This is a genomic window from Pseudomonas sp. FW305-3-2-15-C-LB1, assembly GCF_058787615.1.
On record NZ_JBYSZX010000004.1, the window covers coordinates 218652 to 274938 of the forward strand.

The 56287-nt window shown below is 62.2% G+C and carries 55 protein-coding genes (2 of these 55 only partly in view); 31 read left to right on the forward strand and 24 right to left on the reverse strand.

The genetic code is table 11. From position 1 onward, the window contains the following. The 7 genes from AC3WP7_RS10380 to pilG form a co-directional block, all read right to left on the reverse strand. Positions 1-329, reverse strand: the 5' portion of a protein-coding gene (locus AC3WP7_RS10380) for a polymorphic toxin type 44 domain-containing protein (protein WP_081049329.1). It extends 55 nt beyond the left edge of the window; the window shows 329 of its 384 coding nt (coding positions 1-329); it begins with the start codon at positions 327-329; its stop codon lies beyond the left edge, outside the window. A 284-nt stretch (positions 330-613) separates the two neighbouring features. Continuing rightward, the gene (locus tag AC3WP7_RS10385) at positions 614-1069 is read right to left on the reverse strand and encodes a chemotaxis protein CheW (RefSeq protein ID WP_058426570.1); all 456 of its coding nucleotides are present in this window, start codon (positions 1067-1069) and stop codon (positions 614-616) included. After that, entirely contained in the window at positions 1062-6866 is a 5805-nt protein-coding gene (locus AC3WP7_RS10390; RefSeq protein ID WP_102591827.1) for an Hpt domain-containing protein, read from the reverse strand. Before AC3WP7_RS10390 ends, AC3WP7_RS10385 begins: the two co-directional genes overlap by 8 nt. A 167-nt stretch (positions 6867-7033) precedes the next feature. Continuing rightward, complete coding sequence (locus tag AC3WP7_RS10395) at positions 7034-9085, reverse strand: methyl-accepting chemotaxis protein (protein ID WP_102591826.1); 2052 nt, start codon at positions 9083-9085, stop codon at positions 7034-7036. Continuing rightward, the gene (locus AC3WP7_RS10400) at positions 9082-9606 is read right to left on the reverse strand and encodes a chemotaxis protein CheW (RefSeq protein WP_093120641.1); all 525 of its coding nucleotides are present in this window, start codon (positions 9604-9606) and stop codon (positions 9082-9084) included. The genes AC3WP7_RS10395 and AC3WP7_RS10400 overlap by 4 nt, the downstream gene beginning before the upstream one ends. Before the next feature lie 12 nt (positions 9607-9618). Then, positions 9619-9984, reverse strand: a complete 366-nt coding sequence (pilH, locus tag AC3WP7_RS10405; RefSeq protein WP_014720320.1) for a twitching motility response regulator PilH — start codon at positions 9982-9984, stop codon at positions 9619-9621. 46 nt (positions 9985-10030) lie between these two features. Further along, positions 10031-10438, reverse strand: coding sequence for a twitching motility response regulator PilG (gene pilG / locus AC3WP7_RS10410; protein ID WP_071490365.1), 408 nt, complete (start codon positions 10436-10438; stop codon positions 10031-10033). 239 nt (positions 10439-10677) lie between these two features. Here pilG and gshB point away from each other — a divergent pair, with 239 nt between their 5' ends. The 7 genes from gshB to AC3WP7_RS10445 all read left to right on the forward strand — a co-directional run bounded on the left by gshB (position 10678) and on the right by AC3WP7_RS10445 (position 16563). Further along, the gene (gshB, locus tag AC3WP7_RS10415) at positions 10678-11631 is read left to right on the forward strand and encodes a glutathione synthase (RefSeq protein WP_028618297.1); all 954 of its coding nucleotides are present in this window, start codon (positions 10678-10680) and stop codon (positions 11629-11631) included. Positions 11632-11707: 76 nt separating this feature from the next. Further along, complete coding sequence (locus AC3WP7_RS10420) at positions 11708-12613, forward strand: energy transducer TonB (protein WP_102591825.1); 906 nt, start codon at positions 11708-11710, stop codon at positions 12611-12613. Positions 12614-12680: 67 nt separating this feature from the next. Continuing rightward, a complete protein-coding gene (locus AC3WP7_RS10425; RefSeq protein WP_071490368.1) occupies positions 12681-13250 on the forward strand; it encodes a YqgE/AlgH family protein in 570 nt (189 codons plus the stop codon). Further along, entirely contained in the window at positions 13250-13687 is a 438-nt protein-coding gene (ruvX, locus tag AC3WP7_RS10430; protein WP_003195067.1) for a Holliday junction resolvase RuvX, read from the forward strand. Before AC3WP7_RS10425 ends, ruvX begins: the two co-directional genes overlap by 1 nt. 72 nt (positions 13688-13759) lie before the next feature. Next, positions 13760-14266, forward strand: a complete 507-nt coding sequence (pyrR, locus tag AC3WP7_RS10435) for a bifunctional pyr operon transcriptional regulator/uracil phosphoribosyltransferase PyrR (RefSeq protein WP_058426562.1) — start codon at positions 13760-13762, stop codon at positions 14264-14266. 24 nt (positions 14267-14290) lie between these two features. Then, positions 14291-15295, forward strand: coding sequence for an aspartate carbamoyltransferase catalytic subunit (locus AC3WP7_RS10440; RefSeq protein ID WP_058426561.1), 1005 nt, complete (start codon positions 14291-14293; stop codon positions 15293-15295). Continuing rightward, complete coding sequence (locus AC3WP7_RS10445; protein WP_102591824.1) at positions 15292-16563, forward strand: dihydroorotase; 1272 nt, start codon at positions 15292-15294, stop codon at positions 16561-16563. The genes AC3WP7_RS10440 and AC3WP7_RS10445 overlap by 4 nt, the downstream gene beginning before the upstream one ends. Positions 16564-16709: 146 nt before the next feature. Here AC3WP7_RS10445 and AC3WP7_RS10450 read toward each other — a convergent pair whose 3' ends face one another. After that, positions 16710-17120, reverse strand: a complete 411-nt coding sequence (locus AC3WP7_RS10450; protein WP_162276412.1) for an NINE protein — start codon at positions 17118-17120, stop codon at positions 16710-16712. 268 nt (positions 17121-17388) lie between these two features. Here AC3WP7_RS10450 and AC3WP7_RS10455 point away from each other — a divergent pair, with 268 nt between their 5' ends. Next, positions 17389-18024, forward strand: coding sequence for a C40 family peptidase (locus AC3WP7_RS10455; RefSeq protein ID WP_071490370.1), 636 nt, complete (start codon positions 17389-17391; stop codon positions 18022-18024). A gap of 126 nt (positions 18025-18150) precedes the next feature. On the opposite strand, the gene AC3WP7_RS10460 is transcribed toward AC3WP7_RS10455, so the two are convergent. Then, on the reverse strand, positions 18151-19185 hold the full coding sequence (locus tag AC3WP7_RS10460) for a type IV pilus twitching motility protein PilT (protein WP_102591823.1): 1035 nt from the start codon (positions 19183-19185) through the stop codon (positions 18151-18153). 57 nt (positions 19186-19242) lie between these two features. Between AC3WP7_RS10460 and AC3WP7_RS10465 the strand changes: the two genes are divergently transcribed. The 9 genes from AC3WP7_RS10465 (at position 19243) to AC3WP7_RS10505 (ending at position 25858) form a co-directional block, all read left to right on the forward strand. Continuing rightward, positions 19243-19929 (forward strand): YggS family pyridoxal phosphate-dependent enzyme, encoded by a 687-nt coding sequence (locus tag AC3WP7_RS10465; RefSeq protein WP_102591822.1) that lies wholly within the window; start codon positions 19243-19245, stop codon positions 19927-19929. A 33-nt stretch (positions 19930-19962) separates the two neighbouring features. Then, positions 19963-20781, forward strand: coding sequence for a pyrroline-5-carboxylate reductase (gene proC / locus AC3WP7_RS10470; RefSeq protein WP_093120628.1), 819 nt, complete (start codon positions 19963-19965; stop codon positions 20779-20781). Positions 20782-20790: 9 nt separating this feature from the next. After that, positions 20791-21381: a YggT family protein gene (locus AC3WP7_RS10475; RefSeq protein WP_025859579.1), complete on the forward strand. Its 591-nt coding sequence runs from the start codon at positions 20791-20793 to the stop codon at positions 21379-21381. 119 nt (positions 21382-21500) lie between these two features. Beyond that, complete coding sequence (gene metX / locus AC3WP7_RS10480) at positions 21501-22640, forward strand: homoserine O-succinyltransferase MetX (RefSeq protein WP_071490374.1); 1140 nt, start codon at positions 21501-21503, stop codon at positions 22638-22640. A 7-nt stretch (positions 22641-22647) separates the two neighbouring features. Next, positions 22648-23268, forward strand: coding sequence for a methionine biosynthesis protein MetW (gene metW, locus AC3WP7_RS10485; protein ID WP_034109956.1), 621 nt, complete (start codon positions 22648-22650; stop codon positions 23266-23268). 21 nt (positions 23269-23289) lie between these two features. Beyond that, on the forward strand, positions 23290-23724 hold the full coding sequence (locus AC3WP7_RS10490) for a DUF4426 domain-containing protein (RefSeq protein ID WP_092241971.1): 435 nt from the start codon (positions 23290-23292) through the stop codon (positions 23722-23724). Continuing rightward, complete coding sequence (gene rdgB / locus AC3WP7_RS10495) at positions 23721-24317, forward strand: RdgB/HAM1 family non-canonical purine NTP pyrophosphatase (RefSeq protein WP_025859581.1); 597 nt, start codon at positions 23721-23723, stop codon at positions 24315-24317. Before AC3WP7_RS10490 ends, rdgB begins: the two co-directional genes overlap by 4 nt. Next, entirely contained in the window at positions 24314-25516 is a 1203-nt protein-coding gene (hemW, locus tag AC3WP7_RS10500; RefSeq protein ID WP_071490377.1) for a radical SAM family heme chaperone HemW, read from the forward strand. Before rdgB ends, hemW begins: the two co-directional genes overlap by 4 nt. An 18-nt stretch (positions 25517-25534) precedes the next feature. Further along, positions 25535-25858: a DUF3392 domain-containing protein gene (locus AC3WP7_RS10505; RefSeq protein ID WP_058426549.1), complete on the forward strand. Its 324-nt coding sequence runs from the start codon at positions 25535-25537 to the stop codon at positions 25856-25858. A gap of 141 nt (positions 25859-25999) precedes the next feature. Here AC3WP7_RS10505 and trmB read toward each other — a convergent pair whose 3' ends face one another. From trmB to AC3WP7_RS10525, 4 genes are all read right to left on the reverse strand, one after another. Further along, positions 26000-26725, reverse strand: coding sequence for a tRNA (guanosine(46)-N7)-methyltransferase TrmB (trmB, locus tag AC3WP7_RS10510; RefSeq protein ID WP_058426548.1), 726 nt, complete (start codon positions 26723-26725; stop codon positions 26000-26002). A 9-nt stretch (positions 26726-26734) separates the two neighbouring features. Next, on the reverse strand, positions 26735-27529 hold the full coding sequence (locus AC3WP7_RS10515; RefSeq protein ID WP_058426547.1) for a thiazole synthase: 795 nt from the start codon (positions 27527-27529) through the stop codon (positions 26735-26737). 52 nt (positions 27530-27581) lie between these two features. Beyond that, positions 27582-27782 carry a sulfur carrier protein ThiS gene (gene thiS / locus AC3WP7_RS10520; RefSeq protein WP_058426546.1) on the reverse strand — a complete coding sequence of 67 codons (201 nt, stop codon included), beginning with the start codon at positions 27780-27782 and terminating at the stop codon, positions 27582-27584. A gap of 71 nt (positions 27783-27853) precedes the next feature. Continuing rightward, positions 27854-28231, reverse strand: a complete 378-nt coding sequence (locus AC3WP7_RS10525) for a DUF423 domain-containing protein (protein ID WP_102591821.1) — start codon at positions 28229-28231, stop codon at positions 27854-27856. Between the two features lie 74 nt (positions 28232-28305). Here AC3WP7_RS10525 and mtgA point away from each other — a divergent pair, with 74 nt between their 5' ends. After that, entirely contained in the window at positions 28306-29028 is a 723-nt protein-coding gene (gene mtgA, locus AC3WP7_RS10530; protein WP_071490379.1) for a monofunctional biosynthetic peptidoglycan transglycosylase, read from the forward strand. 123 nt (positions 29029-29151) lie between these two features. On the opposite strand, the gene rpoH is transcribed toward mtgA, so the two are convergent. From rpoH to ftsY, 4 genes are all read right to left on the reverse strand, one after another. Beyond that, on the reverse strand, positions 29152-30006 hold the full coding sequence (gene rpoH / locus AC3WP7_RS10535; RefSeq protein ID WP_003176698.1) for an RNA polymerase sigma factor RpoH: 855 nt from the start codon (positions 30004-30006) through the stop codon (positions 29152-29154). 129 nt (positions 30007-30135) lie between these two features. Next, positions 30136-31161: a permease-like cell division protein FtsX gene (gene ftsX, locus AC3WP7_RS10540; protein WP_016976026.1), complete on the reverse strand. Its 1026-nt coding sequence runs from the start codon at positions 31159-31161 to the stop codon at positions 30136-30138. Then, the gene (ftsE, locus tag AC3WP7_RS10545; protein ID WP_003234627.1) at positions 31158-31829 is read right to left on the reverse strand and encodes a cell division ATP-binding protein FtsE; all 672 of its coding nucleotides are present in this window, start codon (positions 31827-31829) and stop codon (positions 31158-31160) included. Before ftsE ends, ftsX begins: the two co-directional genes overlap by 4 nt. Further along, a complete protein-coding gene (gene ftsY, locus AC3WP7_RS10550; protein ID WP_093120617.1) occupies positions 31826-33166 on the reverse strand; it encodes a signal recognition particle-docking protein FtsY in 1341 nt (446 codons plus the stop codon). Before ftsY ends, ftsE begins: the two co-directional genes overlap by 4 nt. Before the next feature lie 231 nt (positions 33167-33397). Between ftsY and AC3WP7_RS10555 the strand changes: the two genes are divergently transcribed. The 4 genes from AC3WP7_RS10555 (at position 33398) to AC3WP7_RS10570 (ending at position 38053) form a co-directional block, all read left to right on the forward strand. Next, positions 33398-34753 carry a M16 family metallopeptidase gene (locus AC3WP7_RS10555; RefSeq protein WP_093120613.1) on the forward strand — a complete coding sequence of 452 codons (1356 nt, stop codon included), beginning with the start codon at positions 33398-33400 and terminating at the stop codon, positions 34751-34753. Continuing rightward, the gene (locus AC3WP7_RS10560; protein WP_102591820.1) at positions 34746-36236 is read left to right on the forward strand and encodes a M16 family metallopeptidase; all 1491 of its coding nucleotides are present in this window, start codon (positions 34746-34748) and stop codon (positions 36234-36236) included. Before AC3WP7_RS10555 ends, AC3WP7_RS10560 begins: the two co-directional genes overlap by 8 nt. After that, on the forward strand, positions 36236-36844 hold the full coding sequence (gene rsmD / locus AC3WP7_RS10565; RefSeq protein WP_102591819.1) for a 16S rRNA (guanine(966)-N(2))-methyltransferase RsmD: 609 nt from the start codon (positions 36236-36238) through the stop codon (positions 36842-36844). The genes AC3WP7_RS10560 and rsmD overlap by 1 nt, the downstream gene beginning before the upstream one ends. 216 nt (positions 36845-37060) lie before the next feature. Continuing rightward, positions 37061-38053: a hydrolase gene (locus tag AC3WP7_RS10570; RefSeq protein ID WP_102591818.1), complete on the forward strand. Its 993-nt coding sequence runs from the start codon at positions 37061-37063 to the stop codon at positions 38051-38053. On the opposite strand, the gene AC3WP7_RS10575 is transcribed toward AC3WP7_RS10570, so the two are convergent. Continuing rightward, positions 38040-38894 (reverse strand): sulfurtransferase, encoded by an 855-nt coding sequence (locus tag AC3WP7_RS10575; protein WP_071490385.1) that lies wholly within the window; start codon positions 38892-38894, stop codon positions 38040-38042. The genes AC3WP7_RS10570 and AC3WP7_RS10575 overlap by 14 nt on opposite strands. 33 nt (positions 38895-38927) lie before the next feature. Further along, positions 38928-39599 (reverse strand): TetR/AcrR family transcriptional regulator, encoded by a 672-nt coding sequence (locus AC3WP7_RS10580; RefSeq protein WP_016976019.1) that lies wholly within the window; start codon positions 39597-39599, stop codon positions 38928-38930. Between the two features lie 146 nt (positions 39600-39745). Here AC3WP7_RS10580 and AC3WP7_RS10585 point away from each other — a divergent pair, with 146 nt between their 5' ends. From AC3WP7_RS10585 to AC3WP7_RS10605, 5 genes are all read left to right on the forward strand, one after another. Next, positions 39746-41173 (forward strand): coniferyl aldehyde dehydrogenase, encoded by a 1428-nt coding sequence (locus AC3WP7_RS10585; RefSeq protein ID WP_071490387.1) that lies wholly within the window; start codon positions 39746-39748, stop codon positions 41171-41173. 28 nt (positions 41174-41201) lie between these two features. Continuing rightward, complete coding sequence (locus AC3WP7_RS10590) at positions 41202-41747, forward strand: twin-arginine translocation pathway signal protein (RefSeq protein WP_092241941.1); 546 nt, start codon at positions 41202-41204, stop codon at positions 41745-41747. 36 nt (positions 41748-41783) lie between these two features. Continuing rightward, positions 41784-43379 carry a GMC family oxidoreductase gene (locus AC3WP7_RS10595; protein WP_092241939.1) on the forward strand — a complete coding sequence of 532 codons (1596 nt, stop codon included), beginning with the start codon at positions 41784-41786 and terminating at the stop codon, positions 43377-43379. A 114-nt stretch (positions 43380-43493) separates the two neighbouring features. Next, a complete protein-coding gene (coaD, locus tag AC3WP7_RS10600; RefSeq protein WP_003176711.1) occupies positions 43494-43973 on the forward strand; it encodes a pantetheine-phosphate adenylyltransferase in 480 nt (159 codons plus the stop codon). 100 nt (positions 43974-44073) lie between these two features. Next, the gene (locus AC3WP7_RS10605) at positions 44074-44325 is read left to right on the forward strand and encodes a YfhL family 4Fe-4S dicluster ferredoxin (protein ID WP_003176712.1); all 252 of its coding nucleotides are present in this window, start codon (positions 44074-44076) and stop codon (positions 44323-44325) included. Between the two features lie 122 nt (positions 44326-44447). Here AC3WP7_RS10605 and mutM read toward each other — a convergent pair whose 3' ends face one another. Together mutM and AC3WP7_RS10615 are read right to left on the reverse strand one after the other, a co-directional pair. Continuing rightward, a complete protein-coding gene (gene mutM / locus AC3WP7_RS10610) occupies positions 44448-45260 on the reverse strand; it encodes a bifunctional DNA-formamidopyrimidine glycosylase/DNA-(apurinic or apyrimidinic site) lyase (protein ID WP_071490390.1) in 813 nt (270 codons plus the stop codon). A gap of 21 nt (positions 45261-45281) precedes the next feature. After that, positions 45282-46094, reverse strand: coding sequence for an HDOD domain-containing protein (locus AC3WP7_RS10615; protein WP_170856052.1), 813 nt, complete (start codon positions 46092-46094; stop codon positions 45282-45284). Positions 46095-46371: 277 nt separating this feature from the next. Between AC3WP7_RS10615 and AC3WP7_RS10620 the strand changes: the two genes are divergently transcribed. The 4 genes from AC3WP7_RS10620 (at position 46372) to AC3WP7_RS10635 (ending at position 52483) form a co-directional block, all read left to right on the forward strand. Further along, on the forward strand, positions 46372-47568 hold the full coding sequence (locus AC3WP7_RS10620; protein WP_003195152.1) for a class I SAM-dependent rRNA methyltransferase: 1197 nt from the start codon (positions 46372-46374) through the stop codon (positions 47566-47568). A 125-nt stretch (positions 47569-47693) separates the two neighbouring features. After that, positions 47694-48884: an MFS transporter gene (locus AC3WP7_RS10625; protein WP_092241930.1), complete on the forward strand. Its 1191-nt coding sequence runs from the start codon at positions 47694-47696 to the stop codon at positions 48882-48884. A 225-nt stretch (positions 48885-49109) separates the two neighbouring features. Then, on the forward strand, positions 49110-50951 hold the full coding sequence (gene ilvD, locus AC3WP7_RS10630) for a dihydroxy-acid dehydratase (RefSeq protein ID WP_092241922.1): 1842 nt from the start codon (positions 49110-49112) through the stop codon (positions 50949-50951). A gap of 122 nt (positions 50952-51073) precedes the next feature. Continuing rightward, positions 51074-52483, forward strand: coding sequence for a surface-adhesin E family protein (locus tag AC3WP7_RS10635; RefSeq protein ID WP_093120591.1), 1410 nt, complete (start codon positions 51074-51076; stop codon positions 52481-52483). Between the two features lie 74 nt (positions 52484-52557). Here AC3WP7_RS10635 and AC3WP7_RS10640 read toward each other — a convergent pair whose 3' ends face one another. From AC3WP7_RS10640 to AC3WP7_RS10650, 3 genes are all read right to left on the reverse strand, one after another. Next, entirely contained in the window at positions 52558-55005 is a 2448-nt protein-coding gene (locus AC3WP7_RS10640) for a TonB-dependent siderophore receptor (protein WP_092241915.1), read from the reverse strand. Positions 55006-55137: 132 nt separating this feature from the next. After that, entirely contained in the window at positions 55138-56085 is a 948-nt protein-coding gene (locus AC3WP7_RS10645; protein WP_092241912.1) for a FecR family protein, read from the reverse strand. After that, positions 56082-56287 carry the end of an RNA polymerase sigma factor gene (locus AC3WP7_RS10650; RefSeq protein ID WP_092241910.1) on the reverse strand. The gene runs 328 nt beyond the window's last position, so 206 of the gene's 534 nt are visible here — the last part of the coding sequence; its start codon lies off the right edge, out of view; it ends in the stop codon at positions 56082-56084. Before AC3WP7_RS10650 ends, AC3WP7_RS10645 begins: the two co-directional genes overlap by 4 nt.

Here is a 56287-nt window from a genome sequence, read left to right on the forward strand (position 1 = left end):
CGCGGGTCATCACCAAAAGGATCATCTCCCCACCATGAGCCAAAATCCGGCAGGGTGGTTTTGGCGATGGTTTGAGCAACTCCTGCAGCCCGCAGTAACACATGATCGGGAATGCCTAACACCGTGCCCGTGGCACCGTAATTGAAATTACCAAAAGCCTCGTATTGACGCCCTTGCTTCTTGTAGTTCCACGGCCCTGCAGCTCTGACCTGCGAATAAAACCAAGAATAGGCAAACGCCGAACCCGGCCTGAGATGGATGCGCTTGCACTTGGCAATCGCCATATTTTCAAACATTGAAACACCGGGAGGCATTAACGGCACAGCCATTTGCGTGTCCTTACTGGCAAAGGGAAGCGCCGAACCTGGCATCCCACTCAGGCCAGAAAACCGGCCCAATCCAGTTAAAGAAATTACTTACACAAATAACATTCAGTTCCGACATTTTTGGGCGGTTTGGGTCGCGACGGCCTGTCAAACACAGAGGATCAAATGTAAGACAGAGCTTGCCCCCGATTGCGGTGGGTCAGGTATAGAAGTATCAACTGACAGTCAGCCATCGGGGGCAAGCCCCCTCCCACATTTTGATATTCACTGGGATTGAGAATGAGGGATCAGGCCAGGCCGGACTCTACCAGCAGTGCCTCCAGGCCGAGCAAATCCGGCACCTTCGCCACATGCTCGCCCACCTGCACCGCCGCCAGCTCCAGCGGGCACAGCGGCACATCCACGTAGCTCAACTCACTGTCGAGCTTGTACGACCGTGGAATCCCCTGGATCACCAGCGCAATAAACTTCAACGTCGGCCGCCCACCCAGCGCATTCAGCACCACGATCCGCGAGCGTTCGCCGGTCACGCTTGCTTCGCCGCACACCGCTTCGAAGCTGATCAGCGGGATCTGCCGGTCGCGCCAGGTCACTTGTCGCAAGTACCACGGCGGCGCGTCGCTGGCCGGTTCGCCGCGCTGGAAGTCGATCAGCTCGGCGATGGCGACGTTGGGCAGCACCAGGTGGCGATCGGCCAGGGGCAGCAGCAGGCCGGTGAGTTGGCTGGTGCGGTGGTCAAGCATGGGACTTGCTCCAGTAGGCGATGCTTTCGAGCAGCACCGATTCCTGGTACGGCTTGCCGAGGTAGTCGTTGACGCCGATGGCCATGGCGCGGTCGCGGTGTTTCTGGCCGGTGCGCGAGGTGATCATGATGATCGGCAGGCGCATCAGCCGGGGGTCGTTGCGCACTTGGGTGGCGACTTCGAAGCCGTCCATGCGCGGCATTTCGATGTCGAGCAGCATCAGGTCCGGTGTATGTTCTTCCAGCACTGCCAGCGCATCGATGCCGTCTTTCGCGGTGAGCACGTTCATGCCGTTGCGCTCCAGCAGGCGGCTGGTAACTTTGCGCACGGTAACCGAGTCGTCCACCACCAGCACCAGCAACGGGCGCTTTTTCAGCGGGTCGTTGAGGATCAGTGGCGCGTTGACCGGCTGGGCCGGCAGCGCGGGTTGCCGCGCACGGATATGCGCCAGCAGGTCAATGATCAGCACCACGCGACCATCGCCCAGGATCGTCGCGCCAGACAAGCCCTGCACACCGGCAAACTGCGGCCCCAGGCCCTTGACCACAATCTCCCGCGTGCCGGCCATGGCGTCCACATGGATGGCCACGTGCCGTTCATTGCACTGCACCAGCAGTACCGGCACCGGTTGATACTGGCCCAGCAGTTTGGGGCGGCTGACGGTGTGCAGCAGGTCGCCCAGGTAGAACAGTTCGTAACGCTGGCCGGCGTATTCATAATACGGCGGGTCTTGCTGGTAATGCCCGGCCAGTTCATGGGGCAGCACCCGCACCAGGCCCTCGATGGTGTTGAGCGGGATCGCGTATTGATCGTCCGCGCACTGCACCATGAGTGCACGGTTGACCGACACGGTGAACGGCAAACGAATGCGGAAATGCACACCCTCGCCCGGGGTCGAGTCAATGACCATCGAGCCGCCGAGCTGGCGAACCTCTTCATGCACCACGTCCATGCCCACGCCGCGCCCGGAAATCTGCGTGATCTTTTCAGCCGTGGAGAACCCCGGCTGCAGGATGAACTGCAACACGTCGCGGTCGCTCATCTCTTGATGCGCCCCGAGCAGGCCACGCTTGATCGCCTTGCGCCGCACGGCTTCCAGCGGCACGCCGGCGCCGTCGTCGCGCATATCGAAGACGATATCGCCGCCTTCGTGGGTCAGGTCCAGGGTGATGCGGCCTTTCTCCGGCTTGCCGGCCAGCAGTCGCGCATCGCGGGACTCCAGGCCGTGGTCGACGGCATTGCGCAACATGTGTTCCAGGGGCGCCGCCATGCGTTCCAGCACATTGCGGTCCATCTCGCCTTCGGCGTTGCCGACGATGAATTCCACGTCCTTGCCCAACTCGCCCGCCACCTGCCGAACGATGCGCTTGAGGCGTGGCAGCATGCGTTCGAACGGCACCATGCGCGTGCGCATCAGGCCTTCCTGCAACTCGGTATTGATGCGTGCCTGTTGTTGCAACAGGCCATGAGCGTCCTCGTTGCGGCGTTCAAGGGTGTCCTTGAGGTCGAGCAGGTCGGAGGCCGATTCGGACAGCGCACGGGACAGTTGCTGCAACTGCGAATGGCGGTCCATCTCCAGCGGGTCGAATTCTTCGTAGCCCAGGCGCTCGGCCTCGGCCTGCTGGCGGCTGAGGATGCGGCCCTGGGTTTCGGTGTCGAGACGCCGCAGCTGGTCGCGCATGCGTGAGAGAGTGGTTTCCACTTCCGTGAGGACGATGCGTGCGTCGTTGACCTGCTGCTCGATACGGCCGCGGAAAATAGACGTTTCACCGGCCAGGTTGACCAGATCATCCAGCAGCTCGGCGGAGATCTTCACCATGTCGGCAGCCGGGTCCACCACGGCCTCCGCCTTGCCTGCGGGCAACGCCACCGGCGTCACCGGCTCCTGGTTTGGGTGCACCAGGCTTTTGATGCGCTCGATGAGCTTGTCAACCGAGCCGACCGGCAAGCCGTCCGCCACGGCATCGATCATCTGCGCCAGGCGGTCGTGGCAGCCCTGCAGCAACGCGAACAGCTCAGGCGACGGCGCGAGCAAGCCGGCAGACAGGCCTTCGTAGAGGAATTCCAGTTCGTGAGCCAGGTCGCCAATGGGGGTGATCTCGACCATGCGCGCGCCGCCCTTGAGGGTGTGCAGGTCGCGCAACAGGGTTTCCACTTCCTGGCGGTTGCCGGGCTCGGCCTGCCAGCGCGACAGCGCTGCACTGGAACTGTCGAGAATGTCGGCCGCCTCTTCGAGGAAGATATCCAGCAATTCCGGGTCGGCGCCCGACGCTGCTGGCGCAGCGGCGGATGCGGCAGGCGCGTTGCCTTGGCGCAACGCCCGCACCTTGGCGATCAACTCGGCGTTGTCACTCAAGGGTTGGTGATGCTGGAGCTCTTCAAGCTGCAAGGCCAGATGCTCATGGCTGGCCATCAGCACCTGGGAGAGCTCGGTGGAGTAACTGTAGCGACGGTCCACCAACCCTTCGTACAGGCATTCCAACTCATGGGCCAGGTCGCCAATCGGGCCGATCTCGGCCATGCGTGCACCGCCCTTGAGGGTGTGCAGGTCGCGCTGCAACGACGACAACGGCGCGGCGTTGTCAGGTTCCAGCAACCAGCGCTTGAGCGACTGGCCGGCGCTGTCGAGGATGTCCACGGCTTCTTCGAGAAAGATCTCGACGATCTCGTCGTCCATCGTGATTTCGTGATCCAACTGCTGGGTAGCGGCGCCCAGTTCGGCAATGCTCAGCACTTGACTGCCATCGCGTTTGATCAAGCCGGTGGCGGACGGGTCGAGGGCTTCATCGAGCAGCTCGCGCAAGGCCTCGACACGGGCCGGCGCCGGGCTGATTTCCTGGCCGGCGGCCAGTTGGTCGAGCATGCTGATCAGTGCTTCATGGGCCTGCTCGGCCTCGTGAAAGAACCGCTCGCTCACCGCCAGGCTGCTCTCCTCCACCGCGCCATAGAGGTCGAGAAGGGCTTCGCAGAGTTCGTCGATGGCGTGCAGATCCGCAACATGCGCTCCCTCGCCCAGGGTGGTCAGTTCATCCAGCAGCGCAGTCAGCTCCTGGCGCTCGCCGGGGTGCTGCTGCCAGCGGCGCAGCAGGCTTTCGGCGTCGAGCAGGATGTCCATGCCTTGGGCCAGAAAGTTGGCGATCAGCTGCGGATCGCGCTTGATGCGCACGTCGAGCAGCGCTTCAAGCTGCTGATCCAACAGGCTTTGGGTGCGCTTGATCAGGCCCTCTGCACCGTTGATCGGCGCCAAGGGATCACTGTCCAGGTCGCGCAGCCCACGCTGGAACAGACCTTCGGCTTCCAGCAGCAACTCCACTTCATCCAGGTCCAGCGGCAGACGGTGGGCCTTGTACTCGCGGGTCAGGTGGTCCAGCGGGCGCGCCAGTTCGGCGATCGGCAGCACGCCGGCCATGTAGGCGCTGCCCTTGAGGGTGTGCAGGGCGCGTTGCAGCTCATCGCTGACTTGCAGCGGCACATGCTCGGCGGCCTGTTGCAGGAAGTGGTTGAGGCTGTCCAGGTGGCTCTGGGCTTCGTTGCGGAAAATCTCCAGCAACATCGGGTCATGGGGTTCGGCGGCCGCTACTTGTGTACCGCTGGCCAAGGCGTGCGCGCGGGCGGCCAGGGCGTCGACTTCATCACGTTGGCGCTGGCCGTCGATGGCAAAGTCAGCAATCAATTCCGGCAACAGGGCCACCGCTTCATCCAGCACCTGTTGCACCTCGGGGCCGAGCACCACGCTGCGCTCCAGCACACGGTTGAGCAGGTTTTCCACGGCCCAGGCCAGCTCGGCCAAGACCAGGGCGCGCACCATGCGGCCGCTGCCCTTGAGGGTGTGGAAAGCGCGGCGCATTTCGCCCTGGGCGGTTTTGTCCGCGCTGTTGGGCAGATGACGGTGCAGCACCTCGAGGACTTCGTCGGTCTCTTCGAGGAAGACTTCGCGCAGTTCGTCGTCGATGGGCTCCTCGTCGGCGGGCGGCGGCAACAGGCTGCCGGGGCGTTGCAGGGCCGGCGGGTTGAGGCGCGACGTCGGACTGGCCAGGGCGTCGTACTGCGATTGGCTCGGCGCAAGCTCGGCCGGCAGTGTGGCATCGGGTGCAACCAACGCCTGGCGCCAGGGTTTCTCGACGGGCAGGTAACCCAGCGCCGCCAAGCCTTGAGTGGCCAACTCCAGCACGCGCTCACCTGCGGCATCGGGGTCCTGGAGCATGCGCTCGAGGTAATACTCCAGGCTGCTGATCACGTCGGCGAAATGCGCCAATTGCATCTCGGACGGTGGCGCATCACTGCCCATCAACTGTTCGTCGACGTAATCCGTGCATCCGCGCATCAGGCTCGCCGCACGGGGCAAAGGGATCATCGCCAGGGCGCCACGCACCTGGCTCAGCAGCTCGGGCAGGGACTCCAGGCGCTGGCGGTCCCAGTCGGCTTCAATGCAGTCGATCACCAGTTCCTTGGCTTGCTTGAGGCACTGGCAGGATTCGCGGATCACCAATTGGTGGATCTGGGTCAGATCGGTGGTGGGCAGGCGGCTTTCTTCGCGGCTTTCCGGCTCGACGGTGCCGACCATGCCGGCCAGTGTGGCTTCGACGTAGAGCAAGGCGCCGGCGACGTCCATCAGCACAGCGTCGTTAGGCTCGCGCTGGCCTTGGGCCAGGCTCAGTACTACGGCGAGTTGATCGATGATGACCTTGCGCGGCTGGCCGAAACCCAGCACCGCCAGGGTGTCGGCTATCTGCCGCAGCGGTGCGAGCAGCGCATCCAGGTCGCTGGTGTGCTGGCGGTCGCTGCGTACGAACAAGTCGAGGCGCTCCTTGACCCGCACCAGCTCTTCGCACAACGCGCCCAGCACCGAGCCCATGGCGTTGCGGTCCGGCCCGGCCAGGCGCGCGCGCTCGGCGTCGACCACCGCGCTGTCGGGCAAGGCCTCATCCAGGCCGTAGCGTTCCTTGAGGCTTTGCATGCGCGGCGTCGGCCGAGTGACCTTGGCGACGTAAAACAACAGGCTTTTGAGCAGTTCATCCGGCGCTGCCTGATTGATCCCGCCGATGCCCTGGGCCAGCAGGCGCTTGAGCTGTCTGTCGCTGGCCTTGAGCAGGCTGCGCAGCGCCGGACTGTTGGCGATCACGCCGGTGAGCATGCCTTCGACCAGCGCCGAGGTGACTTGCCACAATGGCAACAACGGCGCGCCCTGGCACAAGGCTTCGAGGCGCGCGAACACCCGCGCCATGTCTTCCAGGTTGCTGGGACCATGGTCTTCGCGCAGCAACCCGGCCAAGGCCTGTTGCAGCAGTTGGTGCCACTGGCGCAGTTGTTCTTTCAGGTCGGGCACGGCACGTTGGGCCAGGGCCTCATCAGGCAGCGGCGCGATGCTCAGCAGTTGCGGGCTGAACAGGCTGGTCTCCGACAGCAGGCTTTCACCACGCGCGCTGCGCAGGTCGTTGAGCAATGGCAACACCACCAGCGGCAAGTCGCGGCGGGCGCTGTGCACACGGTCCAGGTACAGCGGCAATTGGTTGAGGGCCTGTTGCAGCAGGCGGATGCTTTCGTCGCGCTGGCTCACGCGGTCGGCTTGCAGGGCCTGCGCCAGCTCTTCGATTTCCTCGGCCAGCAGGGCTGCGCCATAGAACTCGACCATTTGCAGCGCGCCATGCACTTGATGGACACACGCCAGGCACTCGCCGATGGCATCGCCGTCTGAGGTTTCGACGTACGCATCGAGCGCCGAACGGGCCTGTTTCAGGGTTTCGGCAATGTCGCCCTTGACCCATTCGAGGGCCACGTAGTCGTGCCGATCAACCATAACTGCTCCGCTTGGAATTCATGGGTTGCTGGTGGTGCGAGATATCAAGACAGATAGAGATCACATGTGGGAGGGGGCTTGTCTCCGATGGCGGTGCATCAGTCAAAGATTGGGTGACTGACCCACTGCTATCGGGGGCAAGCCCCCTCCCACATGTGTAGTGCATTTCAATCATCAGCCTGTTTAGCCGCTGGCAAGGTGAACCCCGACACCGACCGGCGCAGCTGGCTGGCCATTTTCGCCAGGTTGCCGATGCTTTCTGCGGTGGCCGTGGAGCCCGAAGAGGTCTGGGTGGTGATCTGCTGGATCACGTTCATGGTCAGGGAGATCTGCCCCGCCGAACTCGTCTGCTGCTGCGCCGCATTGGAGATGCTCTGGATCAACGCTGCGAGGGTTTTCGACACGCCTTCGATCTCTTCCAGCGCCACCCCGGCATCCTGGGCCAACCGTGCGCCGCGCACCACTTCGGTGGTGGTCTGCTCCATGGAAATGACCGCTTCGTTGGTGTCGGCCTGGATCGCCCGCACCAGGGTTTCAATCTGCCGCGTCGCCGCCGACGAACGCTCGGCCAGGCGTTGCACTTCATCGGCCACCACTGCAAAGCCGCGCCCGGCGTCCCCGGCCATGCTCGCCTGGATCGCTGCGTTGAGGGCGAGGATGTTGGTCTGCTCGGCAATATCGTCGATCAGGCTGACGATATCGCCAATTTCCTGGGACGACTCGCCCAGGCGCTTGATGCGCTTGGCGGTGTCCTGGATCTGTTCGCGAATGTTGTCCATGCCGTGGATGGTGTTGTGCACCACCTCGTTGCCCTTGTTGGCAATTTCCACCGAGCGCTCCGCCACCGCCGACGATTCGGCGGCGTTGGCTGACACCTGGTCGATGGACTGGGCCATCTGGTTGATCGCCATGGACGCTTCGGCGATCTGCTGGGCCTGGTGCTCCGAGGCCTGGGCCAGGTGCATGGCAGTGGCCTGGGTGTCCTGCACCGCACCGGCGACTTGCCCGGCGGTGAGGTTGATGGTAGCAACCAGATCGCGCAGCTGGTCGACGGAATAGTTGATGGAGTCGGCGATGGTGCCGGTGAAGTCTTCGGTCACCGAGGCCGTCACGGTGAGGTCGCCGTCGGCCAGGTCTTCGATTTCATCCAGCAGGCGCATGATCGCGTTCTGGTTGCGCTCGTTCTTCTCGGCGGTTTCATGCAGTTGGCGGTTGGTCTCGCGCACCATCACCAGGCCGATCAGGATGATCGAGGTCAGCGCCAGCAGGCCCAGTACATAGCCGCCGATGGTGTCGAAACTGCGGCCACTGGCCAGGTTTTCGAAACCGGTGGCCAGGTGCGAGGCTTCATCGAGCAGGGTTTGTGACAGGTTGAAGATGTTGCTCGCCGAAGCGCGCACCTGGAACAGTTGCGGCGAGGTTTCGAGAATTTCATCCACCGAGCCGGAGACAAACTCGAACAGCTCGGCGATTTCCGCCAGCCGCGCGCGGGCATCGCGGTCTTCGACCTGGGTGATGCGCAGGCCGGGGTTGCCCTGGAGCATGCCGTTGAGCACCTGGCCGAAACGGTTGGCATCGCGGCCAAAGGCGTCGGCGGCCTGCACGGCGGTTTCGTCGCCGGCCAGTACGGTGTTCACCGCCCCCAGGATACGCTCGGCCAGCAACGACTGGCGCTGGGCCAGGGCGACCTGGCTGGCCGGGGCACCGCGTTGCAGGAGGATGTCGACGACCTTTTCCGACTCCACCTGCAACTGCGGAACGGTTTCCGCCAGGGTCGCCGCGACCTGGTGCAAGGACAGCACGGTCTGCTCACTGGCGAGAATCGCGTCGGTGTTTTTCAGCAGCGCTTCCCAGTCGGTCTGCACCGCACGCATTTCGGCACGTACCGCACTGGGCGCAGCCGGCAGGCCGGTTTCCGGATCACCTTTTTTCAGGTAGCCCCAGCGCTGGGCGAAGTCGTTGCGCGCATCGCCCAGCAACTTGAACGCAGCAGCCTTGCCGGCGGCGGCTTCGGTGGCGTTCTTGGCAATGCGCTGGGACAGCACGCGCAACTCACCGGCGTGGCCGATGTACTGCTTGTCATAGGTGGACTGGGTGTTGAGGTACGCAAAGTTGGCAAACAGCAACATGATGAACACGATCAGTGCAATGAACAGCACAATGATCTGGGAACGACTGCGCGACGCGGCCTGAGGTTTTGTCGGGGTAACGGTGGTCATGCGGCAACATCCATGAAGCCTGGGGCCTGGGCCAGGGCGAAGGGGCTGAAGACCTGCCACTGCGGGCTGCCCTCGAAACGTCCCTGGATAAACGGCGCGCCGGGGGCGGCACTCGCCAGCAGTGCGTCTTGTGCGAAATGCTGCATTCCCACCACCTCGTCCACCAGCAGCCCGACAAACAAATCGTTGAATTCCACCACCAGTACGCGCCGCTGTTTGCGTGCCTTGGACAGCTCGAGGCCGAGGAACCCGCCCAGGTCCATCACCGGCAACAAGCGCCCACGCAGGTTAGCCACACCCTTGACCCAGGCCTTGACCCCGGGCATCAGCGTGCAGCGCGGTTCATGCAGGACTTCGGCAACTTCGCCCATGGGCGCCACATACCAGTGCTGCCCCAGGCGAAAGCCGATCCCGCTCCAGCGTTGCAGGCGGGTTTCCTGGGACGGCAGGTCGGCGGCCAACAGGCGACAGCGGCGGTCGATGTCCAGCAGCAGCTCAAAGGCGGTTTGCGACTCGGTCATGATGGCGAACCGTCAGCCGGCCAGCACCTTGTTCAGGGTGGCGATCAGGGTTTCTTCATCCACCGGCTTGGTCAGGTAGTCCTTGGCGCCCTGGCGTGCGCCCCAGATCTTGTCGGTTTCCTGGTCCTTGGTGGTGATGATGATGATCGGGATGCCGTTGGTTTCTGGCTCCTTGGACAGCTGGCGGGTGGCCTGGAAGCCATTGAGGCCCGGCATCACGATGTCCATCAGGACGGCGTCGGGTTTTTCCTGGCGGGCCAGGGCCACGCCATCCGCACCGTTTTCAGCCTTGAGGACCTGGTGGCCGTGCTTTTCCAGCATGCCGGTCAGTTTGTACATTTCGGTCGGCGAATCGTCGACGATCAGAACACGTGCCATGGTTTTCCCCACTACATAGGTGGACGCCGGCCCTTGTGAGGCGGCGTCAGTGTGCTTGTTCTACTACGGCGAACCCTGGCACGTAGGCCTTGATCGCGCCCAGCAGTTCTTCCTTGCTGAAAGGCTTGGTCAAAAACTGATCGACACCCACGATGCGCCCCTTGGCCTTGTCGAACAAGCCGTCCTTGGACGACAGCATGATCACCGGGATCGACTTGAACGCCGGGTTGTTCTTCACCAGCGCGCAGGTCTGATAGCCATCCAGGCGCGGCATCATGATGTCGACAAAAATAATGTGCGGGTGATGATCCACAATCCGGGCCAGGGCATCGAAACCGTCGATGGCCGTGATGACATCGCACCCCGTGTTCTTCAACAAGGTCTCGGCGGTGCGGCGGATCGTCTTCGAATCGTCGATCACCATCACTCTCAAGGCGTTGGAATGCTGTTCCATATCTGCTCTGCCATCGCCACAGCGAATCGGTTTTCGGTGTGTACTGCCTGATGTTGCACAGGATGAGCGCCGCAAGCCTTGGAATTCAAGGGCTGCTGCGCCGTGGCAGTCTTTTTAGCACAGTCTCCGGGCGCAATCTATCGAGCAACCGGCCAGGTGGTTTTTCCTTGACCCACAACAGCCGCAGCGCCACTCTGACGCCACTTTTATGCGCCCTAATTTGCTAGAGGAAATCCCCCATGAGCGTTCGCGTCGGCATTGTCATGGACCCTATCGCCAGCATTTCCTATAAAAAGGACAGCTCGCTGGCCATGCTCCTGGCCGCCCAGGCCCGCGGCTGGACCTTGTTCTATATGGAGCAGCGCGATCTTTACCAGGGTGACGGCGAGGCCCGCGCACGCATGCGCCCGCTGCAGGTGTTTGCCAACCCTGAGAAGTGGTTCGAGCTGCAAGACGAAATCGACAGCCCACTGAGCGACCTGGACGTGATCCTGATGCGCAAGGACCCGCCGTTCGACATGGAATTCGTCTACTCCACCTACCTGCTGGAGCAGGCCGAGCGCGCCGGCGTGCTGATCGTCAACAAGCCGCAGAGCCTGCGCGACTGCAACGAAAAGCTGTTCGCCACCCTGTTCCCACAGTGCACACCGCCGACCGTGGTCAGCCGCCGCGCCGATGTGCTGCGCGAGTTCGCTGCCAAGCATGGTGATGTGATCCTCAAGCCGCTGGACGGCATGGGCGGCACCTCGATCTTCCGCCACCGCGCCGGCGACCCGAACCTGTCGGTGATCCTGGAAACCCTGACCGCCCTGGGCACCCAGCAGATCATGGGCCAGGCCTATCTGCCGGCGATCAAGGACGGCGACAAGCGCATCCTGATGATTGACGGCGAGCCGGTGGACTACTGCCTGGCGCGCATCCCGGCCGCCGGCGAGACCCGTGGCAACCTGGCGGCCGGTGGTCGTGGCGAAGCCCGCCCTCTATCGGACAAGGACCGCTGGATTGCCGCCCAGGTTGGCCCGACCCTGCGCGAAAAAGGCCTGCTGTTCGTGGGACTGGACGTCATCGGCGAGAACCTCACCGAAATCAACGTCACCAGCCCCACCTGCATTCGCGAGATCGACAACGCATTTGGCACGAACATCGGCGAAATGTTGATGGCCGCCATTGAGCGCAAGCTGCAAGCCAAGTGATATAGAACAGCCGGACACGCACCAACATTGCGCTATCATGCCCCACCTGTGAAACGCGCGATGTTGGTTTTTTGTCATGACACTCCCGTCCGAGCTACCCCCCGAACTCTCCCACAGCGGCGTGCGCCCGGCTGATCGGCTCGGATTTACCCTGTTCCTGGCAGCGTTGATTCACTTGGCCCTGATCCTCGGCGTGGGTTTCACCATGGTCGAACCCAAGCAAATCACCCAGACCCTGGAAATCACCCTCGCCACGTTCAAGAGCGAAAAGAAGCCCGAGAAGGCTGACTTTCTCGCCCAGGACAACCAGCAAGGCAGCGGCACCCTCGACAAGAAAGCCGTGCCGAAGACCACCGAAGTGGCGCCGTTCCAGGACAACAAGGTCAACAAAGTCACCCCACCACCGGCGCCCAAGCCGGAGGTCAAGCAGGCAGCGCCCAAGCCCGCCGTGACCACCATCGCACCCAAACCTCAGAAAGCCCCGGCCCAGCGCGAAAAATCCAAGACCGAACCCACGCCCGAGCCTGTAAAACCGGCGCCGACTTTCGACAGTTCGACCCTGTCCGACGAAATTTCCAGCCTCGAAGCCGAACTGGCCAACGAACAGCAGCTGTACGCCAAGCGCCCGCGCATCTATCGGCTGAACGCCGCATCGACCATGCGCGACAAAGGCGCCTGGTACAAAGACGAGTGGCGCAAGAAGGTCGAGCGTATCGGTAACCTCAATTACCCTGAGGAAGCCCGACGCCAGCAGATTTACGGAAATTTGCGACTATTGGTGTCAATCAACCGCGACGGCACGCTCTATGAAGTGCAGGTGCTCGAGTCGTCCGGCCAGCCGTTGCTGGACCAGGCCGCCCAGCGCATCGTGCGCCTGGCCGCGCCCTTTGCGCCGTTCAGCGGCGATTTGAACGACGTCGACCGCCTGGAAATCATCCGCACCTGGAAGTTTGCCAAGGGTGATCGGCTGTCGAGCAATTGATGACAATTACCAGCTGTGGCACATCACCAGCTTGTCAGTTCGCCCCTCCACCGCCACACTATCGAACATGAAAAACGTCAGCCCGACCTACCTCAAGCATCAATTCCTGATCGCCATGCCCCATATGGCCGACCCGAACTTTGCGCAGACCTTGACCTACATCGTCGAGCACACGGCCAATGGTGCCATGGGGTTGGTGGTCAACCGCCCGCAAGAGCTGAACCTGGCAGATATCCTTGAGCAACTGCGCCCCGAGCTTGACCCGCCGGCCCGGTGCCAGGGCGTGCCGATTTACATCGGCGGGCCGGTGCAGACTGATCGTGGGTTTGTACTGCACCCGAGCGGGCCGAAGTTCCAGGCCACGGTCGATCTGGACGGCGTATCGCTGTCCACTTCCCAGGACGTGTTGTTCGCCATCGCCGACGGCGTGGGCCCTGAGCAAAGCGTGATCACCCTCGGTTACGCGGGGTGGGAAGCCGGCCAATTGGAAGCCGAACTGGCCAGCAATGCCTGGCTGACCTGCCCGTTCGACGCCGACATCCTGTTCAATACCGCCAGTGAACTGCGCCTGGACGCAGCTGCGGCGACGCTGGGGATCAACCTCAACCTGCTGACCAGCCAGGCGGGACACGCCTGATGGCTTTGCGTCTGATCCTCGGGTTTGACTACGGCACCAAACAGATCGGCGTAGCCGTAGGCCAGGTGATCACCGGCCAGGCCCGTGAGCTGTGCACCTTGAAAGCCCAGAACGGCGTGCCGGACTGGAACCAGGTTGAAGCCCTCATCAAAGAGTGGAAGCCCGACGCGGTCGTGGTCGGCCTGCCCCTGAACATGGACGGCACCCCCAGCGACATGTGCCTGCGTGCCGAAAAATTCGCCCGCCGCCTCAATGGCCGCTACAACCTGCCCTTCTATACCCACGACGAACGCCTCACCACCTTTGAAGCCAAAGGCGAGCGACGCGACCGTGGCGGGCAGAAAGGCAGCTACCGCGACAACCCGGTAGACGCCATCGCCGCCGCCCTGCTGTTGCAGGGTTGGCTGGATGAAAACACCGCTTTATTTGAATCCTGACAGACGCGGCTTGCCGCGTCTTTTTACGTTTGAGCCCGGACCTTGCCTGCGCCAGGTCCTGAAGGAGCCTGCATGAGCCTGCCGAACCCCGCCGAACTGATCAGCCAGATGGCCACCAGCCTCACGGCCCATCTGCAACACCGCAACATCAGCGAGCCGCGCTTCATCGGTATTCGCACCGGCGGTGTGTGGGTGGCCCAGGCGTTGTTGGAAGCACTGGGCAGCGATTCGCCCCTGGGCACCCTGGACGTCTCCTTTTACCGCGACGATTTCAGCCAGAACGGCCTGCACCCACAAGTGCGTCCGTCGGCCCTGCCTTTCGAGATCGAAGGCCAGCACCTGGTGCTGATCGACGACGTGCTGATGAGCGGTCGCACCATCCGTGCCGCCATGAACGAACTGTTCGACTATGGCCGCCCGGCCAGCGTGACCCTGGTGTGCCTGCTGGACCTGGACGCCGGCGAATTGCCGATCAGCCCGGATGTGGTCGGCGCCACCCTGTCGCTAGAAGCCCATCAACGGGTAAAATTGCTCGGTCCCACGCCGCTCGTACTCGAACTGCAAGACCTCGCCCTTTAAACCGCCTTGTAAAGAGTCCCCGCGATGACGCCTCTAGATGCCAAGCGCCCGCTGCAGCTCAATGCTCAGGGCCAGTTGCGACACTTCTTGTCGCTCGACGGTTTGCCCCGCGAACTGCTCACCGAAATCCTCGACACCGCCGACTCGTTCCTCGAAGTCGGTGGCCGGGCGGTGAAGAAGGTCCCGCTGTTGCGCGGCAAAACCATCTGCAACGTGTTCTTCGAGAACTCCACCCGCACCCGCACCACCTTTGAACTGGCCGCCCAGCGGCTGTCGGCCGATGTGATCACCCTGAACGTGTCCACCTCGTCGGCAAGCAAGGGCGAGACCCTGCTCGACACCCTGCGCAACCTGGAAGCGATGGCCGCCGACATGTTCGTGGTACGCCACGGCGACTCCGGCGCCGCGCACTTCATCGCCGAACACGTGTGCCCGCAGGTGGCGATCATCAACGGCGGTGACGGCCGCCACGCCCACCCGACCCAGGGCATGCTCGACATGCTCACCATTCGTCGGCACAAAGGCAGCTTTGAGAATCTCTCGGTGGCCATCGTCGGCGACATCCTGCATTCGCGGGTCGCGCGCTCGAACATGCTGGCCCTCAAAGCCCTGGGTTGCCCGGATATCCGCGTGATTGCGCCGAAAACCCTGTTGCCCATCGGTATCGAACAGTACGGCGTGAAGGTCTACACCGACATGGCCGCAGGCCTCAAGGACGTGGACGTGGTGATCATGCTGCGCCTGCAACGCGAGCGCATGGCCGGTGGCCTGCTACCGAGCGAAGGCGAGTTCTACCGTTTGTTCGGCCTGACCACCGCACGCCTGGCCGGCGCCAAGCCGGATGCCATCGTGATGCACCCGGGCCCGATCAACCGTGGCGTGGAGATTGAGTCGGCGGTGGCCGACGGTCCGCAGTCGGTGATCCTCAACCAGGTGACCTACGGCATCGCCGTACGCATGGCCGTGCTGTCCATGGCCATGAGCGGGCAAACCGCGCAACGTCAATTCGAGCAGGAGAACGCCCAGTGAAGCTCAGCATCCTCGGCGCCCGCGTCATCGATCCGGCCAGTGGCCTGGATCAAGTTACCGATCTGCATCTGGACGCCGGCAAGCTCATCGCCATTGGCGCCGCGCCCGCAGGCTTCAGCGCCAGCGAAACGATCGACGCCAAAGGCCTGGTGGCCGCGCCTGGCCTGGTTGACCTGAACGTCGCCCTGCGCGAGCCGGGCTACAGCCGCAAGGGCAATATCACCAGCGAAACCCGCGCTGCCGCAGCCGGTGGGGTAACCAGCCTGTGCTGCCCACCGCACACCAGGCCGGTGCTGGACACCTCGGCCGTGACCGAGCTGATCCTCGACCGCGCCCGTGAAGCCGGCAACTGCAAAGTGTTCCCTATCGGCGCCTTGAGCAAAGGCCTGGAAGGCGAACAACTCGCCGAACTGATCGCCCTGCGCGACGCCGGTTGCGTGGCCTTCGGCAACGGCCTGGATAGCTTTCGCAGTACCCGCACGCTGTTACGTGCCCTGGAATACGCGGCGACTTTCGACCTTACCGTGATCTTCCATTCCCAGGACCGTGACCTGGCCGAAGGCGGCCTGGCCCATGAAGGCGCCGTGGCCAGCTTCCTCGGCCTGCCGGGCATCCCGGAAACCGCCGAGACCGTGGCCCTGGCCCGTGACCTGCTGCTGGTGGAACAAAGCGGCGTGCGCGCGCACTTCAGCCAGCTGACCAGCGCGCGGGGCGTGGCCCTGATCGCCCAGGCCCAGGCCCGTGGCTTGCCGGTGACAGCGGATGTGGCGCTTTATCAGCTGATCCTGACGGACGAAGCGCTGATCGACTTCTCCAGCCTGTACCACGTGCAACCGCCACTGCGTACCCTGGCTGACCGCGACGGTTTGCGCGCGGCGGTGAAATCCGGTGTGGTCTCGGCGATTTCCAGCCATCACCAGCCCCATGAGAGGGATGCCAAGCTGGCACCGTTTGGCGCGACAGAGCCGGGCATCAGCAGTGTCGAACTGTTGCTGCCTCTGGCGATGACGTTGGTAGAGGATGGGTTGCTGGACTTGCCGACATTGTTGGCACGCCTGAGCCGCGGCCCGGCCGAGGCCTTGCGCCTGCCAGCGGGCAAGTTGGCGGTGGGTTCGGCGGCGGACCTGGTGCTTTTTGATCCGGCCAGTTCCACGATTGCGGGGGAGCAATGGCTATCCAAAGGTGAAAACTGCCCGTTCATCGGCCATAGCCTGCCGGCGACGGTGCGTTACACCCTGGTGGATGGCCGCATCAGCTACCCGGCCTGAAAAATCCCACCTCTAATGTGGGCATGATCAATGTGGGAGGGGGCTTGCCCCCGATTGCAGTGGGTCAGCTACAGATAAGCTGACTGATCCACCGCTATCGGGGGCAAGCCCCCTCCCACATGTTGATCTCCACCAGAAGTTAAAGATCAGCGGCCGCTGTTGCGCTCGGCATTGCGGATCGATATCTGCGTATTCAACGTCCAGAAGTCATACAGCACCCCAACCAGGAACAAACCGCCGGTCAGCAGGTAGATCAGGCCGGTGATCCATTTGCCCTGGTACATGCGGTGCACGCCAAATACCCCGAGAAACGCCAACAGGATCCAGGCCACGTTGTATTCGATGGGTCCGGCGGTAAACCTCAGGTCCGCTTCACGGTCCATGGCCGGGATCAGGAACAGGTCGATCAGCCAGCCGATACCCAGCAAGCCAAAGGTGAAAAACCAGATCGTTCCGGTCACCGGCTTGCCGTAATAGAAGCGATGCGCCCCGGTAAAACCGAAAATCCACAGCAGGTAACCGATGACCTTGCTGTGGGTGTCTTGCTGCTCGCCAATCTGCTGATAGGTGTTCATCGCGTACCTCTTTTGCCTCGATAGATAAATTTTTTCATTTTCTTTGTGACTTTTTTACGGGCGCCCGACGTACGGCAAATGGTATCTTCCCTGCCCTGAAAGCCTTATGCCACCTGACTTGTGTAGGACAATTGCGGCGAATCGTCGCGTTTTTCCTGATTTTGACGTCAAGGTTCAGTCGACAAACGGCCTGAGAACGACACAAAAAGCTGTTATAAAGTTGCGCGCAAACCCATAAGAGCCACGCCTAATGCGACCATTTTTCAAGACATGGCTAACCATTTGCCTATTAATGCCACTGGCCGCCCACGCCACCAATCGTGAGCAACGACTTCCCAACGTTAACGGTTTCACCCCTAAAGTCCACAGCACGCCAAGCACCGCCAAGTCGGTCAAGCTGACCGTCAACCGCCCGACTCAACTGAGCAAGGCCCACGGCAAGGCAACGGCCGGCCTGGTAGGCGTCAACACCAGGCAGAGCAGCACCGTGCTCAGCCGTGCCGTCAACGTGCTCGGTACTCCTTATCGTTGGGGCGGCAGCAGCCCAAGTAAAGGGTTCGACTGCAGCGGCTTGGTGAAATATGCGTTTAACGACGTAGCCGCCGTGGATTTGCCACGCACCTCCAACGCCATGGCCGCCGGCCACGGGCAGAAGGTTGATCGCAAGGACTTGAAACCGGGTGACCTGCTGTTCTTCAAATTGAAGAGCCGCCAGGTGAACCACGTTGCCATCTACCTGGGCAACGACCGTTTCATCCACGCACCACGCCGTGGCAAAGCGGTCAGCATCGACACGCTGAAGAAACCGTTCTGGGACAAGAACTACGTGATTGCCAAGCGGGTATTGCCCAAAGAGCAGAACAACCTGCGGGTGGTCCAGCGCTGATTCCAGGCTGGAGTGCGGTGGGTGAACAATGTGGGAGGGGGCTTGCCCCCGATTACCGTGGATCAGCTACAAATAAGCTAACTGATCCACTGCTATCGGGGGCAAGCCCCTGCCACATTTGGACCTTCATATTTCCCCAGGCACCCTCGCCTTCTGCTGCGCCTCTTCCCGACTGATCACCCCCTCCCCGACCAACGTCTTCAAGCTCATATCCAACGTCTTCATCCCCAGCGCCCCACCCGTCTGGATCGCCGAGACCATCTGCGCCACCTTGTCCTCACGGATCAGATTGCGAATAGCCGGCGTACCCAACATGATTTCATGGGCCGCCACCCGCCCCCCGCCGATCTTCTTCACCAGCACCTGGGACACTACTGCCTGCAACGACTCCGACAGCATCGAGCGGACCATGGCCTTTTCCCCCGCCGGAAACACATCCACCAGCCGATCCACGGTCTTTGCCGCCGACGAGGTATGCAAGGTGCCGAATACCAGGTGCCCGGTCTCAGCCGCCGTCAGGGCCAGGCGGATGGTTTCCAGGTCGCGCAGTTCACCCACCAGGATCACATCCGGGTCTTCCCTGAGCGCCGAGCGCAGGGCAACCGAAAAGCTATGGGTGTCGCGGTGCACCTGGCGCTGATTGATCAACGCCATGTTCGGCGTGTGGATAAATTCGATGGGGTCTTCAAGGGTGAGGATGTGCTGGCGTCGATGCTGATTGAGAAAGTCGATCATCGCCGCCAGGGTAGTGGACTTGCCCGAGCCGGTAGGGCCGGTCACCAGCACCAGGCCGCGCGGCAGCTGGGCGATACGCTGGAACACTTCCCCCAGGCCGAGGCGCTCCAGGCTCTGGACCTCGGACGGTACGGCGCGAAACACCGCGCCCATGCCCCGCTCCTGCCGGAACACATTGGCGCGGAACCGCGCCACACCGGGCAGTTCGAAGGCAAAATCCGTTTCAAGAGATGTTTCGAAATCCTTTTGTTGGTGCTGATTGAGCAATGGGCTCAACAAGTCGGCCACTTGCGGGGGTGAAAGCACCGGGCCGTCCAGCGGCCAGACCTCCCCATCCACCCGCAGCATCGGCGCCAGTCCGGCGGACAAATGCAGGTCGGAGGCGCCACGGCGCACGCTGACCGTGAGTAATTCAGTGATATCCATAGGGCTTTCCATTTCCAGTAGAATGCCGCGGACTCCATATCCACGGGCGCATCTTGAATGTCGACGATAGCAGACAACATCGGCCAGGTTAGCCAGCGCATCCGCGCCGCAGCCGACGCCGTGCAACGTGACGCAAGCAGCATCCACCTGCTGGCCGTGAGCAAGACCAAACCCGCGCAAGCCGTGCGCGAAGCCTATGCCGCCGGGATGCACGATTTTGGCGAGAACTATCTGCAGGAAGCCCTGGGCAAACAGGCCGAATTAACCGACCTGCCCTTGAGTTGGCACTTCATCGGCCCCATTCAATCGAACAAGACGCGCGCTATTGCCGAGAACTTCGCTTGGGTGCATTCCGTGGACCGCTTGAAAATCGCTCAACGCTTGTCCGAACAACGCCCGGCCGACCTGCCACCGCTGAACATCTGCATTCAGGTCAACGTCAGCGGCGAAGCCAGCAAGTCCGGCTGTACACCCGCCGACCTGCCAGCCCTGGCCAACTCTATCAGCGCCCTGCCGCGCCTGAAGCTGCGTGGCCTGATGGCAATCCCCGAGCCGACCGAAGAGCGCGCCGCGCAAGATGCAGCCTTCGCCACCGTGCGCGAGCTGCAAGCCAGTTTGAACCTGCCGCTGGACACACTTTCCATGGGCATGAGCCACGACCTTGAGTCGGCCATTGCCCAAGGCGCCACCTGGGTGCGGATCGGTACCGCCCTGTTTGGCGCCCGCGACTACGGCCAGCCATGAAATGGCTGACTTCCATTTAGCTAAGGACCTGTCATGAGAGACACGCGTATAGCCTTTATCGGCGCCGGTAACATGGCGGCCAGCCTGATCGGTGGCCTGCGGGCCAAGGGCCTGGATGCCGCGCAGATCCGCGCCAGCGACCCGGGCGCAGACACCCGTGCCCGCGTCAGCGCCGAGCACGGTATTGAAACCTTTGCCGACAACGCCGAGGCCATCCAGGGCGTCGACGTGATCGTGCTGGCAGTGAAGCCGCAGGCCATGAAGGCGGTGTGCGAAAGCCTGCGCCCAAGCCTGCAGCCGCATCAGCTGGTGGTGTCGATTGCGGCCGGCATCACCTGCGCCAGCATGAACACCTGGCTCGGCGCACAGCCGATCGTGCGCTGCATGCCCAACACGCCAGCCCTGGTCAGCCAGGGCGTGAGCGGCTTGTACGCCACCGCCCAAGTGAGCGCCGAACAACGCGACCAGGCGCAAGAACTGCTGTCCGCCGTGGGCGTCGCGCTGTGGCTGGAACAGGAGCAGCAACTGGACGCGGTCACCGCCGTATCCGGCAGCGGCCCGGCGTATTTCTTCCTGCTGATCGAAGCCATGACCGCCGCCGGCGTGAAGCTGGGCCTGTCCAAGGACATTGCCGAACAACTGGCCGAGCAGACCGCCCTGGGTGCTGCGCGCATGGCGGTGTCCAGCGATGTGGACGCCGCCGAGCTGCGCCGCCGCGTGACCTCGCCGGGCGGCACCACACAGGCGGCCATCGAGTCGTTCCAGGCCGGGGGCTTTGAAGCCCTGGTGGAAAAAGCACTGGGTGCCGCTGCGCGCCGCTCGGCGGAACTCGCCGAACAACTGGGCAAATAAGGAGCCAACATGATTGGTTTGAACACCGCAGCCGTCTACGTGCTGCAAACCCTCGGCAGCCTGTACCTGCTGATCGTCCTGATGCGCTTCGTGCTGCAACTGGTGCGTGCGAACTTCTACAACCCGCTCTGCCAGTTCATCGTCAAGGCCACCCAGCCGCTGCTCAAGCCATTGCGCCGGATCATCCCGAGCCTGTTCGGCCTGGACATGTCGTCGCTGGTGCTGGCAATCCTGGTGCAGTTGGCCTTGATGGCGCTGACCCTGTTGCTGACCTACGGCACCACCGGCAATTTCGTACAGTTGCTGATCTGGGCCATCATCGGCGTGACCGCGCTGTTCCTGAAGATCTTCTTCTTCGCCCTGATCATCAGCGTGATCCTGTCCTGGGTCGCCCCCGGTAGCCACAACCCTGGCGCCGAGCTGGTGAACCAGATCTGCGAGCCGGCCCTGGCGCCATTCCGCCGCCTGCTGCCGAACCTCGGCGGCCTGGATATCTCGCCGATCCTGGCGTTCATGGTGCTCAAGTTGCTGGACATGCTGGTGATCAACAACCTGGCGGCCATGACCGGGATGCCGGAGATTTTGCGTCTGCTGATCTGACGCAAAGCAAATGTGAGAGGGGCAAGCCCCCTCCCACATTTCAAACCGCTCAGGCCATTGCTTGCCGCTAGGTGCAGCGGTCTTTAGACTTACGCCTCATTTAAACGAGAGCAGGGTCGATGCCAGCTGCCTTTCCCCCCGATTCTGTTGGACTGGTCGTGCCCCAAGTGGCGCACTTCAGCGAACCGCTGGCCCTGGCCTGCGGCCGTTCGCTGCCCGCCTACGACCTGATCTATGAAACCTATGGCCAACTGAACGCCACGGCGAGCAACGCCGTGCTGATCTGCCACGCCTTGTCCGGCCATCACCACGCGGCCGGTTTTCACTCTGCCGAGGATCGCAAGCCCGGCTGGTGGGACAGTTGCATCGGCCCCGGCAAACCCATCGACACCAACAAGTTCTTTGTGGTCAGCCTGAACAACCTGGGCGGCTGCAACGGTTCCACCGGCCCCAGCAGCCTCAATCCGGAAACCGGCAAGCCGTTCGGCGCCGACTTCCCGGTGCTCACCGTGGAAGACTGGGTGCACAGCCAGGCGCGCCTCGCCGACCTGCTGGGTATCAACCAGTGGGCGGCAGTGATCGGCGGCAGCCTGGGCGGCATGCAGGCGCTGCAATGGACCATCACCTACCCGGACCGCGTGCGCCATTGCCTGGCAATCGCCTCGGCCCCCAAGCTGTCGGCGCAGAACATCGCCTTCAACGAAGTGGCACGCCAGGCCATCCTTACCGACCCGGAGTTCCACGGTGGTTCGTTCCAGGAAGCCGGCGTGATTCCCAAGCGCGGCCTGATGCTGGCGCGGATGGTCGGGCATATCACCTACCTGTCCGATGATTCCATGGGCGAGAAATTCGGCCGTGGCCTCAAGAGCGAGAAGCTCAACTACGACTTCCACAGCGTCGAGTTCCAGGTGGAAAGCTACCTGCGCTACCAGGGCGAGGAGTTCTCGGGGCGTTTCGACGCCAACACCTACCTGCTGATGACCAAGGCGCTGGACTACTTCGACCCGGCCGCCAACCACGACGACGACCTGGCGAAAACCTTCGAAGGCGCCACGGCCAAGTTCTGCGTGATGTCCTTCACCACCGACTGGCGCTTCTCGCCGGCCCGCTCCCGCGAGCTGGTGGACGCGCTGATGGCTGCACGCAAGGACGTCTGCTACCTGGAGATCGATGCACCGCAAGGCCACGACGCCTTCCTGATCCCGATCCCGCGTTACTTGCAGGCGTTCGGCAATTACATGAACCGGATTACTGTGTGAGAACGCCATGAGAGCCGACCTGGAAATCATCCAAGACTGGATCCCCGCCGGCAGCCGCGTGCTCGACCTGGGCTGCGGCGATGGCGAACTGCTGAGCTGGCTGCGCGACAACAAGCAAGTCACTGGCTACGGCCTGGAAAACGACCCGGACAACATCGCCCAGTGCGTGGCCAAGGGCATCAACGTGATCGAGCAGGACCTGGACAAGGGCCTGGGCAACTTTGCCAGCAACAGCTTCGACATCGTGGTGATGACCCAGGCCCTCCAGGCGGTGCACTACCCGGACCGCATCCTCGACGAAATGCTGCGCGTAGGCCGCCAGTGCATCATCACCTTCCCCAACTTCGGGCACTGGCGCTGCCGCTGGTACCTGGCCACCAAGGGCCGCATGCCGGTGTCGGACTTCCTGCCGTACACCTGGTACAACACGCCGAACATCCATTTCTGCACCTTCGAAGACTTCGAAGCCCTGTGCAGTGAGCGTGAAGCCAAGGTGATCAACCGCCTTGCCGTCGATCAACAGCATCGTCACGGCTGGGCAAGTAAACTATGGCCCAATCTGTTGGGCGAAATCGGTATTTACCGGGTCAGCAGTCCTGGCCTGACGGACCACAAGATTGCCGTCTAATCATCTTCAAGAGGGACGCTCATGAAACGCCTGGCTGTATTTCTATTGACCGCGTGCCTGGGCGCCAGCGCCCTGGCCGCCGACGCTATCGATGCCAATCGCAAGAAAGACTTCGGCGATATCACCGTCCACTACAACACATTCACCTCCAGCTTCCTGCAACCGGAAACCGCCCAGGCCGTCGGCGTGGTGCGCAGCAAGGAAAAGGGCTTGATCAACGTGACGGTGATCAAGGGCGTGACCCCGGTGGCCGCGCAAGTGACCGGCACCATCAAGGACTTGGGCGGCAAGAGCGAAGTCCTGACGTTCAAGCAGATCAACGAGAAAGGCGGCATCAATTACCTGGCGCCCTACTCCGTGACGCAGCGCGAATACAAGACGTTTACCATCAACGTTGAAACCGGCGGCAAAGCCCATAGCTTCCAGTTCAACCAGGAACTGTTTCCGGCGGAATAATGAACCTCACCCAACTCGTACTGGCCAGCCATAACGCCGGCAAACTCAAAGAACTGCAAGCCATGCTCGGCGACTCCGTGCAGTTGCGCTCGATTGGCGAGTTCAGCCAGGTGGAACCGGAAGAGACCGGCCTGTCGTTCGTCGAGAACGCTATCCTCAAGGCACGCAACGCCGCACGCATCTCCGGCCTGCCGGCGCTGGCGGATGACTCGGGGCTGGCCGTCGATTTCCTCGGCGGCGCACCGGGCATTTATTCGGCACGCTACGCCGACGGCAAGGGCGATGCCGCCAACAACGCCAAGCTGCTGGACGCGCTCAAGGACGTACCGGACGCCGAGCGCGGCGCACAGTTCGTCTGCGTGCTGGCCCTGGTACGACATGCCGATGACCCGCTGCCGATCCTGTGCGAAGGCCTGTGGCACGGGCGCATCCTGCATGCGGCCAGCGGCGAGCATGGGTTTGGCTATGACCCGTTGTTCTGGGTGCCGGAACGTAACGTTTCCAGTGCCGAACTGAGCCCGGCCGACAAGAACCAGATCAGCCACCGTGCCCGCGCAATGGATTTGCTGCGCCAACGCCTGAGCCTGAAATGACCCTGAACACCTCTGCGCAGCCGCTAATCCACGGCGGCGCGCAAACACCTCGGGCGGCCTTGCCTGTGCTGCCGCCCCTGGCGCTGTATATCCATATCCCGTGGTGCGTGCGCAAATGCCCTTATTGTGACTTCAACTCCCACACCGCCAGTAAAGTGCTGCCGGAAGAGGAGTATGTGGACGCCCTGTTGGCCGACCTCGATCAGGACCTGCACGCAGTGCATGGCCGCGAACTCAGTTCGATCTTCTTCGGCGGCGGCACGCCCAGCCTGTTCAGCGCCGCAGCGTTGGGGCGGTTGCTCAAGGGCGTGGAAGCCCGCATCCCGTTTGCCGGCGATATCGAGATCACCCTGGAAGCCAACCCCGGCACATTCGAGCAAGAAAAGTTCGTGGCCTATCGCAAGCTGGGGATCAATCGCCTGTCCATCGGTATCCAGAGCTTCCAGCAGGAAAAGCTTGAGGCCCTGGGCCGCATCCACAATGGCGACGAAGCCGTACGTGCCGCCGGCATGGCGCGCCAGGCCGGGTTCGATAACTTCAATCTGGACTTGATGCACGGGCTGCCCGATCAGTCCCTGGACGATGCCTTGAGCGACTTGCGCCAGGCCATCGCGCTGAAGCCGACGCACTTGTCCTGGTACCAGTTGACCCTGGAACCCAACACCGTGTTCTGGAACCAGCCGCCTGCACTGCCGGAAGACGACACCCTGTGGGACATCCAGGAAGCCGGCCAGGCGTTGCTCGCCGAACACGGCTACGCGCAATATGAAGTATCGGCCTATGCCCAACCAGGTCGCCCGGCGCGGCATAACCTCAATTACTGGAGCTTCGGTGACTTCATCGGCATCGGTGCCGGCGCCCACGGCAAGCTCAGCCATCCGGACGGGCGCATCGTACGCACCTGGAAGACCCGTGCACCGAAGGACTACCTCAACCCGGCCAAAAGCTTCCAGGCCGGCGCGAAGGAGCTGACCAACGAAGAGTTGCCATTCGAGTTCCTGATGAACGCCCTGCGCCTCACCGAAGGGGTCGATGCCAGGCTCTACGCCGAGCGTACCGGTCTGGATCTGGCGAGCCTCGATGAAGGCCGCCGCGAGGCAGAACAAAGTGGCTTAATGCAGGTCGAACCGTCACGCCTGGCGGCGACCGACCGCGGGCAACTCTTTCTCAATGATCTGTTGCAGAAGTTTTTGAGCTGACGCTCTTAAGGAAATCGAATGGATTTGGTACTCGACCTGCTCGCCACCGTATCCCGCTGGAGCCGCAGCAACCTGTCGGAAATCTCCCTGGCCCTCGTGGGCTGCCTGCTGGTGCTGTTCGGCGCCGATATCAAGGGCTGGATCGAAGCACGCCTGGGCAGCATCGCGGGTGCGTTGCGCGTGCCGTTGATGGCGCTGGTGTGCATGATCGGCAGCGGCGCGGCGCTGATCTATGCCACGCCGTGGATTGTGCGGGGGTTGAGCCAGTTCAATAACTACAGCCTGGCGCCGGTGTTGATTGTGGTGCTGGTACTGATTGGTGTAGTCGCAGACCGCCGCTGATCCAAGGCACACTGCGAAAACAAATGTGGGAGGGGGCTTGCCCCCGATTGCTTTGGGTCAGCTACAGATAAGCTGACTGATCCACCGCTATCGGGGGCAAGCCCCCTCCCACATTTGATTGCATTTGAAGCCAGGGGCCGGTTACGCCAACTTCTCGAACTTCAAATCCCACACCCCATGCCCCAACCGCTCCCCACGACGCTCGAACTTGGTGATCGGCCGCTCGGCCGGGCGTGGCACGCATTTGCCGTCTTCAGCCAGGTTGCGGTAGCCGGGGGCGACGTTCATCACTTCCAGCATGTATTCCGCGTAGGGTTCCCAGTCGGTGGCCATGTGCAGGATGCCGCCCACTTTCAGCTTGCTGCGCACCAGCTCCGCAAAGGAGGCCTGGACGATGCGGCGCTTGTGGTGACGGGCTTTGTGCCATGGGTCCGGGAAGAACAGCATCAGGCGATCGAGGCTGTTGTCGGCGATGCAGCGGTTGAGCACTTCGATCGCGTCGCAGTCATAGACCCGTAGGTTCGTCAGGCCTTGGGTCAACACGCCGTTGAGCAGCGCGCCGACACCTGGGCGGTGGACCTCCACGCCAATGAAGTCCTGGTCCGGCGCAGCGGCGGCCATTTCCAGCAGGGAGTGGCCCATGCCGAAGCCGATTTCCAGGGAACGCGGGGCCGAACGGCCGAACACCTGGTCGTAGTCCACCGGCGCGTCGGCCAATGGCAACACGAACAGCGGCGTGCCTTGCTCCAGGCCCTTTTGTTGGCCTTCGGTCATGCGACCGGCGCGCATCACAAAACTCTTGATGCGGCGGTGCTTGGACTCGTCGCCTGCTTCCAGGGTGTTCGGCGTTTCGTTTGATTCAGTCATCAATGGCTCTTACTTGATCAGACCATCCAGCGGCGAGGAGGCGCTGGCGTAGAGTTTTTTCGGCATGCGGCCGGCGAGGTAGGCCAGGCGGCCCGCGACGATGGCGTGGTTCATGGCTTCGGCCATCAGGATCGGTTGCTGGGCGTGGGCGATGGCCGAGTTCATCAGCACCGCGTCACAGCCCAGTTCCATGGCGATGGTTGCGTCGGAGGCCGTGCCCACGCCTGCATCCACCAACACCGGGATCTTGGCTTCTTCGAGGATGATCTGCAGGTTGTACGGATTGCAGATCCCCAAGCCGGAACCGATCAGGCCGGCCAGTGGCATCACCGCGATGCAGCCGATTTCCGCCAGTTGGCGCGCAATGATCGGGTCATCGCTGGTGTAGACCATCACGTCGAAACCTTCCTTGACCAGGGTTTCGGCGGCCTTGAGGGTTTCGATCACGTTGGGGAACAGGGTTTTCTGGTCGGCCAGCACTTCCAGCTTCACCAGGTTGTGGCCGTCGAGCAGTTCACGGGCCAGGCGGCAGGTGCGCACGGCCTCGATGGCATCGTAGCAACCGGCGGTGTTCGGCAGGAAGGTGTAGCGGTCCGGCGACAGCACTTCAAGCAGGTTCGGCTCGCCTTCGATCTGGCCGAGGTTGGTGCGGCGCACTGCGAAGGTGACGATCTCGGCACCCGAGGCTTCGATGGCCAGGCGGGTTTCTTCCATGTCGCGGTACTTGCCGGTGCCGACCAGCAAGCGGGACTGGTAGGTACGCCCGGCCAGGACGAAAGGCTTGTCGCTACGAACGATGCTCATGGGAAATCCTCGGAATGGGGTGAGGTTCTGCAGAATTCAGGAAACTGCGCGATCAGCCGCCGCCGATGGCGTGGACCACTTCGACCTGGTCGCCTTCGGCAAGTGCGGTCTCGGCGTGCAGGCTACGCGGGACGATATCCAGGTTGAGTTCCACTGCGACGCGCCGCCCGGTCAGGTCCAGTCGGGTCAGCAGGGCCGCAACGGTTTCACCGTCGGGCAGTTCAAAGGATTCGCCGTTCAACTGAATGCGCATGCCACGGGCCGCCATCGTTTTTAGGGGGCGGCATTCTAGCCCGATTGAGGTTGCCGGCCCAAGTCCCTTGGTCAGGCTGCCTGCAAGCGCCACGCCGCCAGGCCCAGGAAGAACCAGCCAAGCAGGAAGGCCAGGCCGCCAAACGGCGTGATGATCCCAAGCTTGCTGATGCCGGTCAGGGTCAGCACATACAGGCTGCCGGAGAACAGCAGGATGCCAACGGTAAACGAGATGCCCGCCCATCTGACCAACCGGCCGGGGATGTGCGCCGCCAGCAGCGCCACGCCGAACAGCGCCAGAGTGTGCACCAGTTGGTAGGTCACGCCGGTGTGGAAAATTGCGAGGTACTCGGCGCTCAGGCGGTTTTTCAGGCCGTGGGCGGCGAAGGCCCCAAGGGCGACACCGGTGAAGCCGAAAAAGGCAGCCAACATCAGAAAGCCACGCAGCATGAGGAACTCCAGTCAGACTCAAAGGGCCGGGTCTGTATAATGGCCCGCTCAACGGGTTCGGCCAAGCCATCTCTATGCTGCGTCTCCTCTTCAAACGCTTTCTCAACGTCGTCAAATGGTTTGCCATCGGCAGTGTGCTGCTGGTGCTGCTGTTTCGTGTCGTCCCGCCGCCCTTCACCGCGCTGATGGTGGAGCGCAAGGTCGAATCCTGGTTCGACGGCGAACCCATTGACCTGCAGCGCACCTGGGTACCGTGGGACGAGATCTCCGATGACCTCAAAGTGGCGGTGATGGCCGGTGAAGACCAGCGCTTCCCGCAGCATTGGGGCTTTGATTTCGGTGCGATCCAGGCGGCGATCCTGCACAACGAGCGCGGCGGCTCGATTCGCGGTGCCAGTACGTTGAGCCAGCAGGTGTCGAAGAACCTGTTCCTGTGGGCCGGCCGCAGCTATTTGCGCAAAGGCCTGGAAGCCTGGTTTACCGGGTTGATCGAGGTGTTGTGGCCCAAGCAGCGGATTCTTGAGGTGTACCTCAATAGCGTGGAGTGGGACGAAGGCGTGTTTGGCGCGGAAGCGGCGGCGCGGCATCACTTTGGGGTGAGTGCCAAGGGGTTATCGCGGCAGCAGGCCAGCTATCTGGCGGCTGTTTTGCCCAATCCACGGGTGTGGAGTGCCAGCCATCCGACGGCGTATGTGGCAAGGCGCGCGGCTTGGATTCGTCAGCAGATGAGTCAGTTGGGTGGAGACGGTTACCTGGTCGAACTGAACAACTCCCGCAAGGCGCCCTGGTCCGACTGACACAACAAAAACAAATGTGGGAGGGGGCTTGCCCCCGATAGCGATGGACCAGTCACCTTGATGTTGACTGACACTCTGCTATCGGGGGGCAAGTCGAATCGTCGCACCGCCCCTCCCATATTTTTAGGCTGCGATGGACAGTTTCAGCTTGTTCATCGCGCTTTTCTCAAGCTGACGAATCCGCTCGGCCGACACGTTGTACTTCTGCGCCAGGTCGTGCAGCGTGGCTTTTTCTTCTGCCAGCCAGCGCTGGTAGAGGATGTCACGGCTGCGGTCGTCCAGCACTTCCAGCGCTTCGTGCAGGTTGTGGTTGGAGTTGTCGCTCCAATCCGCATCCTCCAGCTGACGCGCCGGGTCGTAACGGTGGTCTTCCAGGTAGTTGGCCGGCGATTGGAAGGCACTGTCGTCGTCCGCTTCAGCAGCGGGGTCGAAGGCCATGTCGTGGCCGGTCAGGCGGCTTTCCATCTCGCGCACTTCACGCGGTTCCACACCAAGGCTTTCGGCCACGCGGTGGACTTCCTCGTTGTTCAGCCACGCCAGGCGTTTTTTCTGGCTGCGCAGGTTGAAGAACAGTTTGCGCTGGGCCTTGGTGGTCGCGACTTTCACGATGCGCCAGTTGCGCAGGATGAACTCGTGGATTTCCGCCTTGATCCAGTGCACGGCAAACGATACCAGGCGCACACCCATCTCGGGGTTGAAGCGCTTTACAGCCTTCATCAGGCCGACGTTGCCTTCCTGGATCAGGTCAGCCTGAGCCAGGCCGTAGCCGCTATAGCTACGGGCGATATGTACGACAAAACGCAGGTGGGCGAGCACCATCTGCCGAGCCGCCCCCAAATCCTGCTCATAGTAGAGACTCTCGGCCAGTTCACGCTCCTGCTCGGGCGTCAGCAACGGAATGCTGTTGACCGTGTGCACATAGGCTTCCAGGTTCGCACCCGGGACCAAGGCATAAGCAGGTTGCAAAGAAGTGGTCATACGAAAAAACCTCCGACTCACATAACTCGTGCAGTGAAGCACTGCGAAAATTGACCGGGAACCGTAGGACAAGTTCCCTAAACCACCAATACGGTCAATACAAACGAAACCACATTAATCTGACATTAACTACTTCGGTGCCAGCTCACGTAAATGACGAGCGACCGCAATCCAAGCACCGATATACCCCAACAATACCGCGCCAAGCAAGAGACTCAGACCATCGGCTACCGGCACGCCAGCCAGGGCGAAATCACTGCCGTAGAGTCCGGCAAGCCCGACAACCGCGTCGTTCAGCCAGTCCAGGCCAAAAGCCAGCACGCCCCAGGACAAAATCCCGGCACCAAAGCCATAAAGCGCGCCCATGTACAGAAAAGGCCGACGCACATAGCTGTCCGTGCCGCCGACCAGTTTAATCACTTCTATCTCGGTGCGACGGTTTTCAATATGAAGACGAATGGTATTACCTATCACCAAAAGTAATGCAGACACCAACAGCACTGTCAGACCGAACACAAAGCGGTCGCCCAGCTTGAGGATCGCGGCCAGGCGCTCTACCCAGACTAGATCAAGTTGCGCCTGTTGCACCTTGGGCATCTCTGCGAGTTTTTGTCGCAGGGCTTCCAGCGCCGGCTTGTCGACTTCGTTCGGCGTCACCAGGACCACGCCCGGCAGCGGGTTCTGTGGCAGCTCCTTGAGCGCCTCGCCCAGGCCGGATTGTTGCTGGAACTCTTCCAGCGCCTGATCGCGACTGATGTACTCGGCATCCGCCACGCCGGGGATGTTCTTGATGTCGTCGCGTAATGCTTCGCCATCTTTGGCACTGGCGTCGATATTCAGGTACAGCGAAATCTGCGCTGCGCGCTGCCAGGAACCGCCCAGGCGCTCCACATTATTAAGCAGGAGCGACAGGCCCATCGGCAGGCTAAGGGCCACTGCCATCACCAGGCAGGTGAAAAAGCTGCCGATCGGCTGCTTGCCCAGGCGGCGCAGGCTGTCGACCAGGCTGGCGCGATGGCTTTCGATCCAGGCGCGCAGCAAGGTGCTGAAGTCCGGCCCGTCGTCATCGTGGTCGTGTTTTTTCTTCGGCGGTTGCGGGTCGGCCGGTTTCGGCGCCACGCGTTCGGAGACTTTAGGGCTGCGTGTTGCACTCATACGCCGGCCTCCCCGTCACCGATCAGGCGGCCACGTTGCAGAGTGAGCATGCGATGGCGCATGCGCGCGATCAGTGCCAGGTCGTGACTGGCGATCAGCACGCTGGTGCCCAGGCGGTTGATGTCTTCGAATACGCCCATGATCTCGGCCGCCAGGCGCGGGTCGAGGTTACCGGTGGGTTCGTCCGCCAGCAGCAGGGCCGGGCGGTGGACGATAGCGCGAGCGATACCGACGCGCTGTTGCTGGCCGGTGGACAGGTCGCCAGGGTAGAGATCGGTCTTGTCCGACAGCGCCACGCGCTCCAGGGCCGAGTCCACGCGCTTGACGATCTCGGCCTTGGACAGCCCGAGGATCTGCAACGGCAGCGCCACGTTGTTGAACACGGTGCGATCGAACAGCAACTGGTGATTCTGGAACACCACGCCGATCTGGCGGCGCAGGAACGGAATCTGCGCGTTACTGATGGTGGCCAGGTCCTGGCCCGCCAGCAGCAACTTACCGGTGGTCGGACGCTCCATGGCCAGCAGCAGGCGCAACAACGTACTTTTGCCTGCGCCGGAGTGACCGGTTACAAATAGAAACTCGCCGCGACGCACTCGAAAGCTCAGCTCATGCAAGCCGACATGCCCGTTCGCATAGCGTTTACCGACCTGTTCGAATCGAATCATGAACGCTCCCGCTCGGCAAACAGTGCCTGTACAAAGGGTTCGGCTTCAAAGGTGCGCAGGTCGTCGATGCCTTCACCGACGCCGATATAACGAATCGGCAACCCGAACTGCTTGGCCAGGGCGAAGATCACGCCGCCCTTGGCCGTGCCGTCGAGCTTAGTCAATGCCAGGCCGGTCAGTTGTACCGTCTGGTTGAATTGCTTGGCCTGGCTGATGGCGTTCTGGCCGGTGCCAGCGTCCAGTACCAGCAGAACCTCGTGCGGCGCGTCTGCGTCGAGCTTGCCGATCACACGGCGAACCTTTTTCAGCTCTTCCATCAAATTGTCTTTGGTGTGCAGGCGACCGGCGGTATCGGCGATCAGCACGTCGATGTTACGGGCCTTGGCGGCTTGCACGGCATCGAAGATCACCGAGGCGGAATCGGCGCCGGTGTGCTGGGCGATGACCGGGATCTTGTTGCGCTCGCCCCACACCTGCAGTTGTTCAACCGCGGCGGCACGGAAGGTATCGCCGGCTGCCAGCATGACTTTCTTGCCTTCGGACTGCAGCTTCTTGGCCAGCTTGCCGATAGTGGTGGTCTTGCCGGCGCCGTTGACGCCCACCACCAGGATCACGAAAGGTTTTTTCGGGGTGATCACCAGCGGCGCTTCCACCGGCTTGAGCATCGCGGCCAGCTCGGCCTGCAGGGATTTGTACAACGCGTCGGCGTCGGTCAGCTGTTTGCGCGCGACCTTCTGGGTGAGGCTCTGGATGATCACGGCAGTGGCTTCGACGCCCACGTCGGCGGTGAGCAGGCGGGTTTCGATGTCTTCCAGCAGTTCGTCATCGATGACCTTCTTGCCCAGGAACAGGCTGGCCATGCCTTCGCCAATGCTGGCGCTGGTCTTGCTCAGGCCTTGCTTGAGACGGGCGAAGAAGCCGGTCTTGCTGGTTTCGACAGGTGCGACGACGGGCTCCGGCTCGACAACAGCAGGCACTGCCACCTCGGCCACAGCCGGAATCGGCGGGGCGATGTGCTCAGCCTGCACATCTTCGACCAGCGCCACGGGCTCTTCAGCCACCGGCAGTTCCGGCCACGGTTTGTGCTCGGGTTCCGGCTCGGGTTCCGGGACAGCCTCGACGACCGGCTGCAACACCGGCTCGGCCATCGGCAATACCACCGGCGCCGGGGTTTCGGCAACCGGTTCGGCTTCTACTGTTGGCTCAGGGATAGGTTCAGGTTGAACCGGCGGGTGTTCGTCGACGGTTTCCTGCGGTTTTTTGCGCAGCCATCCGAACAGGCCTTTCTTCTCGCCAGCCGCGGCTGGGGTCTTCTTGTCGTCGTTGGAACCAAACATGGAGACGGCTATCTCAAGGTAGCGACGCGCCAAGGGGCGCGCCGGTAAATAAAATTCGATGCGTAACAGACTGTTTTTTAGCCAGCTCGTTCATGCGCAACATTTTGAAGGCCAAAATAGGGCCTCAACAAGACGGCCGCAGTGGCCGTCCCTCAGTCGGATCAGTATCCTAGCACCTCCTCGCCCGCCGACGCTAAGACCAAGCGGGCAGCCCAACAGGTTTAAAAACGAATGAATGCTCTAGCCCGCCGCGCCGCAGGCCTGCTGTTCAGCACAGTTTGTCTGCCTCTTTCAGCCTTGGCTGCCGACACACAACCCACCCATGAATTCACCCTGGACAACGGCCTCAAGGTGGTCGTGCGCGAAGATCATCGCGCCCCGGTGGTGGTTTCCCAGGTCTGGTACAAGGTCGGTTCGAGCTACGAAACCCCGGGCCAGACCGGTTTGTCCCACGCCCTGGAACACATGATGTTCAAGGGCAGCGCCAAGGTCGGCCCCGGCGAAGCCTCGCTGATCCTGCGCGACCTGGGCGCCGAAGAGAACGCCTTCACCAGCGATGACTACACCGCTTACTACCAGGTGCTGGCCCGCGACCGCCTGGGCGTCGCCTTCGAGCTGGAAGCCGACCGCATGGCCAGCCTGCGCCTGCCGGCCGACGAGTTCAGCCGCGAGATCGAGGTGATCAAGGAAGAGCGCCGCCTGCGCACCGACGACAACCCGATGTCCAAGGCCTACGAGCGCTTCAAGGCCATGGCATTCCCGGCCAGCGGCTACCACACGCCGACCATCGGCTGGATGGCCGACCTGGACCGCATGAAAGTCGAAGAGCTGCGCCACTGGTACCAATCCTGGTATGTCCCGAACAATGCCACCCTGGTGGTGGTCGGCGACGTCACCCCGGACGAGGTCAAAAACCTGGCCCAGCGCTACTTCGGCCCGATCCCCAAGCGTGACGTACCACCGGCCAAGATCCCGATGGAACTGGCCGAGCCCGGCGAGCGCCTGCTGACGCTGCATGTGAAAACCCAACTACCGAGCGTAATGCTGGGCTTCAACGTGCCAGGCCTGGCCACCGCCGAAGACAAACGTTCGGTACAGGCCCTGCGCCTGATCTCGGCCTTGCTGGACGGCGGCTACAGCGCCCGCATCTCCGAACAGTTGGAGCGTGGTGAAGAGCTGGTTTCCGCTGCGTCCACCAACTACGACGCCTACACCCGTGGCGATACCCTGTTCATGCTGAGCGCCACACCGAATCAGCAGAAGAAGAAAACCGTCGCCCAGGCAGAAGCCGGCCTGTGGCGCCTGCTGGAAGAGTTGAAGGCCAAGCCGCCGACCGCCGAAGAACTGGAACGCATCCGCGCCCAGGTCATTGCCGGCCTGGTCTACCAGCGTGACTCCATCACCAGCCAGGCCACGGCCATCGGCTCCCTGGAGACCGTCGGCCTGTCCTGGAAACTGATGGACACGGAGCTCGCCGACCTGCAAAGCGTGACCCCGGAAGATATCCAGAAAGCCGCGCGCACCTACTTCACCCGCGAACGTCTGAGCGTCGCCCATGTTTTGCCTGAGGAGACCGCTCATGAGTGATCGCAAAAGCAGCCGCCTGATCTTCCCCGGCCTGATCGTCGTCACCCTGATTGCGGCGAGCGCCGTGTATTTCCTGCGTCCGAGCGAGTCCGTCGCCAGCCAGGCACTGGAAAAAGCCCAATCGAGCAGCAAGCTGCAATCCCTGGCGGAACTGGACGACAAGGCGCCGACCAACCGCAAGCTCGACGTACAGACCTGGACCACCGCCGAAGGCACCAAGGTGCTGTTCGTCGAAGCCCATGAACTGCCGATGTTTGACATGCGCATCCTGTTCGCCGCCGGCAGCAGCCAGGACGGCAACGTACCCGGCCTGGCGCTGATGACCAACGCCATGCTCAACGAAGGCGTACCGGGCAAGGATGTGAGCCAGATCGCCCGTGATTTCGAAGGTCTGGGCGCGGACTTTGGCAATGGTGCATACCGCGACATGGCGCTGGTGTCCCTGCGCAGCCTCAGCGACAGTAGCAAACGCGACGCCGCCCTGAGCCTGTTTGACCAGGTGATCGGCAAACCGACCTTCCCGGCCGACTCCCTGGCCCGGATCAAGAACCAGATCCTCGCCGGCTTCGAGTACCAGAAGCAGAACCCCGGCAAGCTGGCCAGCCTTGAACTGTTCAAGCGCCTGTACGGCGATCACCCTTACGCGCACCCGAGCGAAGGCACGCCCGAGAGCGTGCCAAAGATCACCATCGCGCAGTTGCAGGCGTTCCACGCCAAGGCTTACGCAGCAGGCAACGCGGTGATTGCGGTGGTGGGCGATCTGACCCGCGCCGAAGCCGAAGCCATGACGGCCAAGGTTTCTGCATCGCTGCCCAAGGGCCCGGCGCTGCCAAAAATTGCTCAGCCGACCGAACCCAAACCGGGCCTGACTCGTATCGAGTTCCCGTCCAAACAGACTCACTTGCTGTTCGCGCAACTGGGCATCGACCGTGCCGACCCGGACTACGCAGCCTTGTCCCTGGGTAACCAGATCCTCGGCGGTGGCGGTTTCGGCACTCGCTTGATGAGCGAAGTGCGTGAAAAACGTGGTTTGACCTACGGCGTGTACTCCGGTTTCTCGCCGATGCAGGTGCGTGGCCCGTTCATGATCAATCTGCAGACCCGCGCCGAAATGAGCGGCGGCACCCTGCGCCTGGTCGAGGACGTGGTGGCCGACTACCTCAAGACCGGCCCGACGCAAAAAGAACTGGATGACGCCAAGCGCGAGCTGGCCGGCAGTTTCCCGCTGTCGACCGCCAGCAACGCCGATATCGCGGGGCAGTTGGGCGCGATGGGTTTCTACGACCTGCCGCTGACCTATCTGGCAGATTTCATGAAACAATCCCAGGCCCTGACCGTAGAGCAGGTCAAGGCTGCAATGAATAAACACTTGAGCGCCGACAAGATGGTCATCGTGACCGCCGGCCCGACGATTGCGCAAAAGCCACTACCGCCCCCCACTGATAAACCCGCCGAGCAGCCGCTCGGGGTTCCGGAGCATTAATGGCCAGTTCATCTCGCCCGAAAAAACCTGTCCACAACGTGCATAACGGTGTGGGCCAGCTGCGCATCATTGGCGGCGATTGGCGCAGCCGCAAGCTGAGCTTCCCCGACGTCGTAGGCCTGCGCCCGACGCCTGACCGCGTGCGTGAAACCCTGTTCAACTGGCTGGCTCCATACATTGCAGGCGCCAAGGTATTGGACCCGTTCGCTGGCAGTGGTGCGCTGTTCCTGGAGGCGCTGTCCCGTGGCGCCGCCCTGGGCCAGGCGCTGGACGCCAGCAATGTGGCGGTGTCCAGCCTCAAGGAACACCTGGGCACCCTGCGCTGCACCACCGGCCAGGTGCAAACCGCCGACGCCCTGCGCTACCTGGAAACCCAGCCGGCCAGCGAGTTCGACGTGGTGTTCCTCGACCCGCCGTTCAACCAGAACTTGCTGCCAACCGTGTGCGCATTGCTGGAAGATCGCCAATGGCTGGCAGCGGATTCGTGGATCTACACTGAAAGCGAGACCGCCCCTTCTACCCTGGGCTTGCCGGCCACCTGGCGCCTGCACCGGGAACAGAAGTCCGGACGGGTGTATTACGCGTTGTGGCAACGCAGCGCCGCCTGACCTCTGTTTGTGGCGAGCGGGCTTTCTGTAGTGAGCGGGCTTGTTGTGGCGAGCGGGCTTGCCCCGCGTTGGGCTGCGCAGCAGCCCCACCAAGAACACCGCGATTGCTCAGTTAGAACATCATTACTGGTTTTGGGGCCGCTTCGCAGCCCAACGCGGGGCAAGCCCGCTCGCCACAGTTGAATGCGGTTGAATGCATCCGCAGCAGAGAGTGTCATGACCCCTTCTTCCGACCTGTTCACCCCCGCCTTCGGCCTCGGCAACCCCCACCTGCAAACACTGTGGGGGCCGCTGTGGCGCCCTACCACCCACATCGAACGCCAACGCGAACGCCTGTGGCTGGAAGACGGCGACTTCCTCGACCTCGATTGGCATGGCCCCCATGACGCGCAAGCACCGTTGGTGCTGGTGCTGCATGGGTTGACCGGTTCCTCCAATTCGCCCTACGTGGCCGGTCTGCAAAAAGCCCTGGCTGCGCAAGGCTGGGCCAGCGCGGCGCTGAATTGGCGTGGCTGCTCGGGCGAACCAAACCTGTTGGCGCGCAGCTATCACTCCGGCGCCAGCGAAGACCTGGCCGCGGCGATTGCCCATCTGCGCGCCAAGCGACCGCTGGCGCCGCTGTATGCGGTGGGTTATTCACTGGGCGGCAATGTGCTGCTCAAGCATTTGGGCGAAACCGGCGAAGCATCAGGGCTGCAAGGCGCGGCGGCGGTATCGGTGCCGTTTCGCCTGGACCAGTGCGCGGATCGCATCGGCCTGGGATTCTCGCGGGTTTATCAGAAGCATTTCATGCGGGAAATGCTGGCCTATATCCGCGTCAAGCAACGGCGCTTTCTAGAGGATGGTCGTGCGCAGGGGTTGAAGACGCTTGAGGCCCTGGGCTCATTGGACAAGATGCGCACGTTCTGGGACTTCGACGGCCGGGTCACCGCGCCGCTGCACGGTTTCCTGAACGCCGAGGACTATTACCGCCGCGCCTCCAGTCGCTATTACCTGAGCGATATCCGCACGCCGACCCTGATCATCCAGGCCGCCGATGACCCGTTTGTGTTTGCCCACAGCCTGCCCGAGGCCAGTGAGCTGTCGGACTGCACCGAATTCGAATTGCTGGCCAAGGGCGGGCATGTCGGTTTTGTCGATGGAACACTGAAGCGCCCCGGTTATTACCTGGAGCGCCGTATTCCGGCCTGGTTGCTCAGTCGCCGGTAGCGATGGCCCGTGCCGGATCGGTGATCCACTCGCTCCACGACCCTGCATACAACTTGCCCAACGGGTAACCGGCCAGGCTCAGGGCAAACAGATTGTGGCACGCCGTCACCCCTGAGCCGCAGTACGCCACCAGTTCATCCGGCGAGCGACCTTGCAGTTGGGCGGCGAAGCGTTGCTTGAGTTGGTCTGCCGGCAGGAAGCGGCCGTCAGCCCCCAGGTTTTCGTTGAACGCCGCGCACTGCGCCCCAGGGATGTGCCCGGCCACCGGGTCGATCGGCTCGACTTCACCGCGAAAGCGCGGCTGTGCACGGGCGTCGAGCAAGGTCAGGCCGGGTTGGCCCAGGCGTTTTTGCAGGTGTTCGGCATCCAGCACCAGGCGATTATCTGGCGTACCAACGAAGGCGCCCGGCTCAACCACCGGCGCGTCCAGGCTCAGCGGGAAACCCGCCGCATGCCAGGCCTTGAGGCCACCATCCAGAATAAACACGCCATCGCGCTTGCCCAGCCACGCCAACAACCACCAGGCCCGTGCGGCATAGGCACCGGGGCCGTCGTCATACAGCACGATATCGGTGTCGGCGTTGATCCCCCAGGCACGCAATTGCTCGGCGAAGGTATCTGCGGCCGGCAACGGATGGCGACCGGTCACGCCCTTGATCACCGGCCCACTGAGGTGGCGTTCCAGGTCAGCGTACTGCGCGCCCTCGATATGCCCTTCGGCATAGCTGCAGAGCCCGTAGTCAGGGTCTTCCAGGGCAAAACGGCAATCGAGGATCACCAACCCGCCGGCCTTCTGGCGCTCGGCCAATTGCTGGGGGCTGATCAGTTGGGCAAGCGGCATGACGGACTCCTATGAACAGATTCGGGAAAGGTCCTACTTCACTTCTTCCAATGCCTGATTCAACGGCACGTAAAATTCTTTGAACAACGCATCCACGGCCTCCTTCGCCTGGGGCGTGACAAACCCCGCCTCCAGCACCAGCACCTGATACACCCCGCGCTTGATCGCCTCGGCGCTCAGGTGGGCGGAGTTTTCATTGGTGGTGCACAGAAAGCGCACCCAGGAGGTGAGGATGATCCAGGCATTGAGGGTCAGGGCTTCGGTTTGCACCGGGTCCATATTGAGGATGCCAGCGTCGACAAACCCTTGGTAAATGGCGCCGCCCTGGGTCAGGCAGCGCTGGGAAAAGCGCCGGTAGCCGGTGGCCAGTTCCGGGTCGCTTTCCAGCAGGTGTTCGAGGTCGCGGTGCAGGAAACGGTAGCGCCACATACCGGCCAGCACGGCCTGCAGGTAGAAGCGCTTGTCTTCGACGGTGACGGCGCGGCCTTGGGGTGGGCGCAGGAAACTGTCCACCAGGGCCTCGTATTCACGAAACAGCACGGCGATGATCGCCTGCTTGTTGGGGAAGTGGTAGTACAGGTTGCCCGGCGAAATTTCCATGTGGGCGGCAATGTGGTTGGTGCTCACACTGCGCTCGCCCTGCTGGTTAAAAAGCTCCAGGCTGGTTTGCACAATGCGCTCGCTGGTCTTTACTCGTGGTGCCATAGGGGATCAGCTTCTGTACACGTGATAAGGCATCTTACGGCCTATCCTTGCACGGATAAAACCGGATGTTGCTGCAATGTTATTTGACAATTTAGAGTAATGACTCTAAAAATCCAGGCAGACCTATAACAATCGGGAACGCCGCCATGTCTGCCAACGTTGCCTACCTGCAAGATTCCCAGGCACTGGACTCACTCCAGCGCCTGTTCGACACCCAGCGTCGTGCCTACGCCGCCAACCCGATGCCATCGGCCGCGCAGCGCCAGCAATGGCTCAAGGCCCTGCGCGACCTGCTCAGCGACGAGCGCCAGGCACTGATCAACGCGATCAGCCAGGACTTCAGCCACCGCAGTGCCGACGAAACCCTGTTCGCCGAACTGATGCCCAGCCTGCATGGCATTCACTATGCCAGCAAACACCTCAAGGGTTGGATGAAACCATCCCGGCGCGCTGTAGGCATTGCCTTCCAACCGGCCTCGGCCAAAGTCATCTATCAACCGTTGGGCGTAGTTGGCGTGATCGTGCCCTGGAATTACCCGCTGTACCTGGCCATTGGTCCGCTGGTCGGCGCGTTGGCGGCGGGCAACCGGGTGATGCTCAAGCTCAGTGAGTCCACCCCCGCCACTGGCGAGTTGCTCAAGGTGCTGCTGACGAAAATCTTCCCCGAAGACCTGGTGTGCGTAGTGCTGGGCGAAGCCGAGGTGGGCATGGCGTTTTCCAAGCTGCCCTTCGACCACCTGCTGTTCACCGGCGCCACCAGCATCGGCAAGCATGTGATGCGTGCGGCGGCCGAACACCTCACACCGGTCACCCTGGAGCTGGGCGGCAAGTCGCCGGCCATCGTGTCTGCGGATGTACCACTCAAGGACGCCGCCGAACGCATCGCCTTCGGCAAGGCGTTGAACGCCGGCCAAACCTGTGTCGCGCCCGACTATGTATTGGTGCCGGAAGACCGCGTCGACGGCTTCGTCGAGGCCTACACCCAGGCCGTTCGCGGATTTTATCCGACCCTGGCCGACAATCCGGACTACACCGCCATCATCAACGAACGACAACTGGCCCGGCTGAATGCCTACGTCAAGGACGCCACCGACAAGGGCGCCACCCTGATCCCGCTGTATGACCAGGGCCAGGCGCGGCGCATGGCCCACAGCCTGTTGCTGAATGTCAGCGATGACATGACCGTGATGCAGGACGAGATCTTCGGCCCGGTGCTGCCGATCGTGCCGTATCGCGGTATCGACCAGGCCTTTGCCTACATCAACCAACGCCCTCGCCCGCTGGCCCTGTATTACTTCGGCTACAACAAGCGCGAGCAGGACCGGGTACTCCACGAGACCCATTCCGGCGGCGTATGCCTGAACGACACGCTGCTGCATGTGGCTCAGGACGACATGCCCTTTGGCGGCATCGGCCCGTCGGGTATGGGCCACTATCACGGGCATGAAGGCTTCCTGACGTTCAGCAAAGCCAAGGGGGTGCTGGTGAAACAGCGCCTTAACGCGGCGAAGCTGATCTACCCGCCCTACGGCAAAGCCATCCAGACGTTGATCCAGAAGCTGTTCGTTCGCTGAAACCGCCACCCACGGGATAACAATAACAATGAACCCTAGCCTGACTGATTCACCCGTGCTGTCGCGGCGCGGCGTCTTGAAGATTGGCCTGTGCGCCAGCGCCTTCCTGGCTACCGCCGGGTTGGGCGCCAGCCTCAGCGGTTGCTCCAGCAGCACGCCGGCCAGCGGTTTTGCCATGCTGCGCAGCAGTGACTTGCCGTTCCTGCGCGCGGTCATCCCGGTGCTGCTCGAAGGCGTGGCCAGCGCCCAGGAAGTTGCCAGCGGGATTGAAGACACCCTCAAGAAGCTCGACTTCAGCCTGCAACACCTGTCGCCGGAGATGTTCAAGCTTACCCAGCAACTGTTCGACGTATTGGGCATGGGCGTCACCCGTGGACCGTTGACCGGAATCTGGGGCAGTTGGGAAAACGCCAGCGGCGAGCAGATCCGCAACTTCCTGCACCGTTGGGAAAACAGCTACCTGAACCTGCTGCGCATGGGCCAGGGCTCGCTGCTCAAGCTGGTGATCATGGCCTGGTATTTCCAGCCGGCGTCCTGGGCGCATTGCGGTTACCCCGGTCCGCCGAAGATTTGATTCGCCGCCCTCCCATAAAAACAAGAGACGACCCTGATGCCCGTACCCGACCTGTTCCGCGACGGCATGGCCCGTGGCTGGAAAACCCACAATGGCGCCACCCTCGATAACGACCTGACCCTGGAAGCCGATGTGGTGATCATCGGCAGCGGTGCCGGCGGCGGCACCACTGCCGAAGTCCTCAGTGCCGCCGGCTACAAGGTGCTGCTGATCGAAGAAGGCCCGCTCAAGACCAGCAGCGACTTCAAGCTATTGGAGGACGAGGCCTACACCAGCCTGTACCAGGAGGGCATCGGTCGCATGAGCAAGGACGGCGCCATCACCATCCTGCAGGGCCGGGCCGTGGGCGGCACTACGCTGATCAACTGGACGTCCAGCTTCCGCACCCCGGACGCCACCCTCGCCCACTGGGCCAGCGAGTACGCCGTGAAGGGCCACAGCAGCGCCGAAATGGCGCCCTGGTTCGAAAAGATGGAACAACGCCTGGGCATCGCGCCCTGGGCCCTGCCACCCAACCCCAACAACGATGTGATCCGCAAAGGCTGCGAAAAGCTCGGTTACAGCTGGCATGTGATCCCGCGCAATGTGCGCGGCTGCTTCAACCTGGGCTATTGCGGGATGGGCTGCCCGGTCAACGCCAAGCAATCGATGCTGGTGACCACCATCCCGTCCACCCTGGAAAAAGGCGGCGAGCTGTTGTACCTGGCCCGCGCCGAGCGCCTCAAATACAGCGGCGACACCATCAGTAGCCTGGAATGTATGGCGATGGACGAGCGTTGCGTGGCGCCTACCGGACGCAAGATCACGGTGAAGGCCAAACATTACGTGCTCTCGGGCGGCGGCATCAACAGCCCCGCGCTGCTGATGCGCTCGGACGCGCCCGACCCGCACTCGCGGCTGGGCAAACGCACATTCCTGCACTTGGTGAACTTCTCCGCCGGGCTGTTCGACGAGGTGATCAACCCGTTCTACGGCGCGCCGCAGTCGATCTATTCCGACCATTTCCAGTGGCAGGACGGCACCACGGGGAAAATGTCGTACAAGCTGGAGGCGCCGCCCTTGCACCCGGCGCTGGCCAGCACCCTGCTCGGCGGTTACGGCACCCAGAACGCCCTGGACATGAGCCAATTGCCCAACACCCACGCGATGCTGGCACTGCTGCGCGACGGCTTCCACCCCGACAGCCCGGGCGGCAGCGTGGAGCTACGTGGCGATGGCACGCCGGTGCTCGACTACCAGGTGTCGGACTACGCCTGGAATGGCTTGCGTCGTGCCTTCCACAGCATGGCCGAGATCCAGTTCGCGGCGGGCGCCAAGTCGGTCAAGCCGCTGCATCACGATGCCCGCTACGTAAAAACCCTGGGCGAAGCGCGCACGCTGATTGAAGGCCTCAATCTGGAACTGCATCGCACCTGCCTGGGCAGCGCCCATGTGATGGGCGGTTGCGCCATGGGCGAAGACCCGAAAAATGCAGTGGCCGACAGCCTGGGGCGCCATCATCAGTTGCGCAACCTGTCGATCCACGATGGCTCTCTATTCCCCACCAGCATTGGGGCCAACCCACAATTATCGGTGTACGGTTTGACCGCCCAACTGGCGACAGCCTTGGCCGAACGTCTGAAAACAGCGTGAAAAAACACGGTATTCGCCGTGTCTATAGTGCTTTCTTCTGCATAAGTTGACTTTCCCGACCGGGACGGCTGCGATACCATCCGGTTCCCCAACGGACTCCGCCAGGACGACGCGATGAACCGAGTGTTGTACCCAGGTACCTTCGACCCGATTACCAAAGGCCATGGCGATCTGGTCGAACGTGCCTCACGCTTGTTCGACCATGTGATCATCGCGGTCGCGGCCAGCCCCAAGAAAAACCCGCTGTTTCCCCTGGAACAGCGTGTGGAGTTGGCGCGTGAGGTCACCAAACACCTGCCCAATGTGGAAGTCGTGGGCTTTTCCACACTGTTGGCGCATTTCGCCAAAGAGCAGAACGCCAATGTGTTCCTGCGCGGCCTGCGTGCAGTGTCGGACTTCGAGTACGAGTTCCAGTTGGCCAACATGAACCGCCAACTGGCGCCGGACGTGGAAAGCCTGTTCCTCACACCGTCGGAACGCTATTCGTTCATTTCCTCGACGTTGGTCCGTGAAATTGCCGCTTTGGGCGGAGATATCACCAAGTTCGTGCACCCGGCCGTGGCGGATGCACTGACCCTACGCTTCAAGAAATAAGCCCCCAATCGGCGCCTGCTCGCACTGCGGGCGCCAATGCGGCACAATTGCGCGCATTAGTTTTCAGATGCCTTGGCGGACGGCCCTGGCAGGAGTTTCCATGTCCCTGATCATCACCGACGATTGCATCAACTGCGACGTCTGCGAACCTGAGTGCCCGAACGCCGCGATTTCCCAAGGCGAAGAGATCTACGTGATCGACCCCAACCTGTGCACCCAGTGCGTCGGCCACTACGACGAGCCTCAGTGCCAGCAAGTGTGCCCGGTGGATTGCATCCCGCTGGATGAAGCCCATCCCGAGACGCAAGAGCAACTGATGGAGAAGTACCGCAAGATTACCGGTAAGGCCTGACCCACCTTTAGCGCCTGTCATGACCTCATCGGGGGCAAGCCCCCTCCCACATTTGGATTGCGCACACTTTCACTGTGGGAGGGGGCTTGCCCCCGATGGCAATATCAGCAATCACCCATCAATCAGCTCTGGCACTTAGGGCAAAACACACTCGCCCGCTGTCCCAGCACCACATTGCGCAATTCGCTGCCGCAGACCTTGCACGCCTCGCCGCCCCGGCCATAGACGAACAGTTCCTGCTGGAAATACCCCGGCTGCCCGTCGCCGCCGATAAAGTCGCGCAGCGTGGTGCCGCCACGCTCGATGGCCGCCGCCAGCACGCGCTTGATCTCGATCGCCAGCTTCAAATAACGCGCTCGCGAAATACCACCCGCCTCACGACGCGGATCGATCCCCGCCGCAAACAGCGCTTCCGTCGCGTAGATATTGCCCACACCCACCACCACCGCGTTGTCCATGATGAACGGCTTCACCGCCATCGACCGCCCACGGGACAGCTGGAACAGACGCTCGCCGTCAAACAGGTCGGTCAGCGGCTCCGGCCCCAGTCGGATCAGCAGTTCATGGTTGTGCGGGTCCTGGCTCCAGAGCATCGCGCCAAAACGCCGAGGATCGGTGTAGCGCAGGGCCAGGCCGGATTCGAGCTCGATATCCACATGTTCATGCTTGGCCGCCGGCATGCCGGCCTCTACCAGACGCAGGTTGCCCGACATGCCGAGGTGGCTGATCAAGGTGCCCACTTCGGCATTGATCAACAGGTACTTGGCCCGCCGCTCCACCAGCACGATGCGCTGCCCGGACAGGCGCACATCGAGGTCTTCCGGGATCGGCCAGCGCAGGCGCCGTTCGCGCACCACCACACGGCTGACCCGCTGGCCTTCCAGGTGCGGCGCAATCCCGCGCCGGGTGGTTTCGACTTCTGGTAACTCGGGCATAGGTGCCTCTTTAAGGAAGGATCAGTGGGCGCCCAGTTCGCGGATCGACAATTTCATACTCTCGAAGTCGTAGTCCGACAGCCCCACGTAGTCCAGCACCAGGTGGCCGATGGTATTCCATTCATGGTCCACCGTCTGGCTGCCCAGTACACGGTAGGACGAGCAGATATGCTCGGCCATTTTCAGGATCGCCAGCAGGTTCTTGAGCTGCGGAGTGCGCGACGACTCATCGCTGAAGATCGCCAAGGCGTTGTGGTGGTTGGCGATGGCGTCGGTCACATGCTGCGGCAGGCGCCAGGATTTGGCGGTGTAGTAGCCGACCACGGCATGGTTGGTGTTGAACGCGTTGTTCTCGGTGTCGACCACGCGGCAATCGGGGCCGGCATTGGCATACGCCTGCTCCAGCACCGCCATGTAGTTGGGGAAGCGCTTGAGCATCAGCGGCACGCCACAGTCATGGAACAGACCCAGGGCATAGGCCTCGTCCACCGCCTGGGCGCCGGTGCGCTTGGCCAGGGTGAGGCAGGTCATGGCCACATCCTGGGCGGTGTCCCAGAAGCGGTTGAGGGTGACGATGGTGTCGTCGCTCATCTCGCCCTTGATCGACAACGCGTTGATCAGGTTGATGATCGAACGACTGCCCAACAGGTTCACTGCGCGCTGGATCGACGCGATCTTGTTGCTCAGGCCGTAATACGACGAGTTGACGATCTTCAGCAGTGCGCCCGACAGGCCCGGGTCCTGGGAGATCAGCCGCGCGATCACTTCCAGGTCCGGATCGGGCATGTATTGCTCCATCTGCAAATCCACCATGATTTGCGGCTGGGGCGGCACGCTGATGCCCTGCAGGGCCTGTTGGATCTGTTCGGCGGAAAGCTCTTGGGACATAAGTACATACTCTGGGCTAGACGGGGATTCTAACCTCTAAGCAAACCTGACCGACACCCAAATGCCCGATTGAAACCGGACTAAATGTGGGAGGGGGCTTGCTCCCGATGGCATCACCGCCGTACGTCAGATACACCGCGCCGCCTGCATCGCGGGCAAGCCCATGCCCACATGAACCGCGCCGCAACAGGTATACTCCCGCTCTTTTTTCCGGAGCGACGTCATGTCCCTGCCAAGCCTGCGTCTCAAAGCCAACGCCGATCGTCGTTTGCGCAACGGCCACCTGTGGGTCTACAGCAACGAAATCGACGTGGCCGCCACCCCACTCCACGGTTTCCAGGCGGGTGACCAGGCCATCCTCGAAGCGGCCGGCGGCAAGACCCTGGGCATCGTGGCCATGAGCCCGAACAACCTGATCTGCGCCCGCCTGCTGTCGCGCGACATCAAGTTGCCGCTGGACAAGTCGCTGCTGGTGCACCGCCTGAACGTCGCCCTGTCCCTGCGTGACCGCCTGTTCGACAAGCCGTTCTACCGCCTGGTCTACGGCGACTCCGACCTGTTGCCGGGCCTGGTGGTCGACCGTTTCGGCGACATCCTGGTGGTGCAGATCGCCTCGGCGACCATGGAAGCCCATAAAGAAGACGTGATCGCTGCCTTGACCCAAGTGCTCAAGCCAAGCGGCATCCTGTTCAAGAACGACTCCGCCGCGCGCGATGCCGAAGGCCTCAACCGCTACGTCGAAACCGTGTTCGGCCTGGTGCCGGAGTGGGTAGCGCTGGAAGAAAACGGCGTGAAGTTCGAAGCCCCGGTAATCCAGGGCCAGAAAACCGGCTGGTTCTACGACCACCGCATGAACCGCGCCCGCCTGGCCCCGTATGCCAAGGGCAAGCGCGTGCTGGACCTGTACAGCTACATCGGTGGCTGGGGCGTGCAGGCTGCGGCCTTCGGCGCCAGTGAAGTGTTCTGCGTCGACGCCTCCGCCTTCGCCCTCGACGGCGTGGAGCGCAACGCCGCGCTGAACGGCTTTGCCGAGAAGATGACCTGCATCGAAGGCGACGTGTTTGAAGCCTTGAAAGAACTGAAAGCCAGCGAAGAACGCTTCGATGTGATCGTCGCCGATCCACCGGCCTTCATCAAACGCAAGAAAGACATGAAAAACGGCGAAGGCGCCTACCGCCGCCTCAACGAGCAAGCCATGCGCCTGCTCAGTAAGGACGGCATCCTGGTCAGCGCGTCGTGCTCCATGCACTTGCCGGAAGATGACCTGCAAAACATCCTGCTGACCAGCGCCCGTCACCTGGACCGTAATATCCAGATGCTCGAACGTGGTGGCCAGGGTCCGGATCATCCGGTGCATCCGGCGATTGCCGAGACGCGGTATATCAAGAGCATTACGTGCCGGTTGTTGCCGAATAGCTGATGCCGCTGGCCTGTAGGGGCCTCCGGGTTCCTACAGGCTTTCAGGAAGTTTCGCTCAAAACCAGGCTTTGACTTTCCTCTACTCAGACTCGATCCTCGACTCCCTCACGGAATCGAGGCTCGCCCATGTCGACGGCAATCACACAGGCTGAAAAACCTTTCATTGTTTTCTGGCTGATGACCATGACCCTGCTGGGCGTCTTCCCGCTTGACGTCGTGCTGCCTTCCTTTCCCGCCCTGGCGGAACACTTCTCCACCTCCACCACCCAGGTCGCCCGCTCGGTCAGCCTGTTCGCCATTGGCTTTTCCTGCGCCATGCTGTTGATCGGCCCGCTGTCCGACAGGATCGGCCGCAAGAAGCTGCTACTGGCCAGCATGCTCGTCGCAATCATGGGTGCGGCCGGGTGTTTAACCGCCAGCACGACCGCCCAATTCCTGTTCTTTCGCGTCATCCAGGCCATGGGTTGCGGCGGTTTCATACTGTCCCAAGCGTTGGTGCAGGACCTTTTCTTCGGCAGAGAACAAGAGCGGTTGCGGATCGCCATGGCTACGGCCGGGGGAATTTTCATTTCGGTTTCCCCGCTGCTGGGCGCGTGGCTGCAACTGCACGGGGGGTGGCAAGCCAGCTTCTATCTGTTTATAGCGCTCTGTGCAGCCACCCTGATCATGGCTCACCGGCTACTCCATGGCGGCTTGCCTCAAGCGGCACCAAGCCGCCAAAGCATGTTCAAGGCCTACACCAAGGTCTTCGCCAGCCGGCACTTCGCCAGCTATGCCACGATCTCCGCGATTACCTTCGCCTGTCATTTCTCGTTCATCGTTGTGTCACCGCTGATTTTCATGGACCAGTTGCAGCTGACGCCCCACGAATACTCGTTGACCCTGCTCCTCTACGGCGCCGCTTATGTACTGGGCGGTGTCAGTGCGGGCTTGTTGCACAAGCGACTACCGGCCGCGACCCAGATGGCCACCGGGCTGGTGCTGATCGCGATCTCGGGCATCGTCATGCTGGTCCTCGCCTATCAGTTCGGCTTATCAACCCCGACCGTGCTGGTGCCCATGCTGCTCTGCACAGCAGGCACGACCATCACCCGCCCCATTTCCAATTCCAAGGCCATGAGCTTGTTTCCGGACAATGCAGGGACGGCGGCCTCAGCGGTGGCGGCAGTGCTATTCATTGCCGGTGGTCTTATCAGTGCATTCATCAGCACCTTTACCCACCATCTGAGTACCGCGCTGGGTCTGTGCTTTCTGATGCTGAGCGCCGTCGCCCTGGCCCTGAACGCATGGGCGCGGCGTCACCCGCACGTCCCGTAGCCGCTATCTTCACGGTTTCGGTCATTCCCTCCCGCCGCCAGCGGTGTAGAATCGGCCTATTCATCGCCAGTCATCCCCCGGCGGGTTTATGAGCTCGAGGCCCAAGCAAGCGGCGATCCCGCGACGCGAGTGGCAACTTCCGGACACACGGCCATTTTTCGGGTGTTCCAGACGTCAATAGAAGCTCACTCCCTTTTGATACCGATTAGCCGCCCGGAGTGCTCCATGCCAGATTACCGCTCGAAAACATCCACCCACGGCCGCAACATGGCCGGCGCGCGCGCACTATGGCGTGCCACGGGGATGAAAGATGACGACTTCAAGAAGCCGATCATCGCGATTGCCAACTCGTTCACCCAGTTCGTACCCGGCCACGTCCATCTCAAGGACCTGGGCCAACTGGTCGCCCGCGAGATCGAACGCGCCGGTGGCGTCGCCAAGGAATTCAACACCATCGCCGTGGATGACGGCATCGCCATGGGCCATGACGGCATGCTGTATTCCCTGCCGAGCCGCGAGATCATCGCCGACTCCGTGGAATACATGGTCAACGCTCACTGCGCCGACGCCATCGTCTGCATCTCGAACTGCGACAAGATCACCCCTGGCATGCTGATGGCCGCCCTGCGCCTGAACATCCCGGTGATCTTCGTCTCCGGCGGCCCGATGGAAGCCGGCAAGACCAAACTCGCCTCCCACGGCCTCGACCTGGTCGACGCCATGGTCATCGCCGCCGATTCCAGCGCTTCTGACGAGAAGGTCGCGGAATACGAGCGCAGCGCTTGCCCAACCTGCGGCTCGTGCTCCGGCATGTTCACCGCCAACTCGATGAACTGCCTGGTGGAAGCCCTGGGCCTGGCCTTGCCGGGCAACGGCTCGACGCTGGCCACCCACAGCGACCGCGAGCAGCTGTTCCTGCAGGCCGGCCGCACCATCGTCGAGCTGTGCAAGCGCTACTACGGCGAGAACGATGAGTCGGTATTGCCGCGTAACATCGCCAACTTCAAGGCGTTCGAGAACGCCATGACCCTGGACATCGCCATGGGCGGTTCCACCAACACCATCCTGCACTTGCTGGCCGCGGCCCAGGAAGCCGAGATCGATTTCGACCTGCGCGACATCGACCGCCTGTCCCGTCACGTGCCGCAACTGTGCAAGGTCGCGCCGAACATCCAGAAGTACCATATGGAAGACGTGCACCGCGCCGGCGGGATCTTCTCGATCCTCGGTTCGCTGGCTCGTGGCGGCCTGCTGCACACCGATCTGCCGACCGTGCACAGTCCATCCATCGCCGAAGGCATCGCCAAGTGGGACATCACCCAGACTGACGACGAAGCCGTGCACACCTTCTTCAAGGCTGGCCCGGCCGGTATCCCGACGCAAACCGCGTTCAGCCAGTCGACCCGTTGGGACACCCTCGACGACGACCGTGAAAACGGCTGCATCCGCAGTGTCGAGCACGCCTACTCGAAAGAAGGCGGCCTGGCCGTGTTGTACGGCAACATCGCCCTGGATGGCTGCGTGGTGAAAACCGCCGGTGTGGATGAGTCGATCCATGTGTTCGAAGGCAACGCGAAGATCTTCGAAAGCCAGGACAGCGCCGTGCGCGGCATCCTCGCCGACGAAGTGAAGGAAGGCGACATCGTGATCATCCGCTACGAAGGCCCGAAAGGCGGACCGGGCATGCAGGAGATGCTGTACCCGACGTCCTACCTGAAATCCAAGGGCCTGGGCAAAGCCTGCGCCTTGCTGACCGACGGCCGCTTCTCCGGCGGTACTTCGGGCCTGTCCATCGGCCACGCTTCGCCGGAAGCCGCTGCCGGTGGCGCAATTGGCCTGGTGCAGGACGGCGACAAGGTGCTGATCGACATTCCGAACCGCTCGATCAACCTGTTGATCAGCGACGAAGAACTGGCGGCACGCCGGGTCGAGCAGGACAAGAAAGGCTGGAAACCGGTGGAGAAGCGTCCGCGCAAAGTCACCACCGCATTGAAAGCCTATGCCCTGCTGGCCACCAGTGCCGACAAGGGCGCGGTGCGTAACAAGGCGATGCTCGACGGCCTGTAAGCCTCGCCCATGAAAATGCCCCGCCAAGTGCGGGGCATTTTTTTGCCTGGCGTTCTGACGCTGTAGTTTTTCATACGCCGGCCGATAACAGGCGCATCTGTATTCTCAAGGAAGTTACCCGCATGGATGCCCGCTTTACCGCTCTACGCCCAGCTGCATGGGCGCTTTCCCTATTGGCGTTGGCCGGTTGCAGCTCGCTGCAAAAGCCTCAGGTGGACCCAGGCCTGGCACTCTTCAACGAAGCCATGACACTGCCGGCGCTCGACTACACCATCCTGCGCAACGGCGACAGAGTCGCGTACTCCGTCGACTTGCAGCAAAACCCGATCTCTGTGCAGTTCGACGCCTACTGCACACAAGGTCCTGGAAGGATGTTCTACCCCACGCGCACGGGCCTGCGGGCTTTTACTCCCTCACCGGCAACAGGCGTCGACCTGCCAGCGGCACAGGCCCAACAACTGCAGCAAAGCGCTCAATTGCAGAGCGTATGCAAGGCACGCCCCCTGCCCGACTGGCGGGTGCTGCAAACCTCTGCCGATCAGGGCTGGCTGCTGATCGACCGTAACAGCGTGCAGCAGCAAGGCAGTCAGATATCCGTCTGGGCCGCAGAGGATTACCTGCACTATCAGGTCGCCAAGACCGCATCGTTGTTTACTCAACGGCAGGAGCGGCTGACCCTGGATTGCACACAACGCACCATTACGTTGATGAGCCAGTTCAACCTCGATGAAACGCGCCAGATGATCAACGGCGAAATCCGTCGACAATTCAAGCCGCAAGCCTTGGATCAAGCTTCCGGCGAACATGCCCAGCTCTTCAAGGCTCTGTGCCAGGCGCCGGTGGAGCTGGCCCGGTTACCCGCTTTCAAGGCGCGCCAGGCATTGCCACCCGCTGCCAGCGCAACCAATGCCAACCCAGCCGTACTGGCGGCCATCCGAGCGCTCGGCCTGCCTGCGCCAACCCGCACCCTGAGCGAGCTGGCCTACGACTATGACGCCGTGCTCTTCAACAACACCCGCGTGGGCGACCAGACCAAGCAGACATTCATCAGTGTCGACAAAGCATCGGGTCAGACGCTGGTACAAACACGCGACTCGGCACTTGGCTTTAACCAGGAGCTGACCTTCCAAGGCCTGTTTGATCTGGACAGCCAAGGTCTCGACCGCAAAACAGGCACTGACAAGGTGAAGACACGCCTCTTGGTTGGCCTGAGCTTTCAAGGCGATTGGCGTAACTTGCCCCTCGCCAGTGAGGTGAGCTACACCCAAACGTGGTCAAAATCCATCAACCCCGATGGCAGTCCTTCGCCGGAGAACAGCGAGCCAAGAACCGTGACCTGCAAGGTCGCTCGGGAAATCCCGGCCGCCACCCTGACCCCGGACCTGAAGGGGCAAGCAAAGGTACTCGACTGCGTTCAGATGAAAGGTTGGACTTACCAGGCAGCCTACCTGAGCGACTATGGGCTGTTCATCAAATTGGGTGAGAACGCGTTGGTTGCGCAATGGAACTGGCATTTGAAATCGGTGAAGTGACGCGCGATAGCGTGGGTTGTTTGATCCCATGAAAATGCCCCGCCACGTGCGGGGCATTTTTATTCCGGTTGCACTCAGAACTGTGGGGTGTAGGTCATGGTGAACATCACATTGCGCGGGTCGCCATAGTAGTTACTGCCCCAGTTCGCGTTGTACGCCGGGATGTAGTACTTCTTGTCGAACATATTGTTCAGGTTCGCCGCGACGGTGAATTCCTGGTTGATCTTGTAGGCCACCCGCGAATCCCACAGTGCATTGCCCGGCACGCTGAAGGTGCGATCGTAGGCGACGGTGCTGCTTTGCGCCGTTACGCCTGCGCCGACGCTGACCTTCTGCCAGTCCCCCGGCAACTGGTAATCGCCCCACACCTTGAGCAGGTGCTTGGGCGTCCAGGTGCTGAAGACCTTGCCTTCGTAGGTGTCGTCCTTGAGGAACTTGGTGGTGTTGTACGTGTAGCTGGAGACCAGTTGCAGACCCGGCAGCACTTCACCGCCCAATGTGGCTTCAAAACCCTGGCTGCGGACCTTGCCCGAGGCCACCGAGCAGTACCAGCCATTACAGTTCATCGGCCCTTGCAGGTCCTGGACGCCACGATTTTCCTGGTCGTAGCGGAAGATCGCGAATGAAGTGTTGAGGCGGCCATCGGCCAGTTCACCCTTGATGCCCAGCTCGTAGTTCTTGCCCTCGATAGGCTTGAGCAGAGATCCCGAGGTGGTCAGGTTGGTTTGCGGCTCGAACGCATCGGCGTAGCTGGCGTAGGCCGACCATTGATCGTTCAGGGCATAGACCAGGCCTGCATACGGCGTGACCTTGCCGGAGGTTTGCGTGGTGCTTTCCTCGGCAACGCCGTACACGCCCTGGCGGCCGTTCTGGCCAATATAGGAGTACTCATACCAACTGGTGCGCGCGCCGAGGATCAGCGTGAGCGGGTCCAGCACCTTGACGCGCCAGGTGCCATAGATGCCTTTCTGACGGATGTCATACCAGCTCTTCGAGGCGTTCCCCGCCTGGAACAACTGGTATTTGTCGCGCTGCACACGGTTATGGTCGATGTTGAAAATATCCGCGCCATTCGTTGCCGCCCGCGCCCACTGGTCGTCGGTGGTGAGTTTGGAATAGTTGGCGCCCAGAACCATTTCCTGTTGGAAACCCAGGCCGTCGAACTTGCCGTTGACATACACATCCGCGCCGCGACTTTTGGTATTGAAGTCGGTCACCCAGTCGATGTAGCGCACATTGCCCGTGTCGCCGGGGTTGGGGACAGTATCCCACGTCGCCTGGTAGGTCGCGTCGTTGTGTTCGTCCATCGCCACCAGCGCGGCCTTCACCTTCCAGTCATCGTTGAAACGATGCTCCAGGTCGGCGAACACCTGGGTCTGGTTGTTGACGGCACGGTTCCAGCTGGCGCCGACAAAGGTCGAGCGCGGCAGGCCGATATCACTGCCATTGGCGTAGCGGGGCAGCGACATGAAGTTGGGGCGTGAGTGGCCTTTCTGGTTGCTGATGCCGACGCCCACGGTGGTGTCTGGCGTGAAGTCGTAGTCGACGGCGCCATAGACGGTCTGATTCCAGCCGCCCGCGTAGTCGACGAAGGAGTTGGTGGTGTCGTAATCCGCCACAAACCGGCCGCGCAAGGTGCCTTCCGGGTTGAGCGGGCCACCGGCATCGACTTGGGTGCCGTAGTGGTCCCACGAGCCGGCCTTGGCGGTGATGGTCACTGTCGGTGCCTGCTGGCCACGCTTGCGCACCAGATTCATGGTGCCGCCGGGGCTATTCGCGCCTTGCAGCAAGGCCGCCGGGCCGCGCAGGGTTTCGACGCGGTCATAGATCGCCATGTTTTCCGTGAGGTAGCTGCCCAGCGTATAGGTGTTACGCGGGATTCCCACGCCGTCGTATTGCAGCGTGCCGACTTCGAAACCACGGGAGAAGATGAACATGCCAGGGCCAGGAGATTTGGTCGCCGTCAGGCCGGGCGTGCGCTTGACCACGTCGGAGAGCTTCGTGGTGTTCTGGTCGTCCATCTGCTTGCGGGTCATGACGCTGACCGACTGCGGGATGTCCTTGAGTTTCTGCTCGCCCTTGCCGATGGTCACGGCACCCGTGGTGTAGGAGCCGGTGCCTTCGGTGGTGACGCCCAGGCGCTCGGCGCTGATGGTGGTGGCGCCGACTTCGAGGGCGCCACCGGCGTCCACACGCTTTTCCAGGGTAACGGTATCGGCATTGATAAACGCCGCACTCAACCCCGTGCCGCCGAGCAGTTGCCCCAAGGCTTCACGCTGCCCCAGGTTGCCCTTCACCCCCGGTGACACCACACCCTGGGTCAACTCACCATTCACCAGTACCTGCACCCGTGTCACTGCCGAAAATGCCGCCAGCGCACCGTCCAGGCTTTGCCCCGGAATATCGAATCGATAAGTCTGGGCCTGGGTGGTTTCGGCGGCCTGCAGATACAGCGGCGCAGTGCCGCAGGCCATGGAAATAGCCAGTGCCAGCAAGGGCCGCGCGGCGAATCGGTGTGCCATGGATGGTGCTCCCCGGTGCAAAAAAGTCTGTGATCGGCGCCGCACTACTTGAGAGTGCTTACTATTTACGCCTCAGTGATCAAGGACGATGGCTTGCGGGGAAACCCTGAAAATATTTTGCAAAAGTTGCCGCTAAGAGGCTTTGCCTTCGCGCAACACCAGTAAATACGGGGTGTAGTGCTCAGCGCGCAGGTTGAGGGTGTATTCCAGCGCCTTGATCACGGCTTCCGGTTTGTCGATCTCGAACACGCCGGACACCACGCGATTGCGCAGCGCATCGCCCAACACCAGGGTCTTGCCAGGCCAGTAGCGGTTCAACTCGCTGACCACTTCCGACAGCGGTTGTTGGCGGAACACCAGTTGTCGCTGGCGCCAGGCGAAACCGCTGGCCGCATCGAAACCGTGGGCCTCGGCAAGGTGCTGGCCCTGATATTCCACGGCCCGTCCCGGCTCCAGGTAGACCGGCTCACCGGCGCCCGCGCTGACCTGCACCTTGCCCTGCGCCACTTGCACCCGCGTCTGCGCATCCCGCCTTGCCACGCTGAACTGGGTGCCGACCACCGTCACCCAGCCCTCGCCGGACTGCACCACGAAGGGCCGCGCCGGGTCTTTGGTCACGCTGAAAAAACCTTCCCCGCGCAACAGACGAATCTGACGCTCACCGCTGCTCATGCGTACCTGAACGGCGCTGTCGGTATTGAGCTGCAACTGGGAGCCGTCCGCCAACTCGACTGTGCGCGTTTCGCCGGTGCCGGTGGCGTAGTCCGCGCGCAGGCGGTCGAGCCAGGGCGTGTTCTGCACGGTCAACCCAACCGCCAGCAGCACGGCAGCGGCATAAGCCCAGCGCCGCGCGGGTTTGCGCCACGCGACCTGCTCGGCGCGGCGGATCAGCCGTGCCGGTTCACGCAAACCGCCGAGCATCGCCTGCACTTCCTGCCACGCGTCGTCCTGGGGCTGGCCCTGCCCGAGCCAGGCGGCAAAAGCGTCCATCTCGGCCGGGGTCACGTCCTCGGCCTGCAAGCGGAAGTACCAGGCGGACGCTTCTTCGAACAACGCGTCGGCAGTGGGTAACGCAGTCATGACCGACGTCCTTGTGTGTCGCAGGCGAGCCGCGTCTTGATGTAGGCACGGCATTCAATCAAGGCGCGGCGCAGTTGGTATTCCACGCTGCGCGGGCTGATCGACAGGCGTTCGCCAATCTCGCGGTAGGAAAGTTCGTCGACATGATAGAGCAGGAAGATCTGCCGAGTCGCTGCGGGCAACGCCAGGATTGCGTCCTGCA

Bases quoted from the DNA above. Each gene is read 5' to 3' on its own strand.
- metW (WP_034109956.1), top strand. From the start codon at position 22,648: ATGAGAGCCGACCTGGAAATCATCCAAGACTGGATCCCCGCCGGCAGC.
- AC3WP7_RS10625 (WP_092241930.1), top strand. From the start codon at position 47,694: ATGTCGACGGCAATCACACAGGCTGAAAAACCTTTCATTGTTTTCTGG.
- AC3WP7_RS10400 (WP_093120641.1), bottom strand. From the start codon at position 9,606: ATGACCGAGTCGCAAACCGCCTTTGAGCTGCTGCTGGACATCGACCGC.
- AC3WP7_RS10455 (WP_071490370.1), top strand. From the start codon at position 17,389: ATGCGACCATTTTTCAAGACATGGCTAACCATTTGCCTATTAATGCCA.
- AC3WP7_RS10640 (WP_092241915.1), bottom strand. From the start codon at position 55,005: ATGGCACACCGATTCGCCGCGCGGCCCTTGCTGGCACTGGCTATTTCC.
- metX (WP_071490374.1), top strand. From the start codon at position 21,501: ATGCCAGCTGCCTTTCCCCCCGATTCTGTTGGACTGGTCGTGCCCCAA.
- AC3WP7_RS10465 (WP_102591822.1), top strand. From the start codon at position 19,243: ATGTCGACGATAGCAGACAACATCGGCCAGGTTAGCCAGCGCATCCGC.
- AC3WP7_RS10570 (WP_102591818.1), top strand. From the start codon at position 37,061: ATGACCCCTTCTTCCGACCTGTTCACCCCCGCCTTCGGCCTCGGCAAC.
- rsmD (WP_102591819.1), top strand. From the start codon at position 36,236: ATGGCCAGTTCATCTCGCCCGAAAAAACCTGTCCACAACGTGCATAAC.
- AC3WP7_RS10525 (WP_102591821.1), bottom strand. From the start codon at position 28,231: ATGCTGCGTGGCTTTCTGATGTTGGCTGCCTTTTTCGGCTTCACCGGT.
- AC3WP7_RS10585 (WP_071490387.1), top strand. From the start codon at position 39,746: ATGTCTGCCAACGTTGCCTACCTGCAAGATTCCCAGGCACTGGACTCA.
- trmB (WP_058426548.1), bottom strand. From the start codon at position 26,725: ATGACTGAATCAAACGAAACGCCGAACACCCTGGAAGCAGGCGACGAG.
- AC3WP7_RS10635 (WP_093120591.1), top strand. From the start codon at position 51,074: ATGGATGCCCGCTTTACCGCTCTACGCCCAGCTGCATGGGCGCTTTCC.
- AC3WP7_RS10595 (WP_092241939.1), top strand. From the start codon at position 41,784: ATGCCCGTACCCGACCTGTTCCGCGACGGCATGGCCCGTGGCTGGAAA.
- AC3WP7_RS10425 (WP_071490368.1), top strand. From the start codon at position 12,681: ATGAAAAACGTCAGCCCGACCTACCTCAAGCATCAATTCCTGATCGCC.
- pilG (WP_071490365.1), bottom strand. From the start codon at position 10,438: ATGGAACAGCATTCCAACGCCTTGAGAGTGATGGTGATCGACGATTCG.
- ruvX (WP_003195067.1), top strand. From the start codon at position 13,250: ATGGCTTTGCGTCTGATCCTCGGGTTTGACTACGGCACCAAACAGATC.
- AC3WP7_RS10515 (WP_058426547.1), bottom strand. From the start codon at position 27,529: ATGAGCATCGTTCGTAGCGACAAGCCTTTCGTCCTGGCCGGGCGTACC.
- proC (WP_093120628.1), top strand. From the start codon at position 19,963: ATGAGAGACACGCGTATAGCCTTTATCGGCGCCGGTAACATGGCGGCC.
- ftsE (WP_003234627.1), bottom strand. From the start codon at position 31,829: ATGATTCGATTCGAACAGGTCGGTAAACGCTATGCGAACGGGCATGTC.
- ftsY (WP_093120617.1), bottom strand. From the start codon at position 33,166: ATGTTTGGTTCCAACGACGACAAGAAGACCCCAGCCGCGGCTGGCGAG.
- AC3WP7_RS10605 (WP_003176712.1), top strand. From the start codon at position 44,074: ATGTCCCTGATCATCACCGACGATTGCATCAACTGCGACGTCTGCGAA.
- AC3WP7_RS10460 (WP_102591823.1), bottom strand. From the start codon at position 19,185: ATGGATATCACTGAATTACTCACGGTCAGCGTGCGCCGTGGCGCCTCC.
- AC3WP7_RS10555 (WP_093120613.1), top strand. From the start codon at position 33,398: ATGAATGCTCTAGCCCGCCGCGCCGCAGGCCTGCTGTTCAGCACAGTT.
- hemW (WP_071490377.1), top strand. From the start codon at position 24,314: ATGACCCTGAACACCTCTGCGCAGCCGCTAATCCACGGCGGCGCGCAA.
- ilvD (WP_092241922.1), top strand. From the start codon at position 49,110: ATGCCAGATTACCGCTCGAAAACATCCACCCACGGCCGCAACATGGCC.
- AC3WP7_RS10575 (WP_071490385.1), bottom strand. From the start codon at position 38,894: ATGCCGCTTGCCCAACTGATCAGCCCCCAGCAATTGGCCGAGCGCCAG.
- rpoH (WP_003176698.1), bottom strand. From the start codon at position 30,006: ATGACCACTTCTTTGCAACCTGCTTATGCCTTGGTCCCGGGTGCGAAC.
- AC3WP7_RS10560 (WP_102591820.1), top strand. From the start codon at position 34,746: ATGAGTGATCGCAAAAGCAGCCGCCTGATCTTCCCCGGCCTGATCGTC.
- thiS (WP_058426546.1), bottom strand. From the start codon at position 27,782: ATGCGCATTCAGTTGAACGGCGAATCCTTTGAACTGCCCGACGGTGAA.
- gshB (WP_028618297.1), top strand. From the start codon at position 10,678: ATGAGCGTTCGCGTCGGCATTGTCATGGACCCTATCGCCAGCATTTCC.
- ftsX (WP_016976026.1), bottom strand. From the start codon at position 31,161: ATGAGTGCAACACGCAGCCCTAAAGTCTCCGAACGCGTGGCGCCGAAA.
- AC3WP7_RS10390 (WP_102591827.1), bottom strand. From the start codon at position 6,866: ATGGTTGATCGGCACGACTACGTGGCCCTCGAATGGGTCAAGGGCGAC.
- AC3WP7_RS10505 (WP_058426549.1), top strand. From the start codon at position 25,535: ATGGATTTGGTACTCGACCTGCTCGCCACCGTATCCCGCTGGAGCCGC.
- pyrR (WP_058426562.1), top strand. From the start codon at position 13,760: ATGAGCCTGCCGAACCCCGCCGAACTGATCAGCCAGATGGCCACCAGC.
- coaD (WP_003176711.1), top strand. From the start codon at position 43,494: ATGAACCGAGTGTTGTACCCAGGTACCTTCGACCCGATTACCAAAGGC.
- AC3WP7_RS10420 (WP_102591825.1), top strand. From the start codon at position 11,708: ATGACACTCCCGTCCGAGCTACCCCCCGAACTCTCCCACAGCGGCGTG.
- AC3WP7_RS10620 (WP_003195152.1), top strand. From the start codon at position 46,372: ATGTCCCTGCCAAGCCTGCGTCTCAAAGCCAACGCCGATCGTCGTTTG.
- AC3WP7_RS10475 (WP_025859579.1), top strand. From the start codon at position 20,791: ATGATTGGTTTGAACACCGCAGCCGTCTACGTGCTGCAAACCCTCGGC.
- AC3WP7_RS10645 (WP_092241912.1), bottom strand. From the start codon at position 56,085: ATGACTGCGTTACCCACTGCCGACGCGTTGTTCGAAGAAGCGTCCGCC.
- AC3WP7_RS10385 (WP_058426570.1), bottom strand. From the start codon at position 1,069: ATGCTTGACCACCGCACCAGCCAACTCACCGGCCTGCTGCTGCCCCTG.
- AC3WP7_RS10580 (WP_016976019.1), bottom strand. From the start codon at position 39,599: ATGGCACCACGAGTAAAGACCAGCGAGCGCATTGTGCAAACCAGCCTG.
- mutM (WP_071490390.1), bottom strand. From the start codon at position 45,260: ATGCCCGAGTTACCAGAAGTCGAAACCACCCGGCGCGGGATTGCGCCG.
- AC3WP7_RS10395 (WP_102591826.1), bottom strand. From the start codon at position 9,085: ATGACCACCGTTACCCCGACAAAACCTCAGGCCGCGTCGCGCAGTCGT.
- mtgA (WP_071490379.1), top strand. From the start codon at position 28,306: ATGCTGCGTCTCCTCTTCAAACGCTTTCTCAACGTCGTCAAATGGTTT.
- AC3WP7_RS10490 (WP_092241971.1), top strand. From the start codon at position 23,290: ATGAAACGCCTGGCTGTATTTCTATTGACCGCGTGCCTGGGCGCCAGC.
- AC3WP7_RS10590 (WP_092241941.1), top strand. From the start codon at position 41,202: ATGAACCCTAGCCTGACTGATTCACCCGTGCTGTCGCGGCGCGGCGTC.
- AC3WP7_RS10440 (WP_058426561.1), top strand. From the start codon at position 14,291: ATGACGCCTCTAGATGCCAAGCGCCCGCTGCAGCTCAATGCTCAGGGC.
- pilH (WP_014720320.1), bottom strand. From the start codon at position 9,984: ATGGCACGTGTTCTGATCGTCGACGATTCGCCGACCGAAATGTACAAA.